Source organism: Variovorax sp. OK212 (genome assembly GCF_900112425.1).
Classification (GTDB): Bacteria; Pseudomonadota; Gammaproteobacteria; order Burkholderiales; family Burkholderiaceae_C; genus Variovorax.
This window is the reverse complement of sequence record NZ_FOLP01000007.1, coordinates 114,593-170,528: the sequence shown is the minus strand read 5'-3', so window position 1 is coordinate 170,528 and position 55,936 is coordinate 114,593. Positions and strand designations below refer to the sequence as shown.

Annotated in this window: 54 protein-coding genes and 1 pseudogene (2 of these 55 cut by a window edge); 20 read left to right on the top strand and 35 right to left on the bottom strand. The window is 68.3% G+C overall.

All coding sequences use genetic code 11. The annotated features are described in order from the left end of the window. The 3 genes in view from meaB to scpA are tightly spaced (at most 44 nt apart) and all read right to left on the bottom strand, a layout consistent with a single transcriptional unit that may run on beyond the window. Positions 1-938 carry the 5' portion of a methylmalonyl Co-A mutase-associated GTPase MeaB gene (meaB, locus tag BM004_RS21665; protein WP_093216849.1) on the bottom strand. The gene continues 55 nt to the left of window position 1, outside the view, so only the first 938 of its 993 coding nucleotides appear in the window; the start codon lies at positions 936-938; its stop codon lies off the left edge, out of view. Between the two features lie 44 nt (positions 939-982). After that, on the bottom strand, positions 983-1,456 hold the full coding sequence (locus BM004_RS21660; protein ID WP_093123205.1) for a GNAT family N-acetyltransferase: 474 nt from the start codon (positions 1,454-1,456) through the stop codon (positions 983-985). Between the two features lie 8 nt (positions 1,457-1,464). After that, the gene (scpA, locus tag BM004_RS21655) at positions 1,465-3,627 is read right to left on the bottom strand and encodes a methylmalonyl-CoA mutase (RefSeq protein WP_093216847.1); all 2,163 of its coding nucleotides are present in this window, start codon (positions 3,625-3,627) and stop codon (positions 1,465-1,467) included. A gap of 129 nt (positions 3,628-3,756) precedes the next feature. Here scpA and BM004_RS21650 point away from each other — a divergent pair, with 129 nt between their 5' ends. Further along, complete coding sequence (locus tag BM004_RS21650) at positions 3,757-4,398, top strand: GntR family transcriptional regulator (protein ID WP_093216616.1); 642 nt, start codon at positions 3,757-3,759, stop codon at positions 4,396-4,398. A 51-nt stretch (positions 4,399-4,449) separates the two neighbouring features. Here BM004_RS21650 and BM004_RS21645 read toward each other — a convergent pair whose 3' ends face one another. The 8 genes from BM004_RS21645 to BM004_RS21610 form a co-directional block, all read right to left on the bottom strand. Then, positions 4,450-5,235 carry an IclR family transcriptional regulator gene (locus BM004_RS21645; protein ID WP_093123214.1) on the bottom strand — a complete coding sequence of 262 codons (786 nt, stop codon included), beginning with the start codon at positions 5,233-5,235 and terminating at the stop codon, positions 4,450-4,452. A gap of 200 nt (positions 5,236-5,435) precedes the next feature. After that, positions 5,436-6,437, bottom strand: a complete 1,002-nt coding sequence (gene dusA, locus BM004_RS21640; RefSeq protein WP_093216613.1) for a tRNA dihydrouridine(20/20a) synthase DusA — start codon at positions 6,435-6,437, stop codon at positions 5,436-5,438. Positions 6,438-6,626: 189 nt separating this feature from the next. Continuing rightward, the gene (locus BM004_RS21635) at positions 6,627-8,726 is read right to left on the bottom strand and encodes a patatin-like phospholipase family protein (protein WP_093216610.1); all 2,100 of its coding nucleotides are present in this window, start codon (positions 8,724-8,726) and stop codon (positions 6,627-6,629) included. A gap of 26 nt (positions 8,727-8,752) precedes the next feature. After that, entirely contained in the window at positions 8,753-9,235 is a 483-nt protein-coding gene (locus BM004_RS21630) for a type III secretion system chaperone (RefSeq protein ID WP_143072469.1), read from the bottom strand. Then, entirely contained in the window at positions 9,220-9,669 is a 450-nt protein-coding gene (locus BM004_RS21625; RefSeq protein WP_143072468.1) for a hypothetical protein, read from the bottom strand. The genes BM004_RS21630 and BM004_RS21625 overlap by 16 nt, the downstream gene beginning before the upstream one ends. A 148-nt stretch (positions 9,670-9,817) precedes the next feature. Continuing rightward, on the bottom strand, positions 9,818-10,630 hold the full coding sequence (locus tag BM004_RS21620) for a helix-turn-helix transcriptional regulator (protein WP_177206560.1): 813 nt from the start codon (positions 10,628-10,630) through the stop codon (positions 9,818-9,820). A gap of 34 nt (positions 10,631-10,664) precedes the next feature. Further along, positions 10,665-11,444: an acetoacetate decarboxylase family protein gene (locus BM004_RS21615; RefSeq protein ID WP_093216599.1), complete on the bottom strand. Its 780-nt coding sequence runs from the start codon at positions 11,442-11,444 to the stop codon at positions 10,665-10,667. A gap of 102 nt (positions 11,445-11,546) precedes the next feature. Further along, positions 11,547-11,879: a response regulator gene (locus BM004_RS21610; RefSeq protein WP_177206559.1), complete on the bottom strand. Its 333-nt coding sequence runs from the start codon at positions 11,877-11,879 to the stop codon at positions 11,547-11,549. A gap of 231 nt (positions 11,880-12,110) precedes the next feature. Between BM004_RS21610 and BM004_RS21605 the strand changes: the two genes are divergently transcribed. Together BM004_RS21605 and BM004_RS21595 are read left to right on the top strand one after the other, a co-directional pair. After that, entirely contained in the window at positions 12,111-12,494 is a 384-nt protein-coding gene (locus tag BM004_RS21605; protein ID WP_093132237.1) for a response regulator, read from the top strand. A 463-nt stretch (positions 12,495-12,957) separates the two neighbouring features. After that, positions 12,958-14,721: a hypothetical protein gene (locus BM004_RS21595; RefSeq protein WP_256219981.1), complete on the top strand. Its 1,764-nt coding sequence runs from the start codon at positions 12,958-12,960 to the stop codon at positions 14,719-14,721. A 48-nt stretch (positions 14,722-14,769) separates the two neighbouring features. Here BM004_RS21595 and BM004_RS21590 read toward each other — a convergent pair whose 3' ends face one another. The 3 genes from BM004_RS21590 to ilvB form a co-directional block, all read right to left on the bottom strand. Continuing rightward, positions 14,770-15,507, bottom strand: coding sequence for a 3-oxoacyl-ACP reductase family protein (locus tag BM004_RS21590; RefSeq protein WP_093216593.1), 738 nt, complete (start codon positions 15,505-15,507; stop codon positions 14,770-14,772). Positions 15,508-15,595: 88 nt separating this feature from the next. Next, the gene (locus BM004_RS21585) at positions 15,596-16,174 is read right to left on the bottom strand and encodes a TetR/AcrR family transcriptional regulator (protein WP_093216589.1); all 579 of its coding nucleotides are present in this window, start codon (positions 16,172-16,174) and stop codon (positions 15,596-15,598) included. Positions 16,175-17,062: 888 nt separating this feature from the next. Continuing rightward, on the bottom strand, positions 17,063-18,856 hold the full coding sequence (ilvB, locus tag BM004_RS21580) for a biosynthetic-type acetolactate synthase large subunit (RefSeq protein ID WP_093216586.1): 1,794 nt from the start codon (positions 18,854-18,856) through the stop codon (positions 17,063-17,065). Positions 18,857-18,921: 65 nt separating this feature from the next. On the opposite strand from ilvB, the gene BM004_RS21575 reads away from it, so the two are divergent. Further along, positions 18,922-19,428 carry an Lrp/AsnC family transcriptional regulator gene (locus BM004_RS21575; protein WP_218152712.1) on the top strand — a complete coding sequence of 169 codons (507 nt, stop codon included), beginning with the start codon at positions 18,922-18,924 and terminating at the stop codon, positions 19,426-19,428. 50 nt (positions 19,429-19,478) lie between these two features. After that, positions 19,479-20,135: a hypothetical protein gene (locus tag BM004_RS21570; RefSeq protein WP_093216584.1), complete on the top strand. Its 657-nt coding sequence runs from the start codon at positions 19,479-19,481 to the stop codon at positions 20,133-20,135. 25 nt (positions 20,136-20,160) lie between these two features. Here the strand turns inward: BM004_RS21570 and BM004_RS21565 are convergent, their stop codons facing one another. Next, positions 20,161-21,150, bottom strand: coding sequence for an OmpA family protein (locus tag BM004_RS21565; protein ID WP_093216581.1), 990 nt, complete (start codon positions 21,148-21,150; stop codon positions 20,161-20,163). 510 nt (positions 21,151-21,660) lie between these two features. On the opposite strand from BM004_RS21565, the gene BM004_RS21560 reads away from it, so the two are divergent. Next, the gene (locus tag BM004_RS21560; protein ID WP_256219980.1) at positions 21,661-21,852 is read left to right on the top strand and encodes a hypothetical protein; all 192 of its coding nucleotides are present in this window, start codon (positions 21,661-21,663) and stop codon (positions 21,850-21,852) included. Between the two features lie 159 nt (positions 21,853-22,011). On the opposite strand, the gene BM004_RS21555 is transcribed toward BM004_RS21560, so the two are convergent. Further along, positions 22,012-22,908, bottom strand: a complete 897-nt coding sequence (locus BM004_RS21555; RefSeq protein WP_093216576.1) for a LysR family transcriptional regulator — start codon at positions 22,906-22,908, stop codon at positions 22,012-22,014. A 148-nt stretch (positions 22,909-23,056) separates the two neighbouring features. Here BM004_RS21555 and BM004_RS21550 point away from each other — a divergent pair, with 148 nt between their 5' ends. From BM004_RS21550 to BM004_RS21540, 3 genes are all read left to right on the top strand, one after another. Next, the gene (locus BM004_RS21550; protein WP_093132217.1) at positions 23,057-23,710 is read left to right on the top strand and encodes a hydrolase; all 654 of its coding nucleotides are present in this window, start codon (positions 23,057-23,059) and stop codon (positions 23,708-23,710) included. Between the two features lie 196 nt (positions 23,711-23,906). Continuing rightward, entirely contained in the window at positions 23,907-24,641 is a 735-nt protein-coding gene (locus BM004_RS41800) for a nuclear transport factor 2 family protein (protein WP_218152711.1), read from the top strand. Between the two features lie 119 nt (positions 24,642-24,760). After that, a complete protein-coding gene (locus tag BM004_RS21540) occupies positions 24,761-26,398 on the top strand; it encodes an alpha-amylase family glycosyl hydrolase (protein ID WP_093216842.1) in 1,638 nt (545 codons plus the stop codon). Positions 26,399-26,402: 4 nt separating this feature from the next. Here BM004_RS21540 and BM004_RS21535 read toward each other — a convergent pair whose 3' ends face one another. From BM004_RS21535 to BM004_RS42025, 4 genes and pseudogenes are all read right to left on the bottom strand, one after another. Further along, on the bottom strand, positions 26,403-28,769 hold the full coding sequence (locus tag BM004_RS21535) for a CocE/NonD family hydrolase (RefSeq protein ID WP_093216574.1): 2,367 nt from the start codon (positions 28,767-28,769) through the stop codon (positions 26,403-26,405). Next, positions 28,766-30,526 carry an ABC transporter ATP-binding protein/permease gene (locus BM004_RS21530; RefSeq protein WP_093216571.1) on the bottom strand — a complete coding sequence of 587 codons (1,761 nt, stop codon included), beginning with the start codon at positions 30,524-30,526 and terminating at the stop codon, positions 28,766-28,768. The genes BM004_RS21535 and BM004_RS21530 overlap by 4 nt, the downstream gene beginning before the upstream one ends. A 2-nt stretch (positions 30,527-30,528) precedes the next feature. Further along, on the bottom strand, positions 30,529-31,944 hold the full coding sequence (locus BM004_RS21525; protein ID WP_256219979.1) for a glycoside hydrolase family 15 protein: 1,416 nt from the start codon (positions 31,942-31,944) through the stop codon (positions 30,529-30,531). Between the two features lie 8 nt (positions 31,945-31,952). Then, a pseudogene (locus BM004_RS42025) lies at positions 31,953-32,620 on the bottom strand (glucoamylase family protein). 753 nt (positions 32,621-33,373) lie between these two features. Here BM004_RS42025 and BM004_RS21515 point away from each other — a divergent pair. Next, positions 33,374-35,527 carry a glycoside hydrolase family 3 N-terminal domain-containing protein gene (locus tag BM004_RS21515; protein WP_093216566.1) on the top strand — a complete coding sequence of 718 codons (2,154 nt, stop codon included), beginning with the start codon at positions 33,374-33,376 and terminating at the stop codon, positions 35,525-35,527. A 58-nt stretch (positions 35,528-35,585) separates the two neighbouring features. Here the strand turns inward: BM004_RS21515 and BM004_RS21510 are convergent, their stop codons facing one another. Beyond that, entirely contained in the window at positions 35,586-36,479 is an 894-nt protein-coding gene (locus tag BM004_RS21510; RefSeq protein ID WP_093216564.1) for a LysR family transcriptional regulator, read from the bottom strand. Positions 36,480-36,569: 90 nt separating this feature from the next. On the opposite strand from BM004_RS21510, the gene BM004_RS21505 reads away from it, so the two are divergent. Then, positions 36,570-37,364, top strand: a complete 795-nt coding sequence (locus tag BM004_RS21505) for an NAD(P)H-dependent oxidoreductase (protein WP_093216561.1) — start codon at positions 36,570-36,572, stop codon at positions 37,362-37,364. A gap of 20 nt (positions 37,365-37,384) precedes the next feature. Here BM004_RS21505 and BM004_RS21500 read toward each other — a convergent pair whose 3' ends face one another. From BM004_RS21500 to BM004_RS21490, 3 genes are read right to left on the bottom strand one after another with little or no spacing between them, the layout of a single operon-like run. Continuing rightward, positions 37,385-38,350 carry a Bug family tripartite tricarboxylate transporter substrate binding protein gene (locus BM004_RS21500; protein WP_093132198.1) on the bottom strand — a complete coding sequence of 322 codons (966 nt, stop codon included), beginning with the start codon at positions 38,348-38,350 and terminating at the stop codon, positions 37,385-37,387. Between the two features lie 58 nt (positions 38,351-38,408). Then, positions 38,409-38,789 (bottom strand): AtuA-related protein, encoded by a 381-nt coding sequence (locus BM004_RS21495; RefSeq protein ID WP_093216559.1) that lies wholly within the window; start codon positions 38,787-38,789, stop codon positions 38,409-38,411. Continuing rightward, positions 38,786-40,177 carry an acyclic terpene utilization AtuA family protein gene (locus tag BM004_RS21490; protein WP_093216557.1) on the bottom strand — a complete coding sequence of 464 codons (1,392 nt, stop codon included), beginning with the start codon at positions 40,175-40,177 and terminating at the stop codon, positions 38,786-38,788. Before BM004_RS21490 ends, BM004_RS21495 begins: the two co-directional genes overlap by 4 nt. 111 nt (positions 40,178-40,288) lie before the next feature. Between BM004_RS21490 and BM004_RS21485 the strand changes: the two genes are divergently transcribed. Together BM004_RS21485 and BM004_RS21480 are read left to right on the top strand one after the other, a co-directional pair. After that, positions 40,289-41,206: a LysR family transcriptional regulator gene (locus BM004_RS21485; RefSeq protein ID WP_093216554.1), complete on the top strand. Its 918-nt coding sequence runs from the start codon at positions 40,289-40,291 to the stop codon at positions 41,204-41,206. Positions 41,207-41,539: 333 nt separating this feature from the next. Further along, positions 41,540-42,688, top strand: coding sequence for an aromatic ring-hydroxylating oxygenase subunit alpha (locus BM004_RS21480; protein WP_093216552.1), 1,149 nt, complete (start codon positions 41,540-41,542; stop codon positions 42,686-42,688). 25 nt (positions 42,689-42,713) lie between these two features. Here BM004_RS21480 and BM004_RS21475 read toward each other — a convergent pair whose 3' ends face one another. The 3 genes from BM004_RS21475 to BM004_RS21465 all read right to left on the bottom strand — a co-directional run bounded on the left by BM004_RS21475 (position 42,714) and on the right by BM004_RS21465 (position 44,924). Beyond that, the gene (locus BM004_RS21475; RefSeq protein ID WP_093216549.1) at positions 42,714-43,457 is read right to left on the bottom strand and encodes an FABP family protein; all 744 of its coding nucleotides are present in this window, start codon (positions 43,455-43,457) and stop codon (positions 42,714-42,716) included. Between the two features lie 50 nt (positions 43,458-43,507). Beyond that, complete coding sequence (locus BM004_RS21470) at positions 43,508-44,491, bottom strand: Bug family tripartite tricarboxylate transporter substrate binding protein (protein ID WP_256219978.1); 984 nt, start codon at positions 44,489-44,491, stop codon at positions 43,508-43,510. Between the two features lie 64 nt (positions 44,492-44,555). Beyond that, on the bottom strand, positions 44,556-44,924 hold the full coding sequence (locus BM004_RS21465) for a winged helix-turn-helix transcriptional regulator (RefSeq protein ID WP_093216544.1): 369 nt from the start codon (positions 44,922-44,924) through the stop codon (positions 44,556-44,558). 131 nt (positions 44,925-45,055) lie between these two features. On the opposite strand from BM004_RS21465, the gene BM004_RS21460 reads away from it, so the two are divergent. Next, complete coding sequence (locus tag BM004_RS21460) at positions 45,056-45,373, top strand: DMT family transporter (protein ID WP_093216541.1); 318 nt, start codon at positions 45,056-45,058, stop codon at positions 45,371-45,373. A 271-nt stretch (positions 45,374-45,644) separates the two neighbouring features. Further along, positions 45,645-46,034, top strand: a complete 390-nt coding sequence (locus BM004_RS21455) for a DUF427 domain-containing protein (RefSeq protein WP_093132182.1) — start codon at positions 45,645-45,647, stop codon at positions 46,032-46,034. 156 nt (positions 46,035-46,190) lie between these two features. On the opposite strand, the gene BM004_RS21450 is transcribed toward BM004_RS21455, so the two are convergent. Beyond that, positions 46,191-46,571 (bottom strand): helicase SNF2, encoded by a 381-nt coding sequence (locus BM004_RS21450; RefSeq protein WP_093132180.1) that lies wholly within the window; start codon positions 46,569-46,571, stop codon positions 46,191-46,193. 213 nt (positions 46,572-46,784) lie between these two features. After that, complete coding sequence (locus BM004_RS21445) at positions 46,785-47,264, bottom strand: cupredoxin domain-containing protein (protein ID WP_093132178.1); 480 nt, start codon at positions 47,262-47,264, stop codon at positions 46,785-46,787. 175 nt (positions 47,265-47,439) lie between these two features. Between BM004_RS21445 and BM004_RS21440 the strand changes: the two genes are divergently transcribed. Further along, complete coding sequence (locus BM004_RS21440) at positions 47,440-48,078, top strand: hypothetical protein (RefSeq protein ID WP_143072467.1); 639 nt, start codon at positions 47,440-47,442, stop codon at positions 48,076-48,078. Positions 48,079-48,120: 42 nt separating this feature from the next. On the opposite strand, the gene BM004_RS21435 is transcribed toward BM004_RS21440, so the two are convergent. Further along, positions 48,121-48,516 (bottom strand): cupin domain-containing protein, encoded by a 396-nt coding sequence (locus BM004_RS21435; protein ID WP_177206558.1) that lies wholly within the window; start codon positions 48,514-48,516, stop codon positions 48,121-48,123. A 415-nt stretch (positions 48,517-48,931) separates the two neighbouring features. Here BM004_RS21435 and BM004_RS21430 point away from each other — a divergent pair, with 415 nt between their 5' ends. The 4 genes from BM004_RS21430 to BM004_RS21415 all read left to right on the top strand — a co-directional run bounded on the left by BM004_RS21430 (position 48,932) and on the right by BM004_RS21415 (position 50,933). Further along, positions 48,932-49,177, top strand: coding sequence for a hypothetical protein (locus tag BM004_RS21430; RefSeq protein WP_093216534.1), 246 nt, complete (start codon positions 48,932-48,934; stop codon positions 49,175-49,177). 96 nt (positions 49,178-49,273) lie between these two features. Beyond that, entirely contained in the window at positions 49,274-49,996 is a 723-nt protein-coding gene (locus BM004_RS21425; protein WP_093216531.1) for a helix-turn-helix transcriptional regulator, read from the top strand. 34 nt (positions 49,997-50,030) lie between these two features. Next, positions 50,031-50,402, top strand: coding sequence for a VOC family protein (locus BM004_RS21420; RefSeq protein WP_093216529.1), 372 nt, complete (start codon positions 50,031-50,033; stop codon positions 50,400-50,402). A gap of 144 nt (positions 50,403-50,546) precedes the next feature. Then, the gene (locus BM004_RS21415) at positions 50,547-50,933 is read left to right on the top strand and encodes a hypothetical protein (protein ID WP_093132165.1); all 387 of its coding nucleotides are present in this window, start codon (positions 50,547-50,549) and stop codon (positions 50,931-50,933) included. 66 nt (positions 50,934-50,999) lie between these two features. Here BM004_RS21415 and BM004_RS21410 read toward each other — a convergent pair whose 3' ends face one another. The 5 genes in view from BM004_RS21410 to BM004_RS21390 are tightly spaced (at most 23 nt apart) and all read right to left on the bottom strand, a layout consistent with a single transcriptional unit that may run on beyond the window. After that, positions 51,000-51,791, bottom strand: coding sequence for a crotonase/enoyl-CoA hydratase family protein (locus tag BM004_RS21410; RefSeq protein ID WP_093216526.1), 792 nt, complete (start codon positions 51,789-51,791; stop codon positions 51,000-51,002). Between the two features lie 12 nt (positions 51,792-51,803). Beyond that, positions 51,804-52,787: an acyl-CoA dehydrogenase family protein gene (locus tag BM004_RS21405; protein ID WP_093216524.1), complete on the bottom strand. Its 984-nt coding sequence runs from the start codon at positions 52,785-52,787 to the stop codon at positions 51,804-51,806. 14 nt (positions 52,788-52,801) lie between these two features. Further along, positions 52,802-53,959, bottom strand: a complete 1,158-nt coding sequence (locus BM004_RS21400; protein ID WP_093132159.1) for an acyl-CoA dehydrogenase family protein — start codon at positions 53,957-53,959, stop codon at positions 52,802-52,804. Then, complete coding sequence (locus BM004_RS21395; protein WP_093216839.1) at positions 53,956-55,194, bottom strand: CaiB/BaiF CoA transferase family protein; 1,239 nt, start codon at positions 55,192-55,194, stop codon at positions 53,956-53,958. Before BM004_RS21395 ends, BM004_RS21400 begins: the two co-directional genes overlap by 4 nt. A 23-nt stretch (positions 55,195-55,217) precedes the next feature. Then, positions 55,218-55,936, bottom strand: the 3' portion of a protein-coding gene (locus BM004_RS21390; protein WP_371270157.1) for a Bug family tripartite tricarboxylate transporter substrate binding protein. It continues 268 nt past the right edge of the window; the window shows 719 of its 987 coding nt (coding positions 269-987); its start codon lies off the right edge, out of view; its stop codon occupies positions 55,218-55,220.

Here is a 55,936-nt window from a genome sequence, read left to right as displayed (position 1 = left end):
GTGTGCCCGCTGGTCACCTGGCCCGTCAGTTCGACGAGCGACGCGCGCACCTGGGGATGCTGGCGAAACGCCTGCTTGAGCCCCGCGTCGATGCGCTCCCACATCCACGACAGCGCCTGCTTCTCGCGGCGCTTGGCCAGCTTGCCGTTGGCGGTCTGCAGTTGCCTGAACTGCGTGACGGCGTCCCAGAAGGCCTCGACACCGGTGCCCGCGAGCGCACTCAACTGCAGCACCTTGGGCAGCCAGAAACGCACTTCGGCGCCGCTGTGCGCGTCGTGCACCGCATGTGCGTGCTCGGGGTTGCCCTGGTGGCCGAACAGGCGCAGCGCCGAGGTGATCTGCGCCTGCGCGCGCGTGGCGGCGGCGGCGTCGATGTCGGCCTTGTTGATGACCACCAGGTCGGCGATTTCCATCACGCCCTTCTTGATCGCCTGCAGGTCGTCGCCCGCGTTGGGCAACTGCATCAGCACGAACATGTCGGTCATGCCGGCCACGGCCGTTTCGCTCTGGCCCACGCCCACGGTCTCGACGATCACGACGTCGTAACCCGCGGCCTCGCACACCAGCATGGCCTCGCGCGTCTTCTCGGCCACGCCGCCCAGCGTGCCGCTCGACGGGCTCGGCCGGATGTAGGCGCGCTCGTGCACCGACAGCCGCTCCATGCGCGTCTTGTCACCCAGGATGGAGCCGCCCGACACGGTGGACGACGGGTCGATGGTGAGCACCGCCACGCGGTGGCCCTTGTCGATCAGCAGCAGCCCGAGCGTTTCGATGAAGGTCGACTTGCCGACACCGGGCACGCCCGAGATGCCGAGGCGAAACGACTGGCCGGTGCGTGGCAACAGCGCGGTGAGCAGCTCGTCGGCCTGCGTGCGGTGGTCGGCGCGCGTCGATTCGAGCAGCGTGATGGCCTTGGCGATGGCGCGTCGCTGCGCCATGCCGGGCGAATCGGTCAGCGCACGCTCGAGCTCCAGCACCGTGTTCAGCACGCCGCCTCCGACGCCACGCGCCAGCGGTAATGCAGGTCGACGCCCTCCTCTCCTTCGAGCACGAAGCCGTGCCGCAGGTAGAAGCGGTTGGCGTCGCTCTTCACCAGCGCGGTGAGCGCAATGTCGCGTTGCTGTTCGCGCGCCTGCGCCTTGGCCCACTCGAGCACCCATTCGCCGATGCCCAGGCCCTGGAAGCCGGTGCGCAGGTAGAGGTGGTCCAGGCGCAGCGCGTCGCTGCCCTCGGGCTTGAGCGTGACGAAGCCCACGCGCTGCTCGCCGTCGAGCACGATGTGGTGCATGTAGGGCACCACGAAGCCCGCGCTCAGGCGCTCGCGCGAACGCTCGGGGTCGAAGCGGCCCACGCGCTCCAGGCTCGGGCGCATCGCGTCGACGCGCAGGGCCAGCATGGCTTCGAAATCGCTGGAGTCCACCGGCTGCAGCGACAGCCGCGACAAGAGATCGCTCACGTCGCGTCTCAGGCGGAAACCGCCGCGCGGATCTGTTCCAGCACGTCCTTGGCACTGGCCGGAATGGGCGTGCCCGGTCCGTAGATGCCCTTGACGCCGGCCTCGTAGAGAAAGTCGTAGTCCTGCCGCGGAATCACGCCGCCGACGAACACGATGATGTCGTCCGCGCCCTGCTTCTTCAGTTCGTCGATGATGGCCGGCACCAGCGTCTTGTGGCCGGCTGCGAGCGTGCTCACGCCCACGGCATGCACGTCGTTCTCGATCGCCTGGCGCGCGCACTCCTCGGGCGTCTGGAACAGCGGGCCCATGTCGACGTCGAAGCCCAGGTCGGCAAAGGCGGTGGCCACCACCTTGGCGCCGCGGTCGTGACCGTCCTGGCCCAGCTTGGAGATCATCACGCGCGGACGGCGGCCCTGCGCTTCGGCGAAGGCATTGATCTCGGTCTTCAGCGTTTCCCAGCCCTCGGCCGAGTCGTAGGCCGCTGCGTACACACCGGTCACCTTTTGCGTGTCGGCGCGATGGCGGCCGAATGACTTCTCCAGCGCGTCGGAGATCTCGCCCACCGTGGCGCGCAGGCGCACCGCGTCGATGCTCAGCGCCAGCAGGTTGCCGGTGTTGCTTTCGGCGGCTTCGGTCAGCGCGTCGAGCGCGGCCTGCACCTTGGCGCTGTCGCGCGCGGCGCGAATGCTCTGCAGCCGCGCCACCTGCTGGTCGCGCACCTTCACGTTGTCGATCGACAGGCTGTCGATCGCGTCCTCGGTCTTCAGCTTGTACTTGTTGACGCCCACGATCACGTCCTTGCCGGAGTCGATGCGCGCCTGTTTCTCGGCGGCGGCCGCCTCGATCTTGAGCTTGGCCCAGCCGCTGTCCACCGCCTTGGTCATGCCGCCCATGCCCTCGACCTCTTCGATGATGGCCCAGGCCGCATCGGCCATGTCCTGCGTGAGCTTCTCCATCATGTAGCTGCCGGCCCAGGGGTCGATCACGTTGGTGATGTGCGTCTCTTCCTGGATGATGAGCTGCGTGTTGCGCGCAATGCGCGAGCTGAACTCGGTGGGCAGCGCAATGGCTTCGTCGAGCGCGTTGGTGTGCAGGCTCTGCGTGCCGCCGAACACCGCGGCCATCGCCTCGATGGTGGTGCGCACCACGTTGTTGTACGGGTCCTGCTCGGTGAGGCTCCAGCCCGAGGTCTGGCAGTGCGTGCGCAGCATCAGGCTCTTGGGGTTCTTCGGGTTGAACTCCTTCATGATGCGGCACCACAGCAGGCGCGCCGCGCGCATCTTGGCCACTTCCAGATAGAAGTTCATGCCAATGGCCCAGAAGAAGCTCAGGCGCCCGGCAAAGCCGTCCACGTCGAGGCCCTTGGCCAGCGCGGTCTTCACGTACTCCTTGCCGTCGGCCAGCGTGAAGGCCAGCTCCAGCGCCTGGTTGGCGCCGGCTTCCTGCATGTGATAGCCGCTGATCGAGATCGAGTTGAACTTGGGCATGTTCTGCGCCGTGTACTCGATGATGTCGCCGATGATCCGCATGCTCGGCGCCGGCGGAAAGATGTACGTGTTGCGGACCATGAACTCCTTGAGGATGTCGTTCTGGATGGTTCCGCTCAGCTGGTCCTGCGCCACGCCCTGCTCTTCGGCCGCGACCACGTAGCCCGCCAGCACCGGCAGCACGGCGCCATTCATCGTCATCGACACGCTCACCTTGTCCAGCGGGATCTGGTCGAACAGGATCTTCATGTCTTCCACCGAGTCGATGGCCACGCCGGCCTTGCCGACGTCGCCGGTCACGCGCGGATGGTCGCTGTCGTAGCCGCGGTGGGTGGCCAGGTCGAAGGCCACGCTCACGCCCTGCCCGCCGGCGGCCAGCGCCTTGCGGTAGAACGCGTTCGATTCTTCGGCGGTGGAGAAGCCGGCGTACTGGCGGATGGTCCAGGGGCGCACCGCGTACATGGTGGCCTGCGGGCCGCGCAGGTAGGGCTCGAAGCCGGGCAGCGTGTCGGTGTACTTCAGGCCCTGCAGGTCGGCCGCGGTGTACAGCGGCTTCACGCTGATGCCGTCGGGCGTGACCCAGTTCAGCGCGTTCACGTCGCCGCCGGGCGCGGACTTGGCAGCGGACTTGGCCCAGGCTTCGAGGTCGGCGGGCTTGAAAGTGGGTTCGGGTGTGCTGCTCATGAAGGGGCCGTTCGCAGAGTCTTGCAAGGGGGTTCGCAAATTTGCCTGCACGGATTTGCAAGCCGGCCGCGAGTCTACCCCATCCATAATTATTAATTCAAACGCCTTTTTTGAAGTACAGTCCGCCCCATGTCCGCCGTCACCCTCACCCCCCGCGCCCTCTATGAAGAGGTGGCCGAGCTGCTGCGCCAGCGGATCTTCCGCCGCGAGCTGGAGCCCGGCAGCTGGATCGACGAACTCAAGCTGGCCGAGGAATACGGCATCAGCCGCACGCCGCTGCGCGAGGCGCTGAAAGTACTGGCGGCCGAAGGCCTGGTGACGATGAAGGTGCGCCGCGGCGCCTACGTGACCGAGGTGTCCGAGCAGGACCTGGCGGACGTGTACCACCTGCTCTCCCTGCTGGAAAGCGACGCCGCCGGCGTGGTGGCCGAGCGCGCCACCGACGCGCAGCGCGCCGAGCTCAAGGCATTGCATTCCGAGCTGGAGGCCGCGGCCTCGCCCGAAGACCGCGAGCACTTCTTTGCGGTGAACGAGCGCTTCCACATGCAGCTGCTGGCCATTGCCAACAACAAGTGGCGCGACCAGATGGTGGCCGACCTGCGCAAGGTGATGAAGCTCAACCGGCACAACTCGCTGCTGAAGGCGGGCCGCATCGGCGAGTCGCTGGCGGAGCACCGCGCGGTGATGGCAGCCATCGAGGCGCGCGACGCCGAGGCCGCCATGAGCCGCATGCGCGAGCATTTCCAGAACGGGCTGGAAGCCGCGAACTAGGCGCGCGGCGGCTCAGTCGGCGTTGTCCGCCGGCGTTGTCGGTCGACGCTGTCAGTCGACGTTCAGGGTGCCGGCTTCCCCGGCAATGCGCTGCGCCGCCTCCACCAGCAACGGCCCGATGCGCGCGACCATCGCGTCCTTCGGCAGCAGGTAGGCCGGCCCGCCGCAGCTCACCGCATACCGTTCACCGCGCGGCCCCTGCAGCGCGAAGCCGATCGCATGGATGTGCGGGTTCCATTCACCGAACGAGCCGCAGTAGCCCAGCCGCGCGTACTCGTCGAGCCCGGCCGCGAGGCGCGGCTCGATGGCGTCCCAGTTCTCTCCGCTCTCGAGCCGGATCTCTTCCATCAGCACCGCCTGCTCGGGCGCCGGCAGCGCAGCTAGGTAGGCCCGGCCGGCGGCCGAGGTGGCGATGGTCATGCGCGTGCCGACCTCGATGCGCGAGCTGATCACCACCGAGCGGGGCCGCAGCGAGTCGATGACCAGCATGTCGAGCTCGTCGCGCACCACCAGGTGCACGCTCACGCCGGCCGATTCCGAGAGTTCGGCCAAGTAAGGCCGCGCCATCGTGCGCAGGTCGAAATGCCGCAGGTAGCGGGCGCTCATGTCGAGCAGCGCCGGGCCGAGGCTGAAGCGCTCGCTGTCCTGCGACTGCCGCAGGTACCCCGCGCTCACCAGCGTGGCGGTGAGCCGTGACACCGTGGCTTTGGGGATGCCCGTGGTGTCTGCCAGTTCGCGATTGCCTATCGGTGCCGCCGCCATGCCGATGACCTTGAGAAGGGCCAGGCCCCGGCCGAGCGCGCTTACTTCTTCCTTGCCGCCAATCGCGTCATTCATGTATCGAAACCTTTTTTATTTCCCTGATGCTCCTCATTTTTCAGCAAAAAACGGTTGACGCGCCAGATATCACACCGTAGAGATTTCGAAACAGTGTTTCATTTCAAGGAAGCAGAGGCGTGCAGAGGAAAACACCGCGCGCCGCGCATGGCGGCCGGTGTGCCTCGAAAGAAGAAAAAGAGAGCGCGCTGCGCCGGCCGTCAGGCGGCTTGCGCGACCGACTCGTGCGCCAGGGCCATGACCTCGTGCGCCGGCCGCGTCTTCATCTTGTGGTCGCTCCACACCTGGCGCCAGCGGCGCGCGCCCGGCAGGCCGTTGCGCAGGCCCAGCATGTGGCGCGCGATCGACCACCAGTTCGTGCCGTGCTCGGCGGCTTCGCGGGCCATGTAGTCGCACATCAGCGACTCGACCTCTTCGCGCGTCAGCGCCTGCGGCGCGGCGCCGTAGAACTCGGCGTCCCACTCGGCCAGCCACCAGGGGTTGTGGTACGCCTCGCGGCCCACCATCACGCCGTCGAGCAGGCGCAGGTGCTCGTACACCTGCGCGTTCACCGAAATGCCGCCGTTGATGGCAAAGCGCAGCGACGGAAACTCGTGCTTCAGCCGGTGCACCAGCTCGTAGCGCAGCGGCGGAATCTCGCGGTTCTGCTTCGGGCTCAGGCCCTGCAGCCAGGCGTTGCGCGCATGCACGATGAAAGTCTCGCAACCCGCCTCGCTCACCTTGCCGACGAAGTCGCGCACGAACTCGTAGCTCTCGATCTTGTCGATGCCGATGCGGTGCTTCACCGTGACCGGAATGCCGACCACGTCGACCATCGCCTTCACGCAGTCGGCCACCAGTTGCGGCTCGTTCATCAGGCAGGCGCCGAACGCGCCGCGCTGCACGCGCTCGCTCGGGCAGCCGCAGTTCAGGTTGATCTCGTCGTAGCCCCACTCCTCGCCCAGCTTCGCGCAATGCGCCAGGTCGGCCGGCTCGCTGCCGCCGAGCTGCAGCGCCAGCGGGTGCTCTTCGGCGTTGAAGCGAAGGTGCCGCGGCACGTCGCCATGGATCAGCGCGCCCGTCGTCACCATCTCGGTGTAGAGCAATGCGTGGCGGGACAGCAGGCGGTGGAGGTAGCGGCAATGGCGGTCGGTCCAGTCCATCATGGGTGCGACCGACAGGCGCCAAAGGCTGTGACTCGGATTGGGTTCTGTGTTTTTCAAGGCTGGAGGCGGTCTATGGGGGGCGCAATACCCATTCGCAATTTCACACCGCAACCGCAGGAGCGTGCCAAGGCCAGCGTAGGGGCCCCGCTCTGGCGGCGCGTACAGCGCGCATTTTCACAGGTATCCCATACCGGAACGACAAACGGGTCATGGCGGGGGCATTCGTCAGCCCCCGCGCGCACGTCCTCAGGAGCGCAGTTCGCCTCGGCAGCCGTCATAGAGCGCCTTGGCTGCGTTGTAGTCGTCCGCCTGCGCAAAATGCCGAGCCTGCGGTTCTCCCTGGGCGACGACCGCGCCCTTTTCGGCGATCGACAGGAAGCCCAGCGCCTGCGCCACGCTGTCGAGCTCTACCTCCACGGCTTCGTTCTGCTTGTTCTGGATCTGCTCCAGCGTCTTCATCGTGGCCATTTCCTTGGCGAAGCTCTTCTGAGCCGCCGTGGCGTTCAGGTCGAAGGTGTCCACGTTGCCATGGAAGACGACGTGCACATTGGGACCGGAGGCGTATGTCTTGACCTTGTCGTTGGAGAGGGTCTGCAAATAGTCGGCGCCGGATGCATCGCGCACCACGCGCGCGCCGAGATCGTTCACCTCCTTGCGAGTCGGCGGCGCGACTTCCAGGTTCCGTCCATGCAAGGTCTTGAAGCCCTTGCCGTTGTCGTCGAAGACCATCACCATGGTCTTTGCCATGGCGTCCTGCTGCACAAGCCTGTCGGTGTCTGTCGGTTTCACCGCCTCGGATGGCACGTTGCTGCCCACGCCGCCGTCCACATATTCCTTTCCGCCATGCATGACGGATTCGAAGTAGACGGGAATGGCCATCGAGATGCGTCCGGCCAGCGCCACCGGCATGTCCGGCGTTGTCGTCCGGTTGAACATCTCGGTCTGCCTGTCCGTCTTGTTGAAGCCTGTGAGCGTGAGTTCCTTGAATGTCTCCGGCTTGATCTTGCTCAGGATCGACAAATCGTTGAAGGTCAGCATCATGTTGGTGCGGTCCTGGGTGAAAGACGCAGCGGTCAGCCCCTTGAACACATCGAGCCGGTCTGCTTCCTGCTGCGTGATGCGGCCGTCACCCACGGCATCTGAAATCGCCTGTGCGTTCTTGTCCACGAAGGCGCCCACGCTGCGCGAGGTCTGCTCGTCGAGGATGGCCAACGCCTTCTGCGCGGAGAAATCCTTGCCGCCCCCGGCGTGCGAGATGGCGAAGCGATCGAAGCGACCCACGTCCGACGAATCCTTGAACTGCATCCCTGGATAGATGGCGCCGAAATTGGGCAAGTCGTCGGCCAGGCTCGGCATGGGCGTGTTGTCCATCAGCGCCTGGAAGGCCGTTCCCGACATGCCCGACGCCAGGCAGGCAGCGGTCAGCGCGCCCGCGGAGGTGCCCACGACATGCTTGAGGCCACCGATCACGCCCAGCTTGCCCAGCTCGAGCAAGGCCGGGGGATTGCCCACGCCCTTGGCGCCACCGCCTTGCAGCACGAGGTTTTCCAGCGACGGCGCCTTGCGGATGAGGGTGAAGCCGCCGGAGGCGCCCTTGACGACTTGCGGGGTAATGTCTGTCTCGGTGCTGCGGTCACTCAACGCAATGAGCCGGCCGAGCATCGCCGTGTGCACCTCGCGCACGGTGGCCTGGAACTGGGAGGCCGGCATCTTGCCGCCCTGCGCTCGGCACTCGGCCTGGGCGTCACGCAATGTCTCGCGCGCTTGCTTGCGGATCTCCTGGATGTCGGCTTCGAACTGCGCCAGCTTGGCGCCTGGCACAAGGGCGCGCATGTCGTCGGTCCTGGCCGTCACGTAACGCGAGAAATCGCGGTGCGCATCGCCGTAAGCCTCCGACGACACCTTGACCTTGTCGCCCTTGGGGAAGGTGCTGGCCGACTCCACCTGCTTGTCCCAGTCCATCGCGGTCTTGCCGTAGAAGCTCTGGGCGAGCTCCTTGATGGCCGCCTGGGCTTCCGTGTTGGCGGTTTTCAGCGCGGCGTGGACCTCGGACTTCCTGAAGGAGCCGTCGGTGCCGGCCTGCACCTTGTCGAAAGTGGCGTTGACGATCTTGTCGAACTTGGCAGCCGCTGCGCCCTGAAAGCTGGCCATCTCCCGGGCCGGAACAAACTTGCTCAGCGAAGAGAGGTTGTGCTCGCAGTAGCTCTTGAAGGCGTCCTTCGACTGGGCCACGCTCTGCTGGGTCGTTGTCCTGGCCCCGAAGATTATGGGCGGCTTCATGCCGCTCATTTCCTTGGACCAGGTCTGGGCAATGCTGCCCGTGTTGCGAATCGCGAAGTCGGACATGGGTTACTCCGGGCAAATGAGGGGGTTCAGCGCACGGCGCCAACCGTCATGTCGACGGGGATCTGCTCGTTGGCCAACGTGACGGCTTCGATGAGTTCGCGGATCTCTCGCGCCTGGCCGCACAGGTAGTCCATGTGCACCGTGAATTCGTCCAGCAACGCGTCGTCCAGCGCGAAGGAGGCTGTGAGCAGCACGTAGTCACGCCGGTCCAGCCCGAGGGCGAACGGCCTGCCGCGCAAGCCCGAGTGGTTCAGCAACAGCAGGCCCTGGCACAGGTTGGTCCGCAGGTCGCCCGTGACCAGTTGCGCGTTGTACAGGTAGATGTCCACCACCAGCCTGGTGTCCGAGGGGTGCACGGTCACGCGCACCGGCAGGTTGTCGGGCATCAGCAACTCGAAGCTGCGAGGAGACGCCAGCGTGATCGGGCCGCCTGCGTCGGCCTCGATGCGGCGCAGCAGTTCCTTGAACACCGGAATGTCCACGGCCTGTTCGGTCATACCTTGATCCATGCGGCCTCCTGCGAGAGCGGGGACGCATCGAGCGCGGCAACGGCGGCACTGCCGGTTCTCAGCAAGTCGCGCAGCGCCGAGGCGCTGCGATCGAGTTCCGCATCCAGCTTGTCCGTTTCCGCCAGCAGGGGGGCGGCGAGTTCCATCGAGACGGCGGCGGAGCCATCGGGCTCCAGCGAGCCTGTTCGCGGATGCTCCGAAAAGCGGCTGTTGGCCGTGAGGCGCAGAAGTGCCTCGCACACCGCGGCCCGGCCGTCGTCGTCCAACTGCGTGGTTTCACGCGACAGGCTGCATGTCAACGCACCCGACTGGGCGTTGCGGAACACCGTGGCCCGCTCGCCTTCTCCGGTGGCGGCCTCCTGCTCGGCATCCCCCATTGCAGCAGGATCGCCCTGGGCCAGCTCTCGCAAAGACTGTAGGAATTCGGGACTCATGGCTGCGGCACTCCTGGTTGCTTGGTGTGCGGCATGAGTAACGCCAGCGCGAGGGAAAGTTCCATCGCGCGCGTGGAGCTTGCGCCGAGCCAGCCGACCAATACAACGAAAGTGCAACGCCCGATGGGAACATTGCGGGCCGCCGACGCTACACGGCGCTTTCCGCGCCCCGCCGCACAGCCCTGTAATTCCCCGGCGTCACCCCAAAGCAGCGCCGGAACCATCTCGAAAAATGCGCCTGGTCCGTGAAGCCGCATTGCACCGCCACCTCGGCCGCCGCCTGGCCTTCGCGCAGCAACACCTTGGCGCGACCGATACGTGCCAGCCGGGCGTAGTGCGCGGGCGTCATGCCGACAGCGACGCGGAACAACCGGTGAAAGTGCTCGCGCGACACGCCCAGCCGCTGGGCCAGCGCACCGGGGTCGATGCGGCAAGCATCTTCCGTGGCAAGGGCCTGGCAGACCGCTTCGACGCGGGCGTCGGCCAGCTGCCGCTCGACGGCGACCAGCGCGTCGCCGGTCTGCGCGCGAAGAACCTGCGCAAGCAATCGCCCGACCTCACCCCCATCTTCCGACAGCGCGGCCTGCGCCAATGCGCGCGCCGTGAAGTCGTCCTTCCAGACACCCCGGCGCAACTCGCCCCGCTGCGCAACGGGCCACCCGAGTTGCGCAGCCACCCACGCATGCGGCACATACAGCATCACCATGCGAAAGCCCTGCGCACTCACGCCGGCGGTGTGCAGCATGCAGGGGGCCATCAGCACCAGGTCGCCGGCTTCGGCCACCTGCCGCTCGCCCGCGCAGGTGAATTCGCAGCGCCCTTCCAGGATCGCGCCCACGCTCCACTCGGCGTGCCAGTGCAGGTCGAAGTGCGCCTTGGGGTCGCCCGCGAACATGGCCTCGACCTGCGCGCCATCGTCCATGCACAGGCTGATCACATGGGAGGTGGCGGGCGGCTTCATTCCCCGAAGGGTAGCGGCATGCAGGCCTTGCAGCTCACGCAGCGAGCGCACCGCGCACGGTGATGCCCATCCACCCCGCGCTGGCGGTCGTGGCCCGCACCTCGCCGAGCAGCGCCAGTTCCTCGACCGGGTGCGCATGGAACTGCAGGCTCGCGCTGCCGGCCGTCCAGCCCGACTCGACGCGGTCGATGATGTCGGCGCGCAGGTAGCGCGGCACCGCCGCGCGTTCAGGCTGCGTGAGGTCGGGCCAGCCGACGGCGCCGATGGTCGGCGCTGAAAGAAACCCCAGCCGCCCGGCCTTCTCGCCCGTCAGCGTGACGCGGGCATCGACCAGCCGGCGCTCCTTCACGCTGAGGCTCGCGCCCAGCCGGCTGCCCGCGGACAGCGGCGCGGCGGCCGGATGAATCAGCGGCAGGCTGCGTGTGACCCAGGTCTGCCCTATCTTCTTGGGCCAGCCCTGCAGCCAGCCGCGCAGCATCGAGATGTCCTGGTCGACGTAGATCAGCGGGCAATAGAAGCGCTCGCCCTCGCCTTCTTTTGCATCGATCTCGAGCACCACGATGGTCTCGCGGTACTGCGCGTACACGGGGTCGAGCAGTTCATGGCCGTCGTCGCCGCAGGCCTGCCAATCGGCGAAGTGCACGCAGCCCTGGCCGGTGGCCTTGCCGAGTTCCGGTGGCACCAGCGTGGCGCCGCGCGCGGCATCGAACGCGAAGGCAACATTGACCAGCCAGCCGGCGTAGTGCCATGGCGGCGCCTGCACCAGCGCGCTGCGGCCGGACGAAGTGAAAGGGGGCGTGAAAGAGAGCGGCATCGCAGGTGTGCAAGTGGAAGACCGCCGCACGATACGGCCGCCCCGCCGCGCGGTCTTGTACGCCAGTGATGCGCGCGCCGAAGGCCTGAGGGGCCTACGGACCTAAGGCGCCGTCGAACTTTCCAGCACCGCCGCCAGTTGCTCGAGCGTGTAGGGCTTGCGCAGCCACGCGGTGCCCGGCAGGGTCTGGGCGGGTTCGGCCTGCCCGGTCACGAAGACGACCGGCACGCGGTGGTCGCGCAGCAGCCGCTCGGCAAAGTCGCGGCCCGAGAGCGCCGGCAGGCCGATGTCCACCATCACTACGTCGAAAGCCCCTTCGAAGAAGCGCGCAATGGCCGCCTCGGCGCTGCGCACGCCGGTGGCCCAGTGCCCCATGGCCTCGAGCAGACGCAGCGTGGCGGCCAGCGTGTCGGCGTCGTCCTCTACAAGGAGCACCCTGAGTTTTCTTTGTTGTTCTGCGGATGAAGCTGGTTCGGTTGTCATTGATTTCCATTTTTCCAGACAAACCGCGACCTTGCATCGCCCGAGGCTCTCCACGCGCAGGGATCTACGCCAGATGGCGGCGTTGTCCGACTCGGCACCACCCCTGCGCAGAGAAAATGACCGCCTCGGCCCGAGACAAGCCGAGCCACAACGACGAGAACGAGCGCTTTTCCGGCCCTGCCAATGACCCGCATCTACCTGATAGAAGACAACCCCCTGATCGCCGACACGCTGACCGACGGGTTGCAACACTTTTGCGAATGCGATGTCATCGGCAACGCCACGACGTCCGACGACGCCATTCACTGGCTCAAGGACAACCCCGAGGGCTGGGACGCCGCGGTCATCGACATCTTCCTGGCCGAAGGCAACGGGCTGACGGTGGCGCAGTACCTGAAGGAGCACAAGTCCCCGGCCCAGCGCACGGTGGTGCTCATGAACTATGCGAGTTCCGAGGTGCGCGAAGGCGCGCTGTCCGCGGGTGTGGACGCGGTGTTCGACAAGTCGCTGCAGCTCGAGGCCTTCTACGAATTCTGCAAGCAGCTGAACATTTCGCCGCGCCGCTGAAGCAGACTCGGGGCATGAACACGCCCTCTCCTCTCCTGCTCGACGCCGCCACGCTGCGGCAACTCGCGCAGGCATCGGCGCCTTCGGCGTCACCGTGCCCGTGCCGCCTTCAAGGCGCCACCGCATGGGAAAGCATCACCGAAGAGCGCTGGCCCGCCGCATTGATGCAGCAGGTCGGCACGCTGCGCGACCCCGAGCTGTACGAACCGACCTTCGAAGAATCGCACCCCAAGGGCACGCGATACGACTCGCCCGAGGCGCCCCTCTCGGTGCTGCACTTCCCCTTCAACCGCTGCGACGTGTACCGCTGCACGTCATGCACGCGGCTCGTGCTGCGCTACCGAGTTCGGCGGCTACTACATCGACCACCGCGTGCGCGTGGTCGACGCGGCGCTGGTCACCGACTGATCATCTGCCCTCGCAGCCTGGGGCAAACGCCTGAGCGCGCGGCACAATCGTCCGCGTGCATTTTTTCAAACACTGCCTGCCCGCCGGTCTTGCGCTGGCGTTCGCCCTCGCTGCCACCGCCACGACCGCAGCCACGACCACAGCCACGACTGCGGCCGCGCCGGTGCTCCTCGTCACCTCGCCCGCTGCCTTGCAGGCCGCGGAAAAATCCGGCGCGGGTTTCGCGCGCTGGTTCGGCGAGACACCGGGCGCCGACGGCATCGCGACCAACCAGGCGCTGATGCGCTCGCCAGCATGGCGCGCCGTCACCGAGCCGATCGGCGCGAGCCTGGCCGGCATCCAGCGGCGCGACAAGCAGGCCGGCGTCGGCATCGCGAAGTACCCGCACCGCCTGTTCGACGCGCGCTGGCTCGCGAGCCCCGACGCCTACTTCGAACTGGTGGGCGTGGCCAACCGCATGGACCGCCGGCCGTTCCAGGAGAAGGACGGCGCGTGCGGAGAAACGCGGCTGGTTTATCGGCTGGCCTACCGCACACCCGCGATGCAGTCGCGCCTGCCCATGACGGTGAACGTCGAGCTGCGCGGCGATGCGCCCGATGCCAACGGAAGTTGCGCCGAGGCCGCGAAGCGCTGGCAGCCGCCGCAGGCCTCGATGAGCGACGAAGCGACCGGCCGCTGGCTGGTATCGACAGACGGGCCCCTCGCGCCCCAACGCCTTGCGCCCGCCCGCATCTCGCAGGTCACGACCAACCTGCAGAGCGTGCGCTGGCCGTCTGCCGTGCGGCCTGACCTGGGCGGCCATGCCGAATACATGCTGCGCGCTTTCCGCTGGAACGCGAGCGCAAAAAGCTTCGACGTGGGGCCGCTGGAGAACACGCCCGACTTCGCGAAGCTCAAGGCCGATGCACCGCTGCGCAAGGAGCTGCAACAGTGGCTGCAGCAGCCCGCCAACCTGCGGGCGCTGGACGAAGCCACCTTGCAGATCCCCGAGAAGTTCCTGGCGACCGAATCCATCTCGGTCGCGCCGCGCGGGCTCGAGCGGCTCGCCAACCAGCCCTTCGCGCAAGTCTTCGCACCCGGTGAATGGAAGGCCGTGGAAAACAGCCGCACGCTGGCATCGCCGCAGGCCGTGCTGCGCCGCCTGGACGACCTGAGCTGCGCGGGCTGCCACCAGAGCCGCGCCGTCGCGGGCTTTCACCTGCTGGGCGTCGACCGGCGCGGCGCCTCGCGCACCTTCACCACGGGCAACGCGCTCGCGGTGCCGCATTCACCGCATGTGCAGGACGAGCTGGCGCGCCGCGCCATCTATGTGCGCGCCGCGCTGTCGACGCCGCGGCCCGATCCGTTCCGCCCGCTGGCCGAACCCGGCGAACCCGACGAGCCCAACGCCGCGCCCGGCAAAGCCACGGTCGGCGCGCGCTGCGAACCCACGCGCATCACGCCCTCGGCCAACCCGTGGCTGGACCGCGCGCAGAAGCGGCCGCGCATTGCCTGCGAAGGCGCGGCTTCGGTGTGCGAGACCACGTCGGTCGGGTTCCCGGGCGGCATGTGCTCGGGGCCCTGCGACCCCGCCGACAAGAACGGCACCTGCGGCGGCATCGCCATCCTGAGCGACTTCAACAGCTGCCTCGCCGCGAAGAAGCCCTTCGGCGAATGCCTGGCCAGGCACACGCGCCCCGGCAACCTGCGCAGCTGCTCGGCCGGGCAGGCCTGCCGCGACGACTACATCTGCGCGCAGGCCGACGGCCAGCCCGAAGGGCACGGTGCGTGCATACCGCCGTACTTCCTGTTCCAGATGCGGGTGGACGGGCACTCGTAGGCGCCCTGCCAGGCCCGGTCAGGCCCGGTCAGGCGCGGTCAGGCGCGGTCAGGCGAGATAGCCGCCGTCCACCGTCAGCGCCGCGCCCGTCACGAAGCTCGACTCGGGCCCCGCGAGAAATGCCACCATGTTGGCGATCTCGCTGTCCTGGCCCATGCGGCCCAGCGCCATCAGCGTGCGCAGCCAGTCGCGGTATTCCTCCGCGGCCATGTCGGTCTCGGTCGGGCCGGGCTGCACCGCGTTCACCGTGATGCCGCGCGCGCCGAGGTCGCGCGCCAGCCCCTTGGTGAGCGAGGCGACGGCGCCCTTGGTCATGCTGTACACCGCCGCGCCCGCGAGCCCGGCGCGCTCCGCGCTCACGCTGCCGATGTTGATCACGCGCCCGCCCTGGCCCATGTGCCGCACCGCGGCCTGCGTGCCGACGAACACCGCGCGCACGTTGACGGCGACCATGCGGTCGAAGTCGGCAATGGCAAAGTCGTCGACCGTGCCGTGCGTCAGCACGCCGGCGTTGTTGACCAGGATGTCGAGGCGCCCGAAGGTCTCGGCGGTCTGCGCCACGGCCTGCTGCACCGCGCCGGCGTCGGCGCTGTCGGCCTGGATGGCCAGCGCCTCGCCGCCCGCGGCCGCAATGTCCTTCACCAGCGCCTGCGCCTTGTCGGCCGAAGCCGAATAGGTGAAGGCCACGGCCGCGCCGTCGCGTGCGAGTCGCCGCACGATGGCCGCGCCGATGCCGCGCGATCCGCCGGTGACCAAGGCCACCTTGTTCGAGAGAGTGTTCGACACGATGCACTTCCTTTTTATTGGATCAATCGATCCAGAATAGAGCCAAAAAACGCGCCCGGGCGGGCGCTGCGTGAATGGCCTGCGGCGGTTACCGCAGACTTCGAATGGCCAGGCGGGCGACCCCGCGCAGGACGTCGGCCGAAGCCCCTCCCCGCGCGGAAATCTTCAAACCCGACAAGGTGGCGCCAAGAAACTGCGCGGCGGTGCGCACGTCCACGTCGGCACCGGCTTCGCCCGCCGCCTTGGCCTCGGCCACGCGGCGCTCGAGCGCCGCCTGCAACGTGCGCCCGGCGGTGTCGGTCAGCAGCGAGACCTCGTCGTCGGAGCGGCCGAATTCGCAGATCGCGCCAATGCCCAGGCAGCCCGGCTCACCCGCGCGGGTGGACTTGACGACCATCGCCTCGAACATCGCTTCGATGCCGCGCAGCGGCGAAGGCGCGCTGTTGAGCACGCGCAAGTGCTCCGCCACGTGGCCCGCCGCGTAGTGCTGCAGGGCTTCGAGGTAGAGGCGGCGCTTGTCGCCGAAGGTGTCGTACATGCTCTGTCGGCTGATGCCCATGGCGTTGAGCAGCACCTCGGTGGAGGTGCCGTCGTAGCCGAGATCGGAGAACACGGGGATGGCGCCCTCCAGGGCGGTTTCGCGGTCGAATGCTTTGGGTCTTGCCATAGGGCGGAGGATAAATTATTTCAGACTGATCTGTCCACTAATGAGGCCATTGCCTTGCGCATGACGCCCTCTCCCAAAGGGAGAGGGGACAAGACCGGAGACACGACACCACACAGCGCGCGTGGGGTATTGCCCCCTCTCCCCTTGGGGAGAGGGTTGGGGTGAGGGTGAGCGGCAATCAAGGCCGCGCGATGTTGTGAGGCCGATGCCCTCACCCTGACCCTCTCCCAGAGGGAGAGGGAACAAGACAGAAGGCTCAGCGCTGCGCCAGGTTCTGCCCCTCTCGAAAGAGACAGGACCGGGGACATGGCACAACACAACGCGACGCGAGGTCTTACTCCCTCTCCCTCTGGGAGAGGGGACAAGACCGGAGACACGACACCACACAGCGCGCGTGGGGTATTGCCCCCTCTCCCCTTGGGGAGAGGGTTGGGGTGAGGGTGAGCGGCAATCCAGGCCGCGCGATGTTGTGAGGCCGATGCCCTCACCCTAACCCTCTCCCAGAGGGAGAGGGGACAAGACCGGAGACACGACACCACACAGCGCGCGTGGGGTATCGCCCCCTCTCCCCTTGGGGAGAGGGCTCGGGTGAGGGTGAGCGGCAATCAAGGCCGCGCGATGTTGTGAGGCCGATGCCCTCACCCTGACCCTCGCCCAGAGGGAGAGGGGACAAGACAGAAGGCAAAGCGCTGCGCCAGGTTCTGCCCTCTCTCGAGAGAGAGAGAGACAGGACCAGGGACATGGCACAACACAACGCGGCGTGAGGTCTTACTCCCTCTCCCTCCGGGAGAGGGTTGGGGTGAGGGCATCGGCCTCCGAACAGGCGCTGCGCTTCATCGAAAGCACAGTGCCCTCTCCCAGCGAGAGAGGGAACAAGACAAAGAACCCTCAAGCCTCCTCGTACCACCGGTCCTTCGCCAGCATCACCCGGTGGTGCCCATGCCCCGACGGCATCATCGGGAAGCAGTTCTCCTGCGCAGCCACTTCCACATTGAGAAAGAACGGCCCCTCGCTCGCCAGGCATTCGGCCAGTGCGTCTTCGAGATCGGCCGGGTCGGTCACCCGGCGCGCACCCCAACCGAAAGCCTTGGCCAGCGCAACGAAATCGGGCAGCGCCTCGTTCCAGCTGTGGCTCAGGCGGTTGCCGTGGTTCAACTCCTGCCACTGGCGCACCATGCCCATGTAGCCGTTGTTGCACAGCACCAGCTTCACCGGCACGCGGTGCTGCACCGCGGTCGACAGCTCCTGGATGTTCATGAGCACCGACGCGTCGCCGCTCACGCACACGGCCATCGACTCGGGGTGGCCGATCTGCGCGCCGATGGCGGCCGGCAGGCCGTAGCCCATGGTGCCCGCGCCGCCCGATGTGAGCCAGTGCCGCGGGCTGTCGAAACGCAGGTACTGCGCAGCCCACATCTGGTGCTGGCCCACGTCGGTCGACACGATGGTGTCGCGCCCGCTCGCGGTGATGGCGCGCTGCAGCGACGACATCAGCTGCTGCGGCAGGATCGCGTCCTCGCGCGGCGTGAAGGCCAGGCAGTCTTCGGCGCGCCAGCGCTCGATGCGTGCCCACCACGGCGCGAGCCGCTCGGGCGCGAAGCCCTCGGCCGGCAGCAGCTCCAGCAGGCCGTTGAGGATCACCGCGCAGTCGCCCACCATCGGCACGTCGACCTGCACCACCTTGTTGATGCTGCCGGGGTCGATGTCGATGTGGATCTTTCGCGCATGCGGGCAGAACTCGTCGAGCTTGCCGGTCACGCGGTCGTCGAAGCGCGCGCCGATGCACACCACCAGGTCGGCCTCGTGCATGGCCAGGTTGGCTTCGAGCATGCCGTGCATGCCCAGCATGCCGATGAACTTGGCGTCCGACGCCGGGAACGCGCCCAGCCCCATCAGCGTGAGCGTGCACGGCGCGTGCATCAGGTTCACGAGCCTGGTGAAGGCCTCGCACGCGGCGGGGCCCGAATTCACCAGCCCGCCGCCGCCGTAGATCACCGGGCGGCGCGCGGTGGAAAGCAGGTCTGCCGCGCGCTGCATCATGGCCTTGGGCGGCAGCGCCGAGCGGCTGGTGCGCAACGCGCGCAGCGGTACGGCGTCGGACTGCGGCGCGTGACCCAGGCGGTTGAGCTGGATGTCCTTGGGCACGTCGAGCAGCACCGGCCCGGGGCGGCCGCCCGATGCGATCTCCAGCGCGCGGCGCACCAGCGCGGGCACGTCGTCGGCCGAGCGCACCTGCTTGTTCCACTTGGTCACCGAGCGCGACATGCCCAGCGCGTCGCTCTCCTGGAAAGCCTGCGTGCCGATGACGGCGGTGGCCACCTGCCCGCTGATGCACAGCACGGGCACCGAGTCGCTCATCGCGTCCAGCAGCCCGGTGATGGTGTTGCCCACGCCGGGCCCCGAGGTCACCAGCACCACGCCCACGCGGCCCGTGCTGCGCGCATAGCCTTCGGCCGCGTGCACGGCCGCCTGCTCGTGGCGCACCAGCACATGGCGCAGCCGCGGCTCGCCGTGCAGCGCGTCGTACAGCGGCAATGCGGCGCCGCCGGGGTAGCCGAAGATGGTGTCCACGCCGCACTCGACCAGCGTGTCGAGCAGGGCTTCGGCGCCGTTGCGGATGCGCGCTGGCGCTTCCGGGTGAAGGGACAGGGCGTTCGTGAGGGGTAGGTCGAGCAGTCGCATGCCGTCAATTCTTCCGGTTTCGGCGCAAAATATGCTTCTTTCTTTTGGCTCTTTAGGCGCGATTCATGAAAATCAATCGGCAAATCCTTGGCAACGACGATGGATCTTTCGAAGGATCTTTCGACAAGACCGACCTGGCCATCCTTCGCGTGCTGCTGCTGGACTCGCGCAAGACCCTGCAGGAGATCGGCAACGAGGTCGGCCTGTCGCCCACCAGCTGCTGGACGCGCATCAAGAAACTGGAGGCCACGGGCGTCATCAAGCGCTACACGGTGGACGTGGACGCAGCCAAGCTGGGCTACCACGACTCGGTGATCGTGCAGGTCACGCTGGAGAGCCACACCGACGAAGCCCTGTACGACTTCGGCCGCACGCTGGCCACCATTCCCGAGATCCAGGAGGCCTACCTGGTCTCCGGCGACTACGACTACTACCTTCGCATTGCCGTGCGCGACACGCGTGACTACGAACGGCTGCTGCGCGAAAAGCTCTACAAGATTCCCGGCATCCGGCACAGCAAATCGCACTTCGTGCTGAGGGTGCTGAAGGAAACCAGCGTGCCCGTGACCTGAAGAAGCTGCGAACATGGCGGGGCACTGAAATCTCGCCAAAGGATCTTCGGATGTTCGACTTCTTCAAGAAAAAATCTCCGGCCGCCGCCCCCGCGGTGCCAGCCGCCGCAGGCGACGCAGCCGGCGCCGGCGTGCCCGCCCCGCTGGCCGGGCGCGACGGCCACGTCGGCGCCATCGAGGCCCTCACGCTCGACGGCACGATGTACTTCTTCGGCTTCGACTTCCGCAGCGACCTCGTGCTGTCGCCGCTCATGTCCGACCCGGTGCTCATGGCGCGCTTTGCCAGCCGTCACATGGCACAGCGCGACGGCACGCACGACAAGGCCTACTGGGCGGCGCTGGTCGGCTTTGCGCGCGAGGGCTCCGAGCTGTGCAGCAACGACGACGGCCGCAGCTTCGACAGCCGCATGCTCGCGGCCACCCTCGCCCGCCTGGCCCATGTGCGGCGCGAAGGCACGCCCGAGCCCGGCTTCACCGTGGAGTACCACCTGCGCTACCTGCTGGGCGCGGCGGGCGGCTGGGAAGTGCCCGAAGAAGCCGGCTCCGAAGACGCCGACCTGTGGATCTCGCAGATCGCCGGCGAGGCGCCGCTGGCCGACGGCATGCCGCTGCAGGAAGTGGCGGCGCGCCTGCAGCTGCACCTGAACGCGCTGGTCGACGCGGCGCCCGGCAACTGGGCGACGCTGTTCGCCGTGCTGAAAAGCTAGAAAGCTGAAGAGCTGAAGCTCTGCCTCAAAGCCGGATCAGCTCGACGCGCCGGTTCTTCGCGCGGCCCGCGTCGTTGTCGTTCGGCGCCACCGGCTCCGAGGCCCCTGCCCCGCGCGTGGTGAAGCGGCGCGGGTCGACCCCCGCCTTCACCAGCACCCCGATCACCGCCAGCGCGCGGCGCTTGGACAGGTCGTCGTTGTGCCTGGCTTCGCCCTGCGCGTCGGTGTGCCCCACCACCGACAGCTTCAGCGGCGGGTTGTTGCGCATGAGCTTGGTCATCTCGTCGAGCGTGGGCTGCGACTCGGGCTTGATCACGTCCTTGTCCAGGTCGAACAGGATGCCGTACAGGTTCACGCGCCCCGTCTCGGCCAGGCTCTTCTGCATGGCCGTGGCGTCGACGAACACGATCTTGTTGTCCTCCATCGCCTTGGTCTCGACCACGCGCACGAAGGCGTGGTTGCCGACGTCGGCGTTGTGCTCGGCCAGCGCGATGCTCGCGTACACCGTGCCCGTGGGCCCGGCCTTCTTCGCGAGCAGGTAGCGCCCGCTCACCCCGAAGTAGTTGCGCGCGTAGTCGCCGCGGCTGCCCAGGCGCGGCCACTCGGGGTTGTCGAAGGCCAGCGCAAAGTCGTACGGTGTGTTGGTGTCCACGCTGTTGGGCCGCGGCTTGTAGCAGGAGGCGTTGGCCGTGCCGCAGGTGAACAGCACCTCGAAGCCCTTGGCCTTCAGGCTGGCTTCGTAGTTGCGCTGCACCTCGAGCAGCGAGCGCTCCTTGGGCAGCCGGTAGAGGTACAGCGTGACCTTGCCCTCGACCTGCAGCAGCTCGGGCTTGCCGCCCGCCCAGTTCTGGAACGGCTCCTTGATGAGCCCGACCTCGTCGTAGGCGGCGGCCTTGTAGCCGTCGAGCACGGCGCCTTCGTAGCGGCCGACCAGCGGGTGGTCCTTGGCGGGTTCGGCGGCGAATGCGGCCAGGCAAAGCAAGGCCGTGGCAGCGAAGAAGGCGAGCTGTTTCATCGGAGACGTCGGGGTGGGCGGCAACGTTGCGGATGCTAGGGCGGGCATCGGCTGTTGGGCATTCGACGGATGGTCTATGCCGTTGCGAGTGCGGCCATGGCCGGCGGTGCCCTCGCCTCGTCGCCGCCGGCCTCGGCGGCGGCATTTGGCAACCATTGCGTCGCGCGATTCGAGACTTACTAGCGCATTCGGTTTCGCTGCCCACGCCGTGCCTCTCTACAGTGGATGCCCCAGACACTCAAAGCCCCACCCAGCGGGCAAGGAAGGCATCACACACAGCATTTCGAACGAATGAGCCGCAAGCTTCGCGGCGGGCCTTCGGTGCCACACGCATCGGGGCGAATGCGAAGCAGAAAAGGCGACGGCCGGGGCGTATCAGCACCCCAACCGTCTGACCACATCAAGTGCAGTTACTTTGGAAAGAAAGCACAAAACATGGCTAAACGAATTATGGCCCGGCGTCCCACGCCGGCACCTCCCGCAGCCGCGGACACCGCCGGTCCCAGCGCGGTGGACCTCCTCGAAAGCAATCTGGAGCAGCTGAGATCGCTGCTGTGGTGCTGCTACGGCGAGGGCATCGAATGGACGACAGGCGACGGACCGAAGCACCTGGAAAACGTGCTCTGGATCGCAGCCGAACTGGCACGCGAGGCGGCGGAGTTGTTCCAGGAGTGCGTGGCTGAACTGCAACCGGCCGCCTGATGCGGGCGGACCCCGGCTGACGGGGCATGAGCGGCAGGGTCGGTGCGCGAACCCGCGTGAAGTTCGCGCCTGATGCACCCGACGACCCTGCCGCAGCGAGCGGCGATGCGGGCGGTGCCTTGCATCGCCGGCTTCGAACGGGCGATGCCGGCTCACCACTCAGCCGGCGGCAGTTTCCCCGGGCTGCGGCGACTTGTCGCAATACTCGATCAGAAGCTCGGTGAGCACGCGGATCTTCCGCGCCGGATATTGGCCCGACGGCCGGATGACGTATGCCCCTGCCGGCGGCGGCGGGTGGCGCGTCATGACGGGCACCAGCGCCCCTGAAGTCACATGCTCGTGCGTGAGCCAGTCGGGCAAGTAGGCGATGCCCAGTCCTGCTGCCGCGGCGGCGAGCAAGGCCGTGCCGTTGTCGGCCTTGAAGCGGCCCCGGGGGCGCACCGTGACGATCTTGTCGCCATCCATCAGCTGCCATGCCTCGGTTCCCTGCATCAGCGCCTGATGCTCGAGCAGCGCCTCCGGCGTTTCGGGCGACCCATGCGCCTCGACGTAGTCCGGACTCGCAACGAGCTTGCCGTAGATCGGGCCGACGCGCCTTGCAATCAGGTTGGAGTCCTGCAGATAGCCGACCCGTATCGCGCAATCGAAACCTTCCCCGATGAGATCGACGAAGCGATCGCTGTAGCAGGTCTGGATGTGAAGCCCCGGGTGGCGCCGCCCCATCTCCGCGAGCATCGGCGCAAAGTAGCTCGGGCCGAAAGTCAGCGGCACGGCAATCCGCAGCCGGCCGCTCAGGTCGCCGGCGGGCGAGATGGTTTCCTTGGCCACCTCGATTTCGGCGCAGATCCTGGCGGCGTATTCCTGGAACGTCGACCCGGCTTCCGTGAGGGAAGCGCCGCGCGTGGACCGCGCCAGCAGTTGCACGCCGAGTTCCCCTTCGAGCCGCACGAGCCGGCGGCTCACCATCGACTTGGACACGCCGAGCCGCAGCGCGGCCGGCGAAATGCCCCCGGAGTTGGCAACTTCCACGAAGGTTTGAAGGTCTTCAATGTCCATCCAGCGTTCCTCATAACGCGACACAGATCGCCGCAAGATGGTACTACCGCACCTGAATGCGGAACGCAATACTGCGGACAGGCGACGTCGCTGAACGCGCATGTTTCCGGCGACCACTTCGCTCACAACCGCAACAAAGGATGCATCAATGACTTTTCGCAACGGCCTCGCTTCGCTGCTTCGCCCCGAGGACTCGGTCCTCGTTCTGATCGACCACCAGCCTTACCAGCTCGCGAATGTGAACAGCCACGAGCCGCAGATGGTGATCAACAACACGGCGGGCCTGGCGAAGGCGGCCCGGGCCTTCGGCGTGCCGACCATCCTGACGACGGTGATCGCCGACCGCGGGGGCCTGCTGTTCCCGCAGATCACCGAGGTGTTCCCCGGCCAGGAGGTGATCGACCGCACGTTCATCAACACCTGGGAAGACCCGAAGGTGGTGAACGCCGTCAAGGCAACGGGCCGCAAGCAACTGATCATTGCCGGGCTGTGGACCGAGGTGTGCGTCGCGATGCCGACCATCCAGGCGCTCGGCGAAGGCTGGGACGTGACCGTGATCACCGACGCCTCGGGCGCCGTGTCGGTCGAGGCCCACCAGGTCGCCATCCAGCGCATGCTCGCGGCCGGCGCCAACATGATGACGTGGATGGCGCTGGCGGCCGAATGGCAGCGCGACTGGGCGCGCACCGAGCAGGCCGTCGAGCTGACCAAGGTGATCACGCAGCATGCCGGCGGCAGCGGCATCGCGTTTCTCTGGGAGCAGCAACTCCTCAACACGCCCGTGCCTGCCAGCGCTGGGTGATTCGAGCGGGGGATGGAGATTCGGGGCGCCTGCGTTCCCGAACGACACGGACCGCTTTTTTCGAGCGTCGTCATCCCCCCTTCCACCGAACAGAACAGGACGTCCGCCGCACCAGGGTGCGGGCGGTCGGCTCGGTCGGCCCGGGCTACACAGCTCACCCGGGCCTTTCATCACCAGACTCAGAAGGACTCCGAAATTGTCGATCGATCGTTTTCCCGTCGGGCAGGAAATGGATGTCTCCTATCCGGACTTCCAGGTCAGCCTGACGTTGCTGTCCACCTCGCAACTGAAGTTCGAGATCAAGCAAGGGCCGTTCGCGCGGACCGAGGTCGTCGACATCCAGGTCGTGCCGCTCGGCAACAGCATCTTCGCCGTGAGCTGGCAGGAACAGAACGGCGCGACGGTCACGAATGTCCAGGACCACGACCGTGGCCTGGTGCACTCGTATGCCACGCTGCCAAGCGGCCAGTTCATGCGGTTGACCGGCACAGTGGCCGTCACCCGGCCGGCCGACGTGGTCTTCGATGACCGTCCTCGACGCAACAAGGCGTTGGTGCTCGAGGCGATGACATCGCTGTTCCAGCGTCATGACGCATCGGCGGTACGACGCCTCTACGCGCCGGACTACGTCCAGCACAACCCCAACATCGCGCAGGGCCGCGACGCGTTGGAGGCGCTTGTCGCCGGCCTGTCGGAAACCGTCTGGTACGAGCCCGGCCTTGTCGTCGCGCAAGGCGATCTGGTCGCCATCCACGGCCGCATCCGCGGCTGGGCCGAGGCACCGCAGGTGGTGGTCGATGTCTTTCGCATCAAGGGTGGCAAGTTGGCCGAGCACTGGGACGTTCTGCAGAACGAGGAGCCGTCGACGGCGGCCCTTGGCGGCATCGCGATGTTCGACCCCGAAGAAGGAGCCCCTCGCTCTCGGCCTTGAGCCAAATGGGCGGCAGGCGGCGACAACCCGCGCCGCCGCGTTGTGGCGCAGCGGTGCCCCGCGCACTTTCCTTTCTGTAGACAATGGCCCCACCCGACACCGGGCATGAGGGGATCAAGATGTCAGCCGACGACTGGTGGAAGTACGGAATCGTCTATCAGGTCTACCCGCGTTCGTTCCAGGACAGCAACGGCGACGGCATCGGCGACCTCGACGGCATCCGCGCCCGGCTCGATCACCTGGTCTCGCTCGGCGTCGATGCCGTCTGGATCTCGCCGATCTATCCCTCGCCGATGGCGGACTTCGGCTACGACATCGCCGATTTCTGCGACGTCGATCCGCGCTTCGGCACGCTCGACAACTTCGATGCGCTGGTGCAAGAGGCGCACGCACGGGGGCTCAGGATCATCCTGGACTTCGTGCCCAACCACACGTCGGACCGCCATCCGTGGTTCGCGCGGAGCCGCAGCGCACGCAGCGATCCGCGGCGCGACTGGTACATCTGGCGCGACCCGGCGCCGGACGGCGGGCCGCCCAACAACTGGCTCGGCAATTTCGGCGGGCCGGCCTGGGCCTTCGACGCGGCCACGGGCCAGTACTACGGCCATTCGTTCCTGAAGGAACAGCCCGACCTCAACTGGCGCAACCCCGAAGTGCGCGCCGCGATGTACGAGGTGCTGCGCTTCTGGCTGCGGCGCGGCGTCGACGGATTCCGGGTGGACGTGCTCTCCCAGATCGTCAAGGACGCGCAGTTCCGCGACAACCCGCCGAACCCCGACTTCGTCGAGGGCCAGGACCCGTTTCTCCGGCTGCAGATGCTCTACAACACCGACCTGCCGGAGGTGCAACCCATCGTGGCCGAGATGCGCCGCGTGGTCGACGCGTTCAGCGACGCGCGCTCCTCGCGCTTGCTGATCGGCGAGCTCTACCTGCCGCTGCCGCGCCTGGTCGCCTACTACGGACGCAACACCGAAGGGGTACTCGAAGGCGTGCAACTGCCCTTCAACTTCGAGCTGATTGCCACTGAGTGGCAGGCGGCGCGCATCGGCCGCTTCGTGCGCGACTACGAAGCCGCCCTGCCCGCCGGCGCCCAGCCGAACTGGGTGCTGGGCAACCACGACAAGTCGCGCATCGCGAGCCGCGTCGGGCCGCGGATGGCGCGGCTCGCGGCCATGCTGCTGCTCACGCTGCGCGGCACGCCCACGCTCTACTACGGCGACGAGATCGGCATGACCGACGTCCCCATTCCCGCCGATGAAGTGCAGGACCCGTTCGAGAAGAACAAGCCCGGCATGGGCCTGGGCCGCGACCCGGAGCGAACCCCCATGCAGTGGAGCGACGCAGCGCATGCGGGCTTCACGACCGGCACGCCGTGGCTGCGCCTGGCGCCCGACTGGCCCACGCAGAACGTGCGGGCGCAATCACGTGACGAAGGATCGATGCTGGCGCTCTACCGCAAGCTCATCGCGTTGCGCCGCGCGCAGCCCGCGCTGAACCGGGGCCACCATGAAGCGCTCGAAGCAGAGGGCGACGTGCTCGCCTATGCGCGCAACTTCGAGGGGCGACGGCTGGTGGTGCTGTTCAACTTCGGCGCCACCCCGGTGCCGATTTCGCCAGCGTTGATGCCGCACCGGCCGATCGTGCTGGCATCGACCGATGCCGCGCGCACCGAGTCCATCGAGGGGCGCCTGGTGTTGGCGCCTTGCGAAGGCGTCGTCATCGGCACCGTGGGCGACCAAGTTCCGCCTACACCCTGAGCACTCAAGCCTTGCCGGTCTGGATCTCGATGTAGCTGCGCGCATGCCAGCGCACGCGCACCGGCCACTTTGCGTCGGCGATGGTTTCGGAGTTCACGTCCTTGCCGCTGCCGTAGTTGACCTGCCGGTCGGGCCGCCTGTCGAGGCCGATCACCAGCACGATGCGGCTGCCCGCCGCAAGCCTGCAAGCCGTCACGCGCTCGACGGTGAACGCAAGCAACTGACGCTCGCCGGCCCGAAGCAGCCGGCGGCGCACGCGGTGGCCCGCGTAGCTGGCGCGGAAGTCGTAGGGGTCGAACAGCAGTTGGTACTCGCCGCTTTCGGTCTGCTCGTACAGCGAGATGTTGAAGTCCACGTCCTGCCGCGAGGGCGTGATGTCGAACACGCCGCGCAGGCTGCCGAAGATCTCGGTGCCGTCCGGGAACGGATCGCTGACGAAGCTGATGCTGTTGCGCGCCGGCAGTTGCTGCATGCGCAGCGCGTCGGGCCACGGGTCGCGCACGTCGCGCCTGTCGGCCAGGTCGACCGACAGCCGCGCATTGCCACCGCCACCACCACCACCACCGCCTTCGGACGGCGACGGCAACAGGCGGTGCGGCTCGTCGCGCTCTGTGGTGTCGAGGTACAGGCGCAGCTGGGCCTGGCTGCGCTGCGGCGCGTCCAGCACCGGCACATGGCGCCACTGGTCCGCGCCCATCACCTGGTAATTGACGCGGTCCGCCAGCAACGAAGGCTTGTTCGCGCCCTGCAGGACATGGTCCAGCCACTGGTAGCGCAGTTCGGGCAGGTCGACGCGCGCGACGGGGTCGAGCGTGTAGCCGCGCAGCCTGGCCGCCGTGCCGAGCCGCACCGAGGCCGCGTCGTAGGGGCCGAGCAGCAGCGTGGTGTCGGCCTGCGGCTGGTTGCGCAGATGCTCGTGGTGGTAGTAGAGCGCGCCGGCGTCGCCGCCGTAGTAGCCCGCAAAGCTCAGCACCGGAATGTCGATGCGCGCGAACTGCTCCGCCGACGGCAGGAACTTCTGCCAGTAGCGGTCGTGGCTCGGGTGCGTGAGCCAGGTGCGGATCAACCTGCTGCGCTTGCCCAGCAGGACGCGGTCCACGTCCCAGTAGGGACGGTTGCCGCGGTGCCAGCGCGCGTCAAGTGCCTGCCACATCGCGTCCGGGTCGGCATCGACGTCGGTGTCAGTGCCAGTGCCAGTGCCGGTGCCGGTGCCGGTGCCAGCGCCGGCCCGCACGGGTTCGCCGCTCGCATGCTCCTGCGCCCAGCGGACCATGGCGTTGCGGAAGATCTGCCCGGCCATCGGAAAGTCGATGCCCGGCGCCATCGGCGCGATGGTGGCAATGGCCTTCAGTGCCGCCGGCCGCCTGCGCGCGGCGGCCCAGGCGGCGAAGCCGGAGTAGCCGTCGCCGAGCATGCACACGCGCCCGTCGCTCCACGCCTGGCGGGCGATCCAGTCGATGACGGCGGCGGCGTCTTCGCCGTCGTGAACGAAGGGCCACACGGCGCCCTTGCCGTCGGGCGTGCGTCCGCGCACGTACGCCGTGACGCCGACGTAGCCTTTGGCGGCGCTGCGCTGGGCGTCGTCCTCGGCGGGGTCGAGCGTGAAGCGCAGCAGCGTCGCCAGGGCGCCGCTCGCGCGGCCGGGCCGCACCAGGTTCGCGTGGATGACGCCCGCGCGCACGGGAATCCTGATGCCGGTTTCCGCCACGTAGCGGATGCCGTTCTCCGCCGCGAACAACTCAGGCAGCAGCGCGTTGAAGCTGCGGCGCGACTGGTACGAGAGCCAGGTTCGCACGAGCGCCAGCGCATCGTCCTGCGGGAGGCTGCCCTTCGCGCGCCAGAGATCGAAAGCCTGGCGCAGCGGCTCCCTGTACGCCGCCGGCGGAATTTCGAGCCGCGCCATGATGGCCTGCGCTTGCACGTTGTCCAGCGGCGACACCAGTTCCCGGAACGAGCGCGCGTAGGCGTCGGCAAAACCGACGTGCTCGTCCGCTTCGAGCATGCGCGCACGCGCATAGATGCCGTCGAGGATCGCGCGCTCGACCAGGCCGTCGAAGGGCTTGCCCTGGCGGCGGCTGCGCAGCGAGCCGCTGCTGTCGGAGGCGGCACGGTAGGCGCCGCTGACGATCTGCAAGGCGGTCACGTTGGCCAGGAAGACATCGGTCTCCGCCTCCTGGTACACCGGCAGGATGCGCTGGGCCAGGTCCCGCATCAGGTCCGCCGTGGTGGCGTCGTCGGGATCGGGCGGCGGGCGGAAGCCGAAATCCGCCGCCCCGGCCGGCGCGGCCGCCCCGGCCCACGCGGGCAGCGCCAGCATCAGCCGCATGAGGGCGCGGCGCGCCCGGCTGACGGTCGACTCGGGGTGTCTCATGCTCGCTGCTCCTCGGGCTCGGCGCTGGGCGCCTTGACCAGATGCACCACCTGCGTGAACAGCCGGTCGTGCGCCCCGCCGGCCGAGCCTATGTGGACGATGCCCGTGTGCGTGAGCTTGCCCAGCACGCCGACGATGAGTTCGAGCGTGTCGTCGTCGAACGCGCTGAAGGCCTCGTCCATCACCAGCCAGGGCGGTGCCTGCAGCATCACGCGGGCGAAGCCCAGGCGCAGCTGCTCGTCCATGCTGAGCTCGCTCTCCCAGCGGCCCGTCCTGTTCAGCAAGGGCTCCAGGCGCTGCAGGCCCACGCTCGCCAGCGCGGCCACCATGGCCTCCCTGGGGTAGCTCGCGGGTTCCATCGCATACGACAGCACTTCGGCCAGCGTGCCGCGGGGAATGTAGGGCGTGCCGCGCGGCATGTAGTGGATCGTCTCGCCCGCGGGCCGGCGCACGGTGCCACAGCCCCAGGGCCAGAGGCCCGCGAGCGCGCGGAACAGCAAGGTCTTCTCCGTGCCCGGCGTGCCGAGGATCAGCACGCGCTGGCCGCGGTGCACCACCAGGCCCGGGGCGTCCAGCCGGTCGTGGCCGCTCCAGGAGCGGACCTCGAGCGCGTCCATCGCAAGCGCGCCGGCCTCGCCTTCTTCGTAGGCGATGCGGCTGCCGCCCGCCTGCGTCTCCAGGTCGGACGCCAGCATCCGGCGCAGGTCGGACACACGCAGCAGCGTGGCGCGCCAGTCGGCAATGATGCTGAAGTTGTCGACGAACCAGCGCAGCGACGACTGCGCCTGCGTGAAGGCCGCGGCCGCCATCATCAAGCCGCCGAACGACACCTTGCCCGAGAAGTACAGGGGCGAGGCCACCAGCGTCGGCGCGATGATGGTGACCCAGCCGAAGCCCGCGGTGACCCAGGTCAGGTTGGTCAGCCCGAGCACCACGCGCGACGTGGCGCGCAGCACGTCGCCGAAATGCGTGGCGACGCGGCGCTTCTCGTCGCCCTCGCCGCCCGCCAGCGAAATGCCGTCCAGATGCTCGTTGATGCGCGTCAGCGAGAAGCGCAACTCGCCTTCGCGCGCGTAGCGCTCGGCGTTGCGCGAGATCAGGCCGTTGCCGACCCAGTAGGTGACCAGCGAGCCGGCCACCGCATAGGCGATTGCCGCCCACAGCATGAAGCCCGGCAGCACGTGGTCCTTGCCGTCGAAGAAGAGGCTGAAGTCCTTGGAGATGACCCACAGCACGCTCGCGAAGCTGCCGAACAGCATCGCCGCCTGCAGCAGCCCCACGCCGAGGGTGACCGACAGGTCGCACAGCTTCAGCGTGTCGTCGTGCATGCGCTGGTCGGGGTGGGCGCCCATCGGGCCGCTGGCCTGGAGCCAGAACGCCCGGCGCGGCTGCAGCCACAGCCCCACGAGGTCGTTGACCACCGCTTCGCGCAGCTTCAGCTGCAGGGTTTCGCCCAGCCACCGCTGCCCGACGTTCAAGACCAGCAGCGCGCCCGCAATGACCGCGAAGACGCCCACCTGCACGACGAACTCGCTCAGGTCGCGGCGCGAGATCGCATCGTAGAAAGGCTTGTTCCAGCTGTTGAGCTCGATCTGCCCGTACGCCGTGAGCGCGACGACCACGATGATCGCGCCCATCAGCGCGACAAGCGATTTCGCGACCGGGGACACGCGCAAGGCGCCGAGCAACTCGCTGACCTGGCGCAAGACGCTGGTCCTTGCAGCCGGCTCGGCGCGGTTCTCAGGTCGCTCGCTCATCGCTATCGCGGCACTTGGCAGGCGGCGGCCGCGATGCGGCGCGCCGAGACACACGAAATGAACGCGGCGTGGCTCCAGGCCAGTTGCTTCGCCGAGGTCTGCGCGCCGCTGTGCTGGTCGAACTGTTCCGACAGGTCGCCACTTGCCGGCGTGTAGGCGCGCACGGTGGCGAGGTAGGCGTCGCCGCGTTCGATCCACCGGGTCGAAGGCCGTGCATCGCTGCCCGTCTTTCCGCTCGTATGGCCGGCCATGGCCGCGGCGCGGAAACAGAACTCCGCCGCGCCGAGCGTCGAGAAGTAGTACGCGCCGCCCGAGCAGTACACGTCGCCGGCGTACCGCCCCATCGCCGCGCCGCGGCCCGCGGCACGGCCGTGGTTGATCGGATAGGCCGCGTCGAACAGCGCGTCGAGCCGCGCCAGCGTGGCCTGCATGCGCGGGTCGGCCGGTCCATGCGCGGGCTCGGTGCCGAGGCTGTGGATCGCCGAGAGGATCACCGCGATGTCCAGCGCCTTGGGACCGGGCTGGCCGTCCGCCAGCACGCGTGAACGGTAGTAGCCGCACGCCGCGTCGTGATCGCCTTCGCCTTCGCCTCGTTCATCTGCCCAGTACCCGTCGAGCAGCTGCCGCACGGCCTGCGACTCTTCCCGGCAGCGTTGCGCCTGCGCCGAGTCGCCCAGCCCTTCCAGCCACGCCGCGCCTTCGGCCAGCGCGGCCCCTGCGACGCGCAGCGTGTAGTAGTGGTGGCCGAGCTCCTCTTCCCAGATGTCGTAGGACGGCTCGCGCCAGTGGCGCAGCGTGAAGCCGATGTCGAAACGGATCAGCGGCACGACCTCCGCCAGCAGCGCGGCGTCGAGGTGCCCGCCGGCCACCCAGCGCAGCAGCGCCAACGCGCGCAGCGGCGGACCGTCGTGCTGGGGGCGCGCCCATCGCAGGGCGTCGAGCGTGCCGTCGGGGTTCACCCTGGTATCGGCAACGACGGCATCGGCGTAGGCACCCGAGAGGTCGTCGTCCTCGCGCAGGTACTGCAGCAACTCGGGCGCCACGCGCGCCTTGCGGTCCTGCACCGCGGCCACCGTGCGGCCGTCGAGCCCGTTCACGGCAAGGCTGAAGCGGGTGAAGTCACGCAGATGCCGCAGGGCTTCGTCGCCGATGCGCCGCTCGGCGTAGAGCAGGCGCAGCGCATCGATGACGACTGCGGAGTCGCGAAACCAGTGGAAGAAGTAGTCCGGGTCCGGGTCGTAGTTGCCGAGCACGGGCGAGGCGACGATGGCGCCAGCGATCGGCCGTATGGTCTGGCCGAAGCCCGCGCGGTGCTTGACGATCGACAGCGGCGAGATGCTCGTCAGCATCGCGCTCGCCGAACGCGAAAGCTGGCTGTCGAGCCAGGACTCGAAAGCCGGGTCTTGCGGGCTCGCCACGCCGAAGCTCACAGTGCGGACGGCCCGAGATGCGGGCTGCTGAAGTCCAGGGCGCGCAGCCCGGCCTGCACTTCGGGCACGCCCATGAACAGCTTCCACAGCAGGCCCGTGCGATGGTTCTCCATCATCACGACGATCGGGCCCTGGTCGATGGCAAGGAAGGTGTTGGCGAACCAGCCGCGGTCCTCGCAGAACGCATCGACGAAGCCGTAGTCGCGCCACACCCGCTCGCCATGCGCCGTGAGGAAATGCCGCAGCGCCCGCATCACCTCGGTGGGCGCGTACGGCAGGCTGGACAGCGCGGCCGTCGGCGAGATGGTGCCGTTGTCGTTGTTCGGATCGTGCGCGAGGTAGCCGTCGGGGTCGTCGCTGGCGTCAGGCCCCAGCACGATTCGCCGTAGCCCTTGTGGCCGCGCGGATTGGCGACGCAGTGCGCGTGGTTGACGCGCACATGGCGGCAATTGAGGTCCCAGTAGTCGGCGTAGCGGTCCTTCAGGCCGTGCGGATCGAGGCCGCAGAACGAGTAGTGCGTGAAGAACAGCGGCCCCCCGTTCGGCGGGCCCAGCGGCAGTTCGATGCCGTGGTACGAGCGGCCGTTGAGAAAGTCCGGCCCCGCCGCAAACCCGCGGTGGTACACCTTCGGATCGATCGCATGGCGCGGCGAGGCCGCGGCCATCAGGTAGGTGATGAGGCACTCGTTCCAGCCGCGCACCTCATGGTTCATCGCCCAGCCGTGGTTCGGGCTCCAGTGCCAATACAGCACGTCCCGTCCGCCCTGGGTGAACCAGTTCCATTCGACGCCGTGCCACAGCGTGTCGATGTCGCTGCGCAAGCGGCGCGCCACGGCCGTGTCTTCGCTGAAGTACTGGCGCGCGCAGAGCAGGCCCATGCAGAGGAACGAGGTCTCGACGAGGTCGCCCGCGTCGTCCTTCGGGCTCATCGGGATCGTCTCGCCGCTCGCCCCGTCCATGAAGTGCGGAAAGGCGCCGTGGTAGCGCCTGGCGCGCAGGAGTGCTTCCATCATGCGCCCCAGGCGCTCCAGCGCCGCGTCGCGCGCGGTCCAGCCGCGCTCCACCGCAACGATCATGGCCATGATGCCGAAGCCCGTGCCGCCGATGGCGACCCTCTCGTCCGCCAGGTCTTCGCCCGTGGCGCCGACGAGCGTGCGGCGGTCCAGCGCCAGGCCGCTGGCGGCATCCGCACCGTCCCAGAAATAGCGGAAGGTCTGCCGCTGCACGGCGTCGATCAAGGCTTCATCGGGCAGTGCTGCCAATGCCTTCGGGTTCCTGTCTTCCTTCTGCACGAACGGCTCCTTTCGTTCTCGTTCCGGGTGTCACGTCTGGTTTCACCGGATCATCGGCCCCATGTGGCCGACGGTTCCCCGCAGCATGCCATCATTAGGGCCCCTGGGTTCTATTCGAAATCCCTGATGAGCCGCATCGATTCCCTCATGGCCCGGATGACGCTGGCCGAAAAGCTGGGTCAACTGACGATGACTGCCTCCGGCTACACGGTCACCGGACCGGTGCTCGCGGGAGACTCCACGCAGTCGATCGTCGACGGCACCGTCGGCAACCTGCTGAACATGGTCGGCGCCGGCCCCACGCACGAGATGCAGCGGCTGGCCGTCGAGAAGTCGCGGCTCGGCATTCCGCTGCTGATCGGCCTGGACATCATCCACGGCCACCGCACGCTCTTTCCGATCCCGCTCGCGGAGGCCGGCACCTTCGACGAAGGCCTTTGGGAACGCACGGCGCGCGAGGCCGCGCGCGAAGGCGCGGCCGACGGCCTGGCGATGACCTTCGCGCCGATGCTCGACGTGTCGCGCGATCCCCGCTGGGGCCGCACCGCGGAAGGCCCCGGCGAAGACCCCTGGCTGAACGCACGCATCGCGCAGGCCAAGGTGCGCGGCTTCCAGGGCGCCGACCTGTCGTCGGCCGAGTCGCTGGCCGCCTGCGCGAAGCATTTCGTCGCGTACGGCGCCGTCACCGCGGGGCGCGAGTACGCCGCCGTGGACATCTCCGAGCGCACCTTGCACGAGGTGCACCTGCCGGGCTTCGCGGCGGCGGTGCGCGCCGGCGTGGCGACGCTGATGCCCGCCTTCACCGATCTCAACGGCGTCCCGATGACGGCGCACACCCCCTTGCTGCGCGACTGGCTGCGCGGCGAGATGGGCTGGGACGGCGTCATCGTCAGCGACTACAACGCGATCGCGGAGTTGATCAAGCACGGCGTCGCGGCCGATCTCGTCGATGCCGCGGTGCTGGCGCTGAAGGCCGGCGTCGACATCGACATGATGGCCGACGCGTACCGCAAGGGCCTGCCTGTCGCGCTCGAGCAGGGACGCGTGACGATCGATGAGATCGACGCGAGCGTGCGCCGCGTGCTGCGGCTCAAGGAGCAGCTCGGCCTGTTCGACGACCCCTACCGCCGCGGCGCGACACCGGAGGCCGCGGCAGTTGTCGCCGAGCGGCGCGCGCTGGCGCGCGAGGCCGGGCGCAAGGCCATCGTCATGCTGAAGAACGCGCAAGACACCCTGCCCTTGCCGGCCGCGGCAAAGGCTCTTTGCGTCATCGGCCCGCTGGCCGACGCGACCACCGAGATGAAGGGCCCGTGGTGGGGCGCCGGCGAACACGAGCCGGCCACCAGCGTGCTTGCCGGCTTGCGCGCCGCGCTGCCGCAGACCGACATACGGCATGCGCCCGGTGTTGCCATCGAGGACATCGGGGGCGTCGACGACAGCGGCATCGAAACGGCCGTCGCGCTGTGCGACGGCGCCGACGCCGTCGTGCTGTGCCTGGGCGAGCGTGCCACGATGAGCGGCGAGGCGGCGAGCCGTGCCACGCCCGCGCTCCCCGGCCGTCAACAGGCCCTGGCCGAAGCGGTGATCGCGCGTGCACACGCGCTGGGCATCCCCGTCGTCGCCGTCCTGTTCTCGGGCCGCCCGCTCGTCGTCCCCTGGCTGGCCGAACACGCCGATGCGCTGCTCGCTGCGTGGTTCCTCGGCACCGAGGCCGGCCATGCGATCGCCGACGTGGTCACGGGCCGGGCAACGCCAGGCGGCCGCACGCCGATGAGCTGGCCGCGCGCCGTCGGGCAGGTGCCGGTCTACTTCGGCCAGCGCCCCAGCGGCCGGCCGATGAACGCCGCCGACTACTTCACGAGCAGGTACCAGGACGTCGAGAATTCGCCGCTGTATGCCTTCGGCCACGGCCTGAGCTACGGCCGGTTCGTCTACGACGCGCTCCAGGTCGAGCCGCGGCGCGTGAGCGAGCAGGACACGCTGAAGATCAGCGTCGGTCTGCGCAACGTGGGTGCGCGCGAGGCTGAAGAAACGGTCTTCCTGTTCGTTCGCGGCAAGCTGGGCCGTGTCACCCGGCCGCTGCTGGAACTCAAGGGCTACGCGAAGCTGCGATTGATGCCCGGCGAAGCCGGCGAAGTGAACCTGCAGTTGCCGGTGGCCGAGCTGCGCTACCTCGGCCCGGACCTGCAGCCCTTGTTCGAGGCGGGCGAAGTCGAGATCCTCGTCGGGCCGAGTGCCGAGCCATCGGGGTTGCTGGGCCAGACCATCGAGTTGCATTGAAACCCGGGCAATCCGGCTCGAAGCTTTTCCTTGCCGTGGCGCATCGGCCCGCAGGTCTTCACAAGCTCTCCGCGATCCGCTCGCGCAGCCACCGGTGCCCCGGGTCGCGGTGGCGGCGCTCGTGCCACAGCATCGCCATCTCGTAGCCCGGCACCTCCAGCGGCGCCTCCACCACCTTCAACCACGGTGCGCCGCGCGCGAGCCGCTCGGGCAGCATCGCGACCATGTCGGTGGAGGCCAGCACCGACATCATGAAAAGAAAGTGCGGCACCGACAGCGCCACGCGCCGCGTGAGCCCTTTCTCGGCCAGCGCGTCGTCGGTCGGCCCGACGAAGCCGCCGCCGCCCAGCGACACCACCACATGCTCCAGCGCGCAGAACTGCGCGAGCGTGGGCCGCCGCTTCAAACGCGGGTGCCCTGCCCGCCCGGCCAGCACATAGCGCTCATGGAACAGCACGCGCCGGTGCAAGCCGGGTGGCGCGCCCACGCTGGTGTGAAAGAACAGGTCGATCTCCGCCTGCTCCAGTTGGCGCGCCATGCGTGAGGGCACCGCCTCCACCACGGCCAGCCGGGTGTTCGGCGCCTCGGCGCGCAGCCCCGCCAACGCCGGCAGCAGGATGGCCGACTCGGCATAGTCGGCCGCCGCCACGCGCCAGGTGGTGGTGGCCTCGGCCGGGTCGAAAGGCCGGGTGGGCGCCACCGCGCGGCCCAGCAATGCGAGCGCCTCGCGCAGCGGTTCGCGCAACTCGTCGGCGCGTGCCGTGGGCCGCATGCCGCGCTGCGCGGGCACCAGCAACGGGTCGCCGAACACCTCGCGCAGCTTGGCGAGTTGCACGCTCACCGAGGGCTGCGACAGGTTCAGGCGCTCGGCGGCGCGGGTCACGTTGCGCTCGGCCAGCAGGGTGTCGAGCGTCACCAGCAGGTTCAGGTCGAGGCGGCTGAAATTGTTCATGGCAATTCCTGGAATTCAAACTATTCATTTCCAATATATCGCCACGGCACCTAACCTGAGGCCATCTTCATTCGAACCCCTGCAAAAACCGTGAACATCCTGCTGGTCCTCGCCCACCCCGAAACCGCGTCGCTCAACGGCGCGCTGCACCGCTTCATGAGCGAACGCCTCACGGCCGCCGGCCACACCGTGCGCACATCCGACCTGTACGCCATGCGCTGGAAGCCCGCGCTCGACGCCGACGACTTTCCCGCGCGCGACGCCGCCGCGCGCTTCGACCCTTCGATGGATTCGCTGCACGCCTTCGAAGCCGGCACGCAGACGGCCGACGTTGCCGCCGAGCAGCAGAAGCTGCTGTGGGCCGACGCGGTGATCCTGCAGTTTCCGCTGTGGTGGTACTCGATGCCCGCGATCCTCAAGGGCTGGGTCGAGCGCATCTATGCCTATGGCTTCGCCTACGGCGTGGGCGAGCATTCGGACACGCACTGGGGCGACCGCTTCGGCGAAGGCACGATGGCCGGCAAGCGCGCCATGCTGGTGGTGACGGCCGGCGGCTGGGAGTCGCACTACGCGCCGCGCGGCATCAACGGGCCGATGAACGACCTGCTGTTTCCCATTCACCACGGCATCCTGTACTACCCCGGCTTCGACGTGGTGCCGCCGTACGTGGTGCATCGCACGCACAAGGTGGATGCCGCTGTGTACGCGCGCATCACCGGGGAACTGGGCGAGCGGCTCGACACGCTCTTCACCGCCGACCCGATTCCGTTTCGCCGCCAGAACGCCGGCGACTACGAGATTCCCGCGCTCACCCTGCGGCCCGACATTGCGCCGGGGCAGGCAGGCTTCGCGGTGCACAGCGCACCGGCCGCGAGCCGGGGCTGAGCGTTCAGCCTTGTTCGACCTTATTCGGCCTCGATACCGGCCGCCTTCACGATGCGGCCCCACTTCTGCGACTCGCCCGCCTGGAACTTGCCCAGCTCTTCGGGCGAGCCCGTGAACACCTCGGTGCCGGTCGGCTCGTAGAAGGCGGTCCTGGCGGCCTCGCTCTTCGCGGCCTTCACCAGCAGTTCGTTCAGGCGCTTGACCACGGCGGGCGGCGTCTTGGCGGGCGCGTAGGCGGCGAACCAGTAGCCCATTTCATAGCCCTTCACGCCGGCTTCGGAAATGGTGGGCACGTCGGGCGCGAGCGGCGAGCGCGCCGAGCTGGAAACGCCCAGCGCGCGCAGCTTTCCGGCCTTCACCTGCGGCAGGCCGGTGGCCGTGTCGGTGATCATCATGTTGATCTGGCTGCCCAGCAGGTCGGTCACGGCCAACGTGTTGCTCTTGTAGGGCACATGAAGCAGCTTGATGTTGGCCATCTGCTGCAGCAGTTCGCCGGCCATGCGGCTCGACGAACTGCCGCTGCCGAAGCTGTACTTGCCCGGGTCCTTCTTGGCGAGCGCGATGAACTCGCCCACGTTCTTCGCGGGGAACGCGGGGTTCACCACCATGATCTGGCCGCCCTTGCCCAGCGCGGCAACCGGTGCGAAGTCTTTCACCGGGTCGTAGGGCAGCTTCTTGAACAGGTGCTCGTTGGCCGCGTGCGTGGTGTTGGTGGTGATGAGCACCGTGTAGCCGTCGGCGGGCGCCTTGGCCACGGCCTGCGAGGCGATGAAGCCGCTCGCGCCGGCCTTGTTGTCGATGATGACGGCCTGCTTGGTCTCGGTGGCGATCTGGTTGCCCAGCGCGCGCGCGATCTGGTCGGTGGCGGTGCCGGCCGCGAACGGCACGACGAAGGTGATGGCCTTCTCGGGGAAGGCCTGCGCGTGGCCCAGCAGCGGCACCAGGGCCAGCGCGGCGGTCAGCACGGTGAGGGGAAATCGCTTCATTGTTTTGTCTCCGTATGGGATGAAATGGAAATGGGTCGGTGGGAAAAGGGAAGGCGCGTCAGGGCCCGGCCAGCAAGGGCTCCAGCGAACGCGGCACGCGAACGGGCATGTCCAGCAGCAGGAACGACAGCGACTTGCCGTGCGTGTCGAGGTTGAGCGCGTCGTTGACGCCGCCGTCGAGCACCGCGTCGAGCACGAAGTTCATCGCGTGCAGCTTCGGCAGCAAGAAGCGCTGCACCCGCGAGGGCGCGCGGTAGCGAAACTGCGCGGCCACGCGCTCGGGCGTGACCTGCTCGGCCAGCACGGCATACAGGTCGGCGTGCCAGGCGATCACGCTGATGTTGGAGCGGTCGCCCTTGTCGCCGGTGCGGCCGTGCGCGGCGCGGTACAGCGGCACTTCGATGGTGTCCGCGGCGTAGGTGGTGTCGGTGGGCTTCATGCGAGCGCCTCCGCGTCGAGCATTTCGAAACGCACCGGCACCGCTTCGCGCGGCAGCAGGCACGACAGCGTGTTCAGGCGCGGCGTGAGCGCGGTGCGCACGCCGCCGCCGCCCGCCGGGCCGCAGGTGTAGAGCGCCATCACCTCGCGCCCCAGCCGCTCGGCCTGCGCGCGCTCGGCATGCGTGGCCGCGACGCGCAGGCGCACGTCGCGCAGGCCGCTGTCGGGCGTGGCGGCCAGCGCGCGGCCGGCGTCGTCGCCGAGGATGCTGAGCGCGCCGATCAGGTCCACGCGCAGCGTGAGGCCCTGAAGCCGCTTGCGCAGCACGTCGGCCGCGAGCCGCGCCCGCGCTTCGGCGCGCGGGCCGGCGTAGGAGATTTCGCCCTCGGCAAGCCAGCCGCCTTCGTGGCAGACGTTGACCTTGTAGCTGCCCGGACGCTCATGCCCGCGCACGCCCGAGAGTTCGACGCGCTCGGTGCCGGGCAGCGCGCGCACTTCGGCGCCGGCGATGTCGGCGACCACGTCGGGCGTCAGGTAGGCGGCCGGGTCGTGCACTTCGTAGAGCAGCTGTTCCTTCACCGTCGCCTCGTTCACGAGGCCGCCGGTGGCGTCGGCCTTGCCGATGGTGCAGCGGCCGTCGGCGTCGATCTCCGCGATGGGAAAGCCCACCGCCTCCAGCCCCGCCACGTCCTTGTAGCCGGGGTCGGCAAAGTAGCCGCCGCAGACCTGCGCGCCGCATTCGAGCAGGTGGCCGGCCATGGTGGCGCGGCCCAGGCGGTCCCAGTCGTCGGCGCGCCAGCCGAAGTGCGACATGGCGGGCCCCACCGTCAGCGACGGGTCGGCCACGCGGCCGCACACCACGATCTGCGCGCCCGCGTCGAGCGCCGCGGCAATGGGTTCGGCGCCGATGTAGGCGTTGGCGCTGACCATGCGGATGCCGTCCATCTGCGCGCCCAGCGCCTGGTTCAGCAGCGCGCGGTATTCGAGCCCGGAAAGGTCATCACCTTCCACCACGGCTATGCGCGGTGCGCCGGCGCCCAGCTCGCGCGCCATCCGGGCGATGTGCCGCGCGGCCGCGCGCGGGTTGGCCGCGCCGAAGTTGCTCACGATGCGGATGCCGTGCGCCAGGCAGCGCGCGAGCACGGGGCGCAGCATGTCGTCGAGCAGCGGCTCGTAGCCCGCGTCGGGGTTGTCGCGGCGGCGCAGCTGGGCCAGTGCCAGCGTGCGCTCGGCCAGCGTCTCGAAGATCAGGAAGGCGCGCTGGCCCGCGGGCGCGTCGGCCATCCGCGCGATCAGCGTGTCGACCACCGGACCGGCGGCGTCGGTGCGATCGCCCGAGAAGCCGGCGGCACACCCGATCAACAGCCTGGACGGATCAATGGAGTTCATTGGCGTGCACTGTAGGCAGCGCCCCGTCATCCGTAAAATCGAAAATACGGATCGATTGATCTGCTTTTCAAATAGCCGAACCGCTCGCACACACCTCATCGGAAAGACGCCATGAGAAAGACGCCCGACCTCTCCACGCGGCAGCTGCGCGCCTTTCTCGCACTGACCGAGCAGCGCAACTTCACGCGCGCCGCGCAGGCGAGCCACCTGTCGCAGCCCGCGTTCAGCGCGCTCATCCGCACGCTCGAGGATGCGCTGGGCACGCGGCTGTTCGACCGCGACACGCGCAGCGTGCAGCTCACGCCCGAAGGCCGGTTGTTCGAGAGCTCGGCGCGCCGGCTGCTCGAGGACATGGGCAGCGCGCTGAGCGACCTTGCCGACCATGTGGAGCGGCGCACGGGCCGCGTGCGCGTGGCCGCGCTGCCTTCGCTCGCGGCGGGCTGGCTGCCGGCGGTGTTCGCGGAGTTCATGCAGGCCTGGCCCGGCATCCGCATCGACCTGGACGACGCGCTCTCCGACGCCTGCATCGCCCACGTGCGCAGCGGCCAGGCCGACTTCGCGCTCGCGGCCTCGGGCGCCGGCGGCACCGCCGACAGCGACCTGCGCGCGCGCAAGCTCTGCAGCGACCGCTTTCACCTGGTGTGCCGCGCCGACCATCCGCTGGCACGCGAACCGCGGCTCACGGTGAAGAAGATCGCGCCCTACCCCTTCATCCAGATGGCGCGCAACAGCAGCGTGCGGCAGGCGCTCGACGCGGCGCTGCACCCGCAGCGCCTGAACGCGGTGTTCGAGGTGGAGCACCTGGCCACCGTCATGGGGCTGGTCGAAGCCGGGCTGGGCATCAGCGTGGTGCCCGCGCTCACGCTGTTCCACTTCCAGCGCGAGACGCTGGTGACGCGCCCGCTGCCGGTGGCCGCGCTCACGCGCACGCTGTACCTGGTGCAGCGGCGCGAAGGCAGCCTGTCGGTGGCGGCGCAGACGCTGCACGACCTGATCGTGGCGCGGCTGGGGTCGCTGCGGCTGGATTGAGGCGCCATCCGGCAGTTGCTGGCGCGTGTTCACCGAGTACACGTACGGGTCGTGAACGACGTCGCCGATCTTCTCGCCCTTCGGCCATGCAGATGTGCTGCAGAACAAGGCCCTCGGGCGCATTCATGCGCAGTGGAAAGTCGTTCATCGGTGCTCCCTTTCTTTTCTTGATGAAGCCGGCAAACCCGGCTTTGCCATCGCAGGGCCGCGCCCGCGCGTGACCAGTTGAAGCAAGCCACCGGACGCGGCGCTCGCCACAATGGCCGCACCACGCCACATCCCGTCCGTCCCCCCCAAACGACCCCACGGAGGCCACTTCGATGGCACACGCGCATGCAGCATGAAGAACAGATCGCATTGATCCGGCGCGCGCTCGCGCTCATCGACACCGGCGGCAGCGAGCGCGGCGAGCCGGCCGTGAGCCCGGTGTCGCGCTACCTCGACCCGGAGCGCCACGAGCAGGAGGTGGCGTGCATCTTCAGGCGCCATCCGCTCGCGCTGTGCCCCTCGGCCTCGCTGGCGAACGCGGGCGATTCATTCGCCATCGACGTGGCGGGCCTGCCGCTGCTGTTCGTGCGCGGGCCGGACGGCAAACTCTCGGGCTTCGTCAACGCCTGCCGCCACCGCGGGGCGCGGCTCAAGCCGCCCGGCGCGTCGAGCCAGCGCGCGCTCGTGTGCCCGTACCACAGCTGGACCTATGCGCTCGACGGCACGCTGCGCGGCCGCCCCGCGGAAGAAGACTTTCCGCATGCGCCGGCCTCGGCGTGCAGCCTGGCACGCGTGCCGGTGGCCGAAGCGCTGGGTTTCGTGTGGGCCATTCCGCGCGCGGTGGCCGAGGGTGAGAGCACCACGATCGACATCGGCGCCTGGCTCGGCCGCTTCGGCACCGACCTGCGCTCCTGGGGCTACGACAGCTGGCAGCCCTTTCACGAGCACGCGTTCGACAACGCGGCCAACTGGAAGATTCCGTTCGAGGCGAACCTGGAGACCTATCACTTCCAGTACGCGCACCGCAACAGCATCGCGGCGCTGTTCTACGACAACCTGCTGATGGCCGACCACGACCGCCAGCACCATCGCCTCTTCCTGCCCAAGCGCAGCATCGAAAGCCTGCGCGGCACACCCTCGCAGGAGTGGCGGGTGGGGCCGCACTCGAACATCATCTATTTCTTCTTTCCGGCGACCTTCATCCTGCACGAAGGCGACCACGCCAACGCCTTCACCGTGCTGCCGGAATCGCCGGGCCGCTCGCGCGTGATCGCGAGCACGCTGATTCCGGAGCTGCCGAAGACGGAGAAGTCGCAGAACCACTGGCGCAAGAACGTGGCCTCGTTCTGGGGTGCGCTCGACGAAGACTTCGCGCTCGGCGTGTCGGCACAGTCGACGCTGGCGAGCGGTGCGCAGCCGTCGCTGTACTTCGGTGCGACCGAGTGGTGCTCGGCCAGATTTCACGCCGACGTGGAGGCGGCGCTGCGGGCCTGAGCAAGGTTCGCGGGGTTCGCGGGGTTCAGGCCGGCTCGGCCTCGGCGTCCATGCTGGCCGCGCCGGTGGCCTTCTTCTGCACCTCTTGGGCGTCTTGCACGTCTAGCACCTCTTGCACCTGCCGCGCGATCGCCGCCATCGCAGCCACCGCGGTCGGGTTCGGCGTGGGCTCGCCGATCTTGCGCAGCGTGTTGCGGTCGGTGTGGCTGAAGGGCTCGGCCTGGCCGCGCACGCTCAGCACCGTCACCTGCTCGTAGGACCAGCTGCCGTCGGCGTTGAGCGACACGTCGATGGTGTAGCGCAGCGTCTTGAAGGCGTGCTCCAGGAACGGGTTGGCCAGGATGCCGTTGGTCTCGCCGCCGCGCACGGCCTCGAGCCTGAAGCTGCGGTCGGTGGCCTTGGCATGGCCCGTGGCCATGGCCGTGAGGCCGCGCGGAATCGACAGCGTCTGCACCAGCGCGCCCGTGGCGGGCTCCCAGAGCCAGTAGCCGACCTGGTCGTGAAAGGTCTCCACGTCGTCGGGCTTCACGATGCGCAGGTGGTAGCGCAGGCCGTAGAAGATCTGCGGGCCGTTGGTCTGCGCGTCGATGGGCTGGAACTCCGCGTGCTCGATGTAGGCCTCGGCTTCGGGGCCGTCGGCCTTCGGGCTCACGTCGTGGCCGGAGGTGCCGAGCCAGATGCCCGCCAGGCCCGTGAGCGGGCCGAGGTTGGCGAGCGTGTGCGGGTCGGGCTCGGGTTCGGTGTAGATGTCGTCGGGAAAGGTGTCCATGTTTTTTCCTGAAATGCGTGGGACGGCAATGTGCGCGAACGCCGCGAGTGTCACTGATCCAGGCGGATGCCGATCTTGGCGATGGTCGCGCCCCACTTGCGGCCTTCGCTGTCGATGAAGGCCCTGAACTCTTCCGGCGAGCCGCCGCCCGCCACCAGCCCCTGGTTGGCCAGCAGCTCGCGCACGGCCGGCTCCTTCAGCACGGTGTTGACGTCGGCGTTGATGCGCCGCACCACCTCGCCGGGCGTGCCGCTGCCGGTGAAGAAACCGTTCCATGCGAGCGACTCGAAACCCGGGTAGCCCGACTCGGCCACGGTGGGCAGGTCTTTCATGAGTTCGGAGCGCTGCGCGCTGGTCACGGCGATGAGCTTCACGCGGTGCCCCTGGATCAGCGGCAGCAGCGCGGGCGCCACGGTGAAGAGCGCCTGCGTGTCGCCCGCCGCGAGCGACAGGCCCGCGGGCGGCGAACCCGCGTACGGCACGTGCACCGCCTCGATGTGCGCCACGCTGCGAAACAGCTCCATCGTCAGGTGCGACGAACTTCCCGCACCCACCGACGCATAACTGAAACGGTCGCCGCGCTTCCTGGCCCAGTCGACGAACTCGGCGAGCGTGTTGGCGGGGTTGTCGGCCTGCACCGCGAGCACGTTGGGCTGCGAGGTGGTCAGCACGATCGGCACCAGGTCGCGCGCGGGCGCATACGGCATGCGGGCGTACATGTAGGGCCCGAAGGCGATGGGGCCGTTGAAGCCGATGCCCAGCGTGTAGCCGTCGTGCGGCGCCTTGGCCACCGCGTCCATGCCGATCAGGCCGCCCGCGCCGGCCTTGGTCTCGATCACCACGGGCTGCTTCCACATCACGCGCAGGCGGTCGGCCAGGGTGCGCGCGATGAGGTCGAGCGAGCTGCCCGCGGGCGCGGGCACGATGATGCGCACGGGCCGCGAGGGCCACTCCTGCGCCCAGACGCTCAGGGCCGCGAGGCTGGAGAACAGGCCGGCAAGCAGGAACGCGGCGAGCTTGAGGTGCTTCTTCACTTCGGTTCTTTCGAGGGGGCGCGCGGGGTGGCTCGATGGTCGCTCGGGTCTTGGCGCGAAGGTATCACCGATGGCGGCGTGCCGCATCGATCTGCGCATGGTTCGCCTCGGCCCAGCGGTCCACCGCGATGAGCGTGCGGCTCAGCGACAGGCCGAGCGGGCTGAGCCGGTACTCGACGTGCGGCGGCACCGTCTGGCGGTCTTCGCGCAACACCAGCCCGTTGAGCTCGAGGTCGCGCAAGGTCTGCGTGAGCATCTTCTGCGAGATGCCGCCGACCTGGCGCAGCAGTTCGTTGTTGCGCCGCGGCTTGCCGCGCAGCAGCGGGATCACCAGCAGCGCCCACTTGTTGGCGACGAGCGCGAGCACGCGGCGCGAGGGGCAGCCGGCGTTCCACACGTCGGCGGGGGCTTCGTCGAGGGTGCTGTCTGCCATAGCTTCGGAATTCTTCGTCGGCATGCCTGGCTTTTCCATGGTTACCAAAAGGTGCGTACTTGCGGCCCGGTGCCCGGGCCGGAATTATCGGCTTGCGCCTTGCACCCCGACAACATCGAAGGAGTTTTTTCATGGGCTGGGTATTTCTCCTGGCGGCCGGTCTCGTCGAGATCGCCATGGCCGCCGCGCTCAAGCAATCGGAAGACTGGACGCGGCCCGTGCCGTCGGTTGTCGGCGTGCTCACCGCGCTCGTCAGCATCTACCTGCTGGCGCGCGCGCTGCGCTACCTGCCGCTCGGCCCGGCCTACGCGGTATGGACCGGCATCGGCTCGGTCGGCGTGGTGCTGATGGGCGCGCTGTTCTTCGGCGAGGCGTTGTCCGCGGCAAGGCTCGGCTGCGTCGCGCTGGTCGTCGGCGGCACGGTGGGCCTGCGGCTCGCCGACGGCTGAAGTGCAACACAAGGAAACAAGGGCCACGGCCGCGCCCGGCGTGTATCAGAAGCCGCTCAGAGGGGCGCGCGCTTGCGCTCCAGTGAAGCCACCAGTCCGGAATCTCAAAATGAGGTCGAAAGGCTTCCAGAGCCATTCCGATGGCCATCCGGCCTTTAACCATGCTGCCAATGGGCCGATTACGAGGGGGCTTCAAACCGTTGCGCCATCGCGGCAAGATGCGCATCCGCCGATGCTTGCGTCAGCCCGACTTGAACGAAGGAGCCTGCCTATGTTCGCTACGCCAGAACGCACGATCAAGACCCCCGGCCCCGACCATGCCATCAACATCTCGCTCAATCCGTTGCGCGTGATCGTGTCGGTCGACGGGTGCGTCGTCGCCGACACGCGCGAGGCGCTCACGCTGCGCGAGTCGCACTTCGGCACCGTGCACTACATCCCGCGCAAGGACGTGAAGATGGCGCTGCTCGAGCGCACGTCGCACGCCACGTACTGCCCGTACAAGGGCGAGTGCAACTACTACAGCATTCCGGCCGGCGGCGAACGCTCGGTGAATGCCGTGTGGACCTACGAAGCACCGTACGACCCGGTCTCGCAGATCAAGGACCACGTGGCGTTCTATCCGGACCGCGTGGGGCCGATCGAAGAGCGGGTTGCCTGAGACGGCGGCACCGCTCTCAGCTCTCTCCCTCCTCTCCCTCTTCAACCTCCTCTGCCTCACAGACAGGAAAAAGCCGGGCCCCGCTTTCGCAGGGTCCGGCTTTTCCTTTGTTCGTTCGCCTGCGCTCGCCGGCAAGGCGAGGCAGCGTCGGCGAATTTACAGCGGCAACGCGTCGCCACGTGCAGCAGCACGGGCTGCGGCGCGCACGCTGGAGCGGTCGAGGCCGCTGGCCAGCACCGGGGCGACACGCGAGGTCACGCCTTCGGCGTACGGGTTCTCGCTGTGCGCGGCGGCCACGGCTTCGGCGCGGACGGCGGCGCGGCTGGTGGTCGAGGCGATCAGTTGCACCGGGCCCTGGTTGGCGCCGTCTGCGTAGGGGTTGCCGCTGCGTGCAGCGACCACGGCCTGGCTGGCGACGTCGGCACGGCTGGTGGCCGAGGTCAGTTGATGCACACCGTCATAGCTTTCGGCATGAGCGGCACCGGCGGCGGCCAGCAGGGCGATGGAGATGGCGGAGAGGAGCTTCGAGGCGGTCATTTGGATTTCCTTCAATTGGTTTAGGTTTCTTGCTACCTGGATCAGCTGAAGGGCTGGTCCATGAGATGAATTGTGCGCCGCTGATTAGGTAAAAACCCTAGGCAAAAAGAACCGCGGTGTTCATGCGACGGAAACAATCGCGGCCGTTCTTCCGGCCCTCTTCAACCGCCGTTTGCATGCGGCGGGGCGCAGTGGCGGCTTCCGGTTGGCACGCTACCGGCGGTCGACCGCGGGCAAGGCCGCGACGGTCACCGCGCCCTTCATGCCCGCGTCGTAGTGGCCCGGCTGCAGGCAGCCGAAATCGACCTTTCCCGCGTGCGTGAACCGCCAGACGACCTCGCCGGTCTTGCCCGGCGCCAGCGTCACCATGTTCGGCTCGGCATGTTCCATCTCGGGGTTCTTCTTCATGGCCTCGTAGTGCGCCTTCAGGCTCTGCTCGGTGCCCAGCACCAGCTCGTGCTTCAGCTGGCCCGCGTTCTTCACCACGAAGCGCACGGTCTCGCCCTGCTTCACGCGAACATCGGCGGGCGTGAAGCGCATGCCGTCGGTCATGTCGACCTGCACCGTGCGCGTGGCCTTGGCCGGCACGCCGGGTTCACCGATGGCGTCGGCATGCGAGCCCGATGCGGCGGCGCCGGCTGCGGCCATGGCGAGCAAGGTCGAGAGCGCGGAGGTGCGAAGTGCGTGTTTCATGGTGTTCCTGGTGAGCGGCAAGGAGTGGAAGGAGCGAAAAGGAGCGGCACGCATCGCACTCTAGAAACCCAATCCACCGCTTGCCCGACAGCCAGATGACAAAGCTGTAATCGCCGCGCCCCGTCCGTAAGATCGCGCTCGCCCCCCGGTGGGCACACACAGAGGAGCGCAACGCATGTCACACCCTGTCTACCTGTCCAGCTCGACCCTGCCCCGCATGCCCGAGGGCAGCCGCAACGAATGGCAAGGCTTCTTCGGCGACGGCACCGAGCTGGAGGCCAACGCCTTCTTCCCATTGTTCTGGCGAGCCATGTTCGGCGAGAGCGACATTCGGCATGCGCGCTTCATCGACGGGTACGACATCGGCGACGAAGACGCCGCGGCCGATCGCGACGAATGCCTGGACGACTTCGGGCCCGACGCCACCTACCCCTACCTCGTCACGGACAACGCCAGCGCCGTGTCGCGCCTGGCGAGCCGGCGCGAGGCCGTGATCGCGGCCATCGGCGAGCGCTACCGCCCGATCTACGAAGCCTTCGAGGCGCTCGTTGCGCAGCGCTTTCCCGGCCACATCCTGCTGCGCACGCAGGGCCTGCCGGATGCGGCCGATGCCGAGCCTTGGCTGCGCAGCGACCTTGCCGAGACCGACCGGCTGAAAGACAGCAAGGCGCTCGCCAGCCTCATGCGCGACCTCGAACGGCGCGACGCGGACGCGGTGTGGACACTGGCAGGACTGAGCTCGTCGGCCGACGAGGCGTGGCCCACGCCGACGCTGAGGGAGCGCTTTCCCGATCCGAGGCGGCGCCGGGCCTGAGCTTGCGTGACGCAGCGCCGATCGGCACCTCGTGCCGCGCACTCAAGGCCTGAAGACATCCACCGGCAGCAAAAGCACGGGCACCGTTCCCCGGTTCTCCCACCAATGCGACACATCGTGGGCGGCGCGAACCATTTCGCCCTGGTGATGCGCAATCTCCACGCCGTTGCGAATCTCGACGACGTCGCCTTGCACGACGTACTCCAACGTCGGGCGATCCGTGTGACTGTGGAACGCGGTGTGCCCGCCCGGCTCGATCGTCACGAGTCTCGCTCGAAGCTGACGCCCCAGGCCGCCCTCGAATTCCGCCGCGAGATCGATGCTTGCAAGCGCCGCCGTGCTCGAGCCCTTGCCCTCGGAAGGCCCCTGGGTCTGCTGCGCATTCCCGATCGGCGCATGCATGAGGAGTGCAAAGCCGACGCCGGCGACGGCGGCCATGGGCAAGCAAAAAGTAGCGCTTTTCATCTGGCCTCCTGAGGACGGCACGGGCCGTCCGATGCGGCAGTGTCCCTACCTGCTGCTTACTTGCCACTGACCACCGGAAACGCCGGGCCTGCGATGGGCCACGGCGGCTGCCGCGGGCTGCCGGGATGCGAGACGGCTCATGACGGCTCTCCCTGCGCGCCAATACCGATCGCCCATCCACTTAAGTCTCCCCTAAGTTCCACAACAGACACTGTTCCCCGGCAGCCCGCTTTTCTTCTCCTCCTCCCTCCCTCGGGGGCTGTCATTGACCCGCTCCGGCGGGTTTTTCTTTGCCCGTTCGGGATGCTCGGTCGAAACGCCTCCTCGTGGCCGGCATCACGCCACGGGCGTACGGATCAGTACCCTCCACCTTCCTGGCCTGACACCCATGGACAGCTTGCAGACACTGCAGTCGCTCGGCATCTCGCTCCCGAGCCCGGCGTACATCTTCGGGGCCGTCCTCTTCGGCCTCATCGGAATCGCCGTGTACCGCCGCGGAAAGCGCGCCGGCCGCCGGCGCAGCAAATGGCTCGGCGTCGCGCTGATGCTCTATCCCTATGCAGTTGCGCAGACCTGGTTGCTCTACGTCGCGGGCGTGGCGCTCTGCGTGGGGGTTTTCTTCGATCGCGGCTGAGTCGCAGTGACTGCTTCGCGCGCCATTGCTGTCGCCCGCCACGCCGACTGAAGCGCCTGAGAACGGACGCTTGTTCCACTGCCCTAACATCGCGCGATGTCGCGATCCGAACGTCTCTTGCAACTCATGCAGGTCCTGCGTCGCCAGCGCGGGCCCGTCAGCGGACAGGCGCTGGCGCGCGAGATGGACGTGAGCCTGCGAACGTTGTACCGGGACATCGCGAGCCTGAAGGCGCAAGGTGCCGAGATCGACGGGGAGCCAGGGTTCGGCTACGTGCTCAAGCCTGGCTTCGTGCTGCCGCCGCTCATGTTTCGCTCGGTCGAGATCGAAGCGCTGATGCTGGGCATGCGCTGGGTGGCCGAGCGCGGTGGCCCGGCCCTTGCGGCGGGCGCACGCGACGCCGCGGCACGCATCGCCGCCGTGCTTCCCCGCGCCTTGCGGCGTGAGCTGGAAACCTCCGCGCTGCTCGTGGGCACCAGCTTGCGACAGGTGTCGACCGCCGCGGCGCTCGAGCCGATGCGCGCGGCGATACGCGATGGCCTCAAGCTGAAGCTCACCTACCGTGACAAGCAGGATGCGGTTTCGCACCGGGTGATCTGGCCATTCGCCGTGGTGTATTTCGAGCAGGCGCGGGTGTTGGCGGCCTGGTGCGAGCTGCGCGGCGACTTCCGGAATTTCCATGCCGACCGAATCGTTGAACTGGAGCCGCTCGACGAGCCTTCGCCGCGGCGGCCGGAGGTTCTGCTGGACGAATGGCGCCGAACGCTCGCGGCCAGCGGGCTCACCATACTGCCGGAATCTGACAGCATGCTTTTCTAGACTCGCGGCTCATTCCAACAGCGGGAGAACCCCCTTGAAATTTGCCTCGGTCCGCCTTGTGACGAACGACGTCGAACGTCTCGCCTCCTTTTACACCCGCTTGTCCGGCGTGCCCGCCATGCATCTTGCCGACGGCTTCTGCGAACTGCGGTTGCCCGGCGCGACACTCGCGATCAGCGCGCAGCAACTGATCCAGCGCTTCAACGCAGGCGCCGCGCCCGCGGCAGCCAACCGGTCGGCAATTCTCGAATTCGAGGTCGAGGATGTGGATGCCTTGCTGTCGTCGCTGCCGACTTCCGCCAAGGTCGTTCAAGAACCCACGACGATGCCTTGGGGCAACCGCTCGCTGCTGCTGCGGGACCCGGACGGCAGCCTGGTGAACGTTTTTTCTCGCCCGCTGCCTTGATGCAAGTGCTGTGCACAGGCATGTGCTGCCTGGCTGCTTGCGGACATGGGCTGCGCGGTGAGCTGAGCAGTTCCAATGACGCGGCAGCGGCAAGGCCGGCGACTGCCGCGTAAAACTCGTCGGGGCATCAGGGAAAATCTGCGCATGACCCATCCACACCTCTTTGCCGCCGCCGTCCTTGCAATCACTCTCTTGACGACCGGAGCCGCCAATGCGGCGATCGCACCCGGCGACGATGTCGTCGTGGGCATCGCAACCGATGACGACAGCTGCGACCGGTGGGTTGCTGCGCGGGCGGCAAACCGGGACGCCACCAGAAGAGTCGACGAATACCTCACCGTCACCTGGATGCAAGGCTATCTCTCGGGTGCGAACATGACCCACGCTTACGCCGACCCCAAGACGGCGGTGGCATTGCCGTCGGCCGTCAGGATTTCGGCCTGGCTGGACAAGGCTTGCAAGGACGAACCTCGCACGCCGATGTTCTTCCTCGCCGACAAGCTGATGAAGGAACTGCAGAAGCGCCCCTGAAGCCGACTTCCCATCGGGAGCGCATCGGCCGAGCCTCTCCTGTGCGTTACAGGAAGAGCCGCCCGCTCACTCAAACTGCGGCGGCCGCTTCTCGACGAACGCACGCACAGCCTCGCGGTGATCGCCGGTCATGTGCGCGATCGCCTGGTAGCCCGCCGACATTTCAAGCAGCGATTCGAGCGTGCTGCGTTCGCCTTCGCGCAGCAGCCGCTTGGTCATGCGCAGCACGCCGCCCGGGTTGGCGGCAATGCGCGCCGCGAGCTTCAGGCTCTCTGCCATCAGCGCTTCATGCGGCACCACGCGCGACACCAGGCCGCAGGCCAGCGCCTCCTGCGCGTCGAGCGCGTCACCGGTGAACGCCATCTCCGAGGCCTTCGACATGCCCACCACGCGCGGCAGCAGCCACGCGCCGCCGTCGCCCGGCACGATGCCGACCTTGACGAAGCTCTCGGCGAAGGTCGCCCTCTCCGACGCGATGCGGATGTCGCACATGCAGGTCAGGTCCATGCCCGCGCCCACGGCGGGGCCGTTCACCGCCGCGATGACGGGCACGTCGAGGTTGTACAGCGCCTTGGGCAGGCGCTGGATGCCGTTGCGGTACTCCTCGCGGATGACCTCGGGCGAGAGGCCCTCTTTCTCGTAGCGCTGCATGTCCTTCACGTTGCCGCCCGAGCTGAACACGGGGCCGGCGCCGGTGAGCACCACCACGCGGATGCCGCGGTCCAGCGTGACCTGGGCGCAGGCCTGCACGATCTCGTCGACCGCGCTGTTGCCCGTGAGCGCATTGCGGGTCTCGGGCTGGCTCATGGTCAGCGTGAGGATGGCGCCGTCGCGCTCGGTCTTCAGGAATGTGGTCATGGGTGTTCTCCTTCAGGCAAGGTCGGTGGTGTCGCGGACGAGGTCGAGCGCAAGGCCCTGGCGGCGGTCGACCAGCTCGCCGCCGACCACGTCGTGCCAGTACGACTCCGAGCCGCCGGCCTGGCGCCAGGTGTGCAGGCGGCGCGTGTACACCTGCAGGTCGAATTCCTCGGTGAAGCCGATGGCGCCGTGGATCGAATGGCTCAGCGCCGCCACCTCGAGCGCGGCCTCGCTGGTGCGGGCCTTGGCGATGGCCACGCGCAGGCGGTCGGTGCTGCAACCCATCTGCGCCGCCATGCGGGCAGCGAAGGCATGTTCCGAAATGACGCTGAGCTGGTGCTGGATGGCCTGGAACTTGCCGATGGGCCGGCCGAACTGGTTGCGGTCGTTGGCGTACTGCAGCGTGCGCGTGAACACGCTCATCAACGCGCCCGCGAGCTGCGCGGCCAGCACGCAGGCCAGCGGCACGCGCACGTCGGCCACGCCCGGCACCGCTCGCGCCCCGGCCTGCGCCGACGCCGGCCACGCCAGCGTGGCGTCCAGTGCCGACACCGCAGCGGTGCGCGTGGCTGCGTCCGCCGGCAGCAGCAGGCAGGTCTTGCCCACGCCCGCGAGCACCCAGTCGGCCACGCGGCCGAAGCTCACGCGGTCACACACCAGCGTGCCGTCGCCCTGCATGCGGCCTTGCGCCAGCGCCATGCTGCCGCCGGGCCGCGGCACGCCGGCCTGGGCCAGCAGCGCGCGCGCCAGCATGGTCTCGGCCAGCGGCACGGGCACCACGAAGGCACCGCAGAGCTCGAGCAAGGGAAACGCCTCGGCCAGCGAAAGGCCAGCGCCGCCCTCGGCCTCCGGCAGCAGCGCATCGGCGAAGCCCGATTCCTCGATCGCCTCCCACAGCGCCTCGGGCGATTGCCCGCCTTCGATGTCGCGCACGGCTTGCAGCGTGCAGCGGTCGCTCAGCACGCCACGCAGGGCGTCGATGTAGATCTCGTCCATCGTCCGGGTTCCTTTCAGCGCAGGCCGAGGCCGCGCGCAATCATTCCGCGCAGGATGTCGCGCGTGCCGCCGCGCAGCGAGAACGACGGCGCCACCTGCGTCACGTAGTCGAGCGTGCGCAGCAACTCGAGCGGTATGTCCTGCCCGTCTCGCGCATGGAGGTCGTCGGCAATGGCCGCGGGAATGAGCTGCTCCACGCCGGTGCCCAGGTCTTTCACGAGGGCCGCCTCGACGATGGGGCTCCCGCCCTGCGCCACCTTCTCGGTGACGGCCAGCGACATGGCGCGCAGCGGCGCGAGCTGGCTCAGGATCTTGCCCGCCAGCCGCACCGCAGCCGGCGTGCGGCCCGCCTCGGTGCGCACGAAGGCCAGCCATTCGTCGAACAGCACGATGCTGGAGAACAGGCGCTCGGGTCCGCTGCGCTCGAAGGCCAGTTCGGCCGTGACCTGCTCCCAGCCCTTGCCCTCCTCGCCGATGAGCGCGTCGGGTGCGAGCGCCACGTTGTCGAAGAACACCTCGCAGAAATGCGAGTCGCCCGACAGGTCGGTGATGGGCCGCACGGTGACGCCGGGCAGCGACAGGTCGACGATGACCTGCGACAGGCCCTTCTGCCGGTCCTGCGCGTCGCCGGAGGTGCGCACCAGCGCGATCATGTACTGGCAGTGGTGCGCGTTGGTGGTCCAGATCTTCTGGCCGTTCAGCGTGAAGCCCTCGGCCGTGCGCACGGCGCGGGTGCGCACGCTGGCCAGGTCGGAGCCGGCGTTGGGCTCGCTCATGCCGATGCAGAAGAAAGATTCGCCGCGGCAGATGGGCGGCAGGTAGAAGCGCTTCTGCGCCTCGGTGCCGTACTTCAGGATGAGCGGACCGCTCTGCCGGTCGGCGATCCAGTGCGAGCCCACGGGCGCGCCGAAGTTCAGGAACTCTTCCACCAGCACGTAGCGCGCGAAGGCGCTGCGGCCACCGCCGCCGTAGGCCTTGGGCAGCGTGATGCCGAGCCAGCCGCGCCGGCCCAGTTCACGGCTGAAGGCGCTGTCGTAGCCCGACCACGACTTGGCGCGCACATGCGCCGGCACATGGGCCAGCGCGTCGGACAGAAAGGCCCGCACGGGCGCGCGCAGCGCCTCGTCTTCGGGCGGAATCGCCGTCATCGACAGCGAGGTCAATGCACTCATTGCACCACTCCTTGTTGCATCAAATCGGCCACGGCCTCGGGCGTCATGCCCATCAGGTCGCGCAGCACGTCCTGCGTGTCCTGCCCCAGCAGCGGGGGCGCGTGGCGGTACTGCACCGGCGTCTGCGACATGCGCAGCGGGCTGGCCACCAGCGGGATCTTGCCGGCCACCGGGTGCGTCATGTGGATCTTCGTGCCGCGCGCCTTCACCTGCGGATCTTCGAACACGTCGGCGATGGTGTTGATGGGACCGCAGGGCACGCCCACCTGTTCGAACAGCGCGATCCACTCGGCCGTGGTGCGCGTGACGGTGAGCGCGCGCATGAGCGCGATCAGTGCCACGCGGTTGGCGATGCGGTCGGCGTTGGTGCCGAAGCGTGCGTCCTCGGCCCATTCGGCATGGCCGGCGGCGCGGCAGAAGCTGCCGAACTGGCCGTCGTTGCCGATGGCCAGGATCATGAAACCATCCTGCGTCGGAAAGTCCTGGTACGGCACGGTGTTGGGGTGCGCGTTGCCCATGCGCCGGGGCGAGCCGCCGTAGAGGTGGTTCATGCCCTGATTGGCCAAGCATGCCACCTGCACGTCGAGCAGCGCCAGGTCGATGTGCTGGCCCACGCCCGTGAGGTCGCGCGACTGCAGCGCGGCCAGGATGGCGGTGCTCGCATACAGCCCGGTGAGGATGTCGGTGAGCGCCACGCCCACCTTCACCGGGCCCGCGCCCTCTTCCCCGTCGGCGCGGCCGGTGATGCTCATGAGCCCGCCCATGCCCTGCATGAGGAAGTCGTAGCCCGCGCGCTCGGCATACGGCCCGGTGTGGCCGAAGCCGGTGATGGAGCAGTACACCAGGCGCGGATTGACGGCGTGCAGCGACGCGTGGTCGAGCCCGTACTGCGCGAGGCTGCCGACCTTGAAGTTCTCGATGACCACGTCGCACCGCCTGGCCATGTCGCGCACCAGCGCCTGCCCCGCCGGCGTGGTGAAGTCGATCGCGACCGACTTCTTGTTGCGGTTGGCGCACAGGTAGTAGGCCGAGTCGCGCGTGTCGGCGCCCTCGCGGTCTTTCAGAAAGGGCGGGCCCCACAGGCGCGTGTCGTCGCCGCGCCCGGGCCGCTCGACCTTGATGACCTCGGCACCCAGGTCGCCCAGCGTCTGGCTGGCCCAGGGGCCGGCCAGCACGCGCGACAGGTCGAGTACGCGAATGTGCGACAGCGCACCCGCGGCGGGCTGCTTCTTCATGGCTGGCTCCTCATGGCGCTCGCTCATTGCTGCTCGACGTTGGCCTTGACCGCGATGCGTTTCCAAAGCTGGATCTCGGCGGCCTGGAAGGCACGCATTTCCTCGGGGCCGCCGCGCATCACCTCGGCGCCGATGCGCTCGTAGAACTCGCGGGTCTCGGGCATCTGTTCGATCCTGGTGAGCAAGGCGGCCAGCTTGTCGGTCTCGGCCTTCGGCGTCTTCGACGACACCATCGCGCCGACCCAGGTGTAGGCCGCAAAGCCCGGCAGGCCGCCTTCGCTGGCCGTGGGCACCGAAGGCAGCGCGGGCACGCGCTTGTCGGCCGCCACGGCCAGCGCATGCACCTTGCCCGACTTGGCCAGCTCCTGCACGCTGGTGATCTCGGCAAAGGCCATGTTCACCGTGCCCGAGACCACCGCGATCGCCGCCTCCCCCGCGCCCTTGAACGGCACGTGGGCGGTGTGCACCTTGGCCGCGTCGTTGAAGAGCTCGGACATCAGCTGGTAGCCGGCCGAGCCCGCGCCGTAGTTGAGCGCGCCGGGCTTGGCCCTGGCGCCCGCAATGAGTTCGGGCAGCGTCTTGTACTCGGAGTTGCCGGGTACCACGAGCAGCGCGGGCGATCGCATCATCATCGTGAGCGGCGACAGGTCGGCCACCGGGTCGTAGGGCAGCGCCTTGAACAGCGCCACGTTCACCGCGAGCGTGGAGTTGCTGCCGACGAAAACGGTGTAGCCGTCGGCCG

Bases quoted from the DNA above. Each gene is read 5' to 3' on its own strand.
- scpA (WP_093216847.1), bottom strand. From the start codon at position 3,627: ATGAGCAGCACACCCGAACCCACTTTCAAGCCCGCCGACCTCGAAGCC.
- BM004_RS21650 (WP_093216616.1), top strand. From the start codon at position 3,757: ATGTCCGCCGTCACCCTCACCCCCCGCGCCCTCTATGAAGAGGTGGCC.
- BM004_RS21645 (WP_093123214.1), bottom strand. From the start codon at position 5,235: ATGAATGACGCGATTGGCGGCAAGGAAGAAGTAAGCGCGCTCGGCCGG.
- BM004_RS21635 (WP_093216610.1), bottom strand. From the start codon at position 8,726: ATGTCCGACTTCGCGATTCGCAACACGGGCAGCATTGCCCAGACCTGG.
- BM004_RS21630 (WP_143072469.1), bottom strand. From the start codon at position 9,235: ATGGATCAAGGTATGACCGAACAGGCCGTGGACATTCCGGTGTTCAAG.
- BM004_RS21625 (WP_143072468.1), bottom strand. From the start codon at position 9,669: ATGAGTCCCGAATTCCTACAGTCTTTGCGAGAGCTGGCCCAGGGCGAT.
- BM004_RS21620 (WP_177206560.1), bottom strand. From the start codon at position 10,630: ATGAAGCCGCCCGCCACCTCCCATGTGATCAGCCTGTGCATGGACGAT.
- BM004_RS21615 (WP_093216599.1), bottom strand. From the start codon at position 11,444: ATGCCGCTCTCTTTCACGCCCCCTTTCACTTCGTCCGGCCGCAGCGCG.
- BM004_RS21605 (WP_093132237.1), top strand. From the start codon at position 12,111: ATGACCCGCATCTACCTGATAGAAGACAACCCCCTGATCGCCGACACG.
- BM004_RS21585 (WP_093216589.1), bottom strand. From the start codon at position 16,174: ATGGCAAGACCCAAAGCATTCGACCGCGAAACCGCCCTGGAGGGCGCC.
- ilvB (WP_093216586.1), bottom strand. From the start codon at position 18,856: ATGCGACTGCTCGACCTACCCCTCACGAACGCCCTGTCCCTTCACCCG.
- BM004_RS21575 (WP_218152712.1), top strand. From the start codon at position 18,922: ATGAAAATCAATCGGCAAATCCTTGGCAACGACGATGGATCTTTCGAA.
- BM004_RS21570 (WP_093216584.1), top strand. From the start codon at position 19,479: ATGTTCGACTTCTTCAAGAAAAAATCTCCGGCCGCCGCCCCCGCGGTG.
- BM004_RS21565 (WP_093216581.1), bottom strand. From the start codon at position 21,150: ATGAAACAGCTCGCCTTCTTCGCTGCCACGGCCTTGCTTTGCCTGGCC.
- BM004_RS21555 (WP_093216576.1), bottom strand. From the start codon at position 22,908: ATGGACATTGAAGACCTTCAAACCTTCGTGGAAGTTGCCAACTCCGGG.
- BM004_RS21550 (WP_093132217.1), top strand. From the start codon at position 23,057: ATGACTTTTCGCAACGGCCTCGCTTCGCTGCTTCGCCCCGAGGACTCG.
- BM004_RS21540 (WP_093216842.1), top strand. From the start codon at position 24,761: ATGTCAGCCGACGACTGGTGGAAGTACGGAATCGTCTATCAGGTCTAC.
- BM004_RS21535 (WP_093216574.1), bottom strand. From the start codon at position 28,769: ATGAGACACCCCGAGTCGACCGTCAGCCGGGCGCGCCGCGCCCTCATG.
- BM004_RS21530 (WP_093216571.1), bottom strand. From the start codon at position 30,526: ATGAGCGAGCGACCTGAGAACCGCGCCGAGCCGGCTGCAAGGACCAGC.
- BM004_RS21515 (WP_093216566.1), top strand. From the start codon at position 33,374: ATGAGCCGCATCGATTCCCTCATGGCCCGGATGACGCTGGCCGAAAAG.
- BM004_RS21510 (WP_093216564.1), bottom strand. From the start codon at position 36,479: ATGAACAATTTCAGCCGCCTCGACCTGAACCTGCTGGTGACGCTCGAC.
- BM004_RS21500 (WP_093132198.1), bottom strand. From the start codon at position 38,350: ATGAAGCGATTTCCCCTCACCGTGCTGACCGCCGCGCTGGCCCTGGTG.
- BM004_RS21495 (WP_093216559.1), bottom strand. From the start codon at position 38,789: ATGAAGCCCACCGACACCACCTACGCCGCGGACACCATCGAAGTGCCG.
- BM004_RS21490 (WP_093216557.1), bottom strand. From the start codon at position 40,177: ATGAACTCCATTGATCCGTCCAGGCTGTTGATCGGGTGTGCCGCCGGC.
- BM004_RS21485 (WP_093216554.1), top strand. From the start codon at position 40,289: ATGAGAAAGACGCCCGACCTCTCCACGCGGCAGCTGCGCGCCTTTCTC.
- BM004_RS21480 (WP_093216552.1), top strand. From the start codon at position 41,540: ATGCAGCATGAAGAACAGATCGCATTGATCCGGCGCGCGCTCGCGCTC.
- BM004_RS21475 (WP_093216549.1), bottom strand. From the start codon at position 43,457: ATGGACACCTTTCCCGACGACATCTACACCGAACCCGAGCCCGACCCG.
- BM004_RS21465 (WP_093216544.1), bottom strand. From the start codon at position 44,924: ATGGCAGACAGCACCCTCGACGAAGCCCCCGCCGACGTGTGGAACGCC.
- BM004_RS21460 (WP_093216541.1), top strand. From the start codon at position 45,056: ATGGGCTGGGTATTTCTCCTGGCGGCCGGTCTCGTCGAGATCGCCATG.
- BM004_RS21455 (WP_093132182.1), top strand. From the start codon at position 45,645: ATGTTCGCTACGCCAGAACGCACGATCAAGACCCCCGGCCCCGACCAT.
- BM004_RS21450 (WP_093132180.1), bottom strand. From the start codon at position 46,571: ATGACCGCCTCGAAGCTCCTCTCCGCCATCTCCATCGCCCTGCTGGCC.
- BM004_RS21445 (WP_093132178.1), bottom strand. From the start codon at position 47,264: ATGAAACACGCACTTCGCACCTCCGCGCTCTCGACCTTGCTCGCCATG.
- BM004_RS21440 (WP_143072467.1), top strand. From the start codon at position 47,440: ATGTCACACCCTGTCTACCTGTCCAGCTCGACCCTGCCCCGCATGCCC.
- BM004_RS21435 (WP_177206558.1), bottom strand. From the start codon at position 48,516: ATGGCCGCCGTCGCCGGCGTCGGCTTTGCACTCCTCATGCATGCGCCG.
- BM004_RS21430 (WP_093216534.1), top strand. From the start codon at position 48,932: ATGGACAGCTTGCAGACACTGCAGTCGCTCGGCATCTCGCTCCCGAGC.
- BM004_RS21425 (WP_093216531.1), top strand. From the start codon at position 49,274: ATGTCGCGATCCGAACGTCTCTTGCAACTCATGCAGGTCCTGCGTCGC.
- BM004_RS21415 (WP_093132165.1), top strand. From the start codon at position 50,547: ATGACCCATCCACACCTCTTTGCCGCCGCCGTCCTTGCAATCACTCTC.
- BM004_RS21410 (WP_093216526.1), bottom strand. From the start codon at position 51,791: ATGACCACATTCCTGAAGACCGAGCGCGACGGCGCCATCCTCACGCTG.
- BM004_RS21405 (WP_093216524.1), bottom strand. From the start codon at position 52,787: ATGGACGAGATCTACATCGACGCCCTGCGTGGCGTGCTGAGCGACCGC.
- BM004_RS21400 (WP_093132159.1), bottom strand. From the start codon at position 53,959: ATGAGTGCATTGACCTCGCTGTCGATGACGGCGATTCCGCCCGAAGAC.
- BM004_RS21395 (WP_093216839.1), bottom strand. From the start codon at position 55,194: ATGAAGAAGCAGCCCGCCGCGGGTGCGCTGTCGCACATTCGCGTACTC.